Annotated in this window: 48 protein-coding genes (2 of these 48 running past the window's edge); 20 read left to right on the top strand and 28 right to left on the bottom strand. The window is 73.4% G+C overall.

Annotation, left to right across the window (positions count from 1 at the left end; all coding sequences use genetic code 11):
* The 3 genes in view from FJR00_RS06810 to FJR00_RS06800 are tightly spaced (at most 22 nt apart) and all read right to left on the bottom strand, a layout consistent with a single transcriptional unit that may run on beyond the window.
* Window positions 1-203 carry the 5' portion of a YciI family protein gene (locus tag FJR00_RS06810; protein WP_141338030.1) on the bottom strand. 115 nt of this gene lie to the left of the window's left edge, so the window shows 203 of its 318 coding nt (coding positions 1-203); the start codon lies at window positions 201-203; its stop codon lies off the left edge, out of view.
* A 22-nt stretch (window positions 204-225) separates the two neighbouring features.
* On the bottom strand, window positions 226-1,359 hold the full coding sequence (locus tag FJR00_RS06805; RefSeq protein WP_141338029.1) for a trans-sulfuration enzyme family protein: 1,134 nt from the start codon (window positions 1,357-1,359) through the stop codon (window positions 226-228).
* On the bottom strand, window positions 1,356-1,904 hold the full coding sequence (locus FJR00_RS06800; protein ID WP_141338028.1) for a CGNR zinc finger domain-containing protein: 549 nt from the start codon (window positions 1,902-1,904) through the stop codon (window positions 1,356-1,358). Before FJR00_RS06800 ends, FJR00_RS06805 begins: the two co-directional genes overlap by 4 nt.
* 83 nt (window positions 1,905-1,987) lie before the next feature.
* Between FJR00_RS06800 and FJR00_RS06795 the strand changes: the two genes are divergently transcribed.
* The gene (locus FJR00_RS06795) at window positions 1,988-3,019 is read left to right on the top strand and encodes an EamA family transporter (RefSeq protein ID WP_141338027.1); all 1,032 of its coding nucleotides are present in this window, start codon (window positions 1,988-1,990) and stop codon (window positions 3,017-3,019) included.
* Window positions 3,020-3,050: 31 nt separating this feature from the next.
* Window positions 3,051-3,185: a hypothetical protein gene (locus tag FJR00_RS16510; protein ID WP_272949574.1), complete on the top strand. Its 135-nt coding sequence runs from the start codon at window positions 3,051-3,053 to the stop codon at window positions 3,183-3,185.
* A gap of 37 nt (window positions 3,186-3,222) precedes the next feature.
* Here the strand turns inward: FJR00_RS16510 and FJR00_RS06790 are convergent, their stop codons facing one another.
* Window positions 3,223-4,743, bottom strand: coding sequence for a S10 family peptidase (locus tag FJR00_RS06790; RefSeq protein ID WP_141338026.1), 1,521 nt, complete (start codon window positions 4,741-4,743; stop codon window positions 3,223-3,225).
* Window positions 4,744-4,798: 55 nt separating this feature from the next.
* On the opposite strand from FJR00_RS06790, the gene FJR00_RS06785 reads away from it, so the two are divergent.
* Both FJR00_RS06785 and FJR00_RS06780 read left to right on the top strand, forming a co-directional pair.
* Window positions 4,799-6,244, top strand: a complete 1,446-nt coding sequence (locus FJR00_RS06785) for a lipase maturation factor family protein (protein WP_141338025.1) — start codon at window positions 4,799-4,801, stop codon at window positions 6,242-6,244.
* 66 nt (window positions 6,245-6,310) lie between these two features.
* The gene (locus tag FJR00_RS06780; protein ID WP_141338024.1) at window positions 6,311-8,395 is read left to right on the top strand and encodes a M3 family metallopeptidase; all 2,085 of its coding nucleotides are present in this window, start codon (window positions 6,311-6,313) and stop codon (window positions 8,393-8,395) included.
* 163 nt (window positions 8,396-8,558) lie between these two features.
* On the opposite strand, the gene FJR00_RS06775 is transcribed toward FJR00_RS06780, so the two are convergent.
* The 3 genes from FJR00_RS06775 to FJR00_RS06765 all read right to left on the bottom strand — a co-directional run bounded on the left by FJR00_RS06775 (window position 8,559) and on the right by FJR00_RS06765 (window position 11,577).
* Complete coding sequence (locus tag FJR00_RS06775) at window positions 8,559-8,804, bottom strand: hypothetical protein (RefSeq protein ID WP_075956984.1); 246 nt, start codon at window positions 8,802-8,804, stop codon at window positions 8,559-8,561.
* Window positions 8,805-8,910: 106 nt separating this feature from the next.
* Window positions 8,911-10,992: an elongation factor G gene (locus FJR00_RS06770; protein WP_141338023.1), complete on the bottom strand. Its 2,082-nt coding sequence runs from the start codon at window positions 10,990-10,992 to the stop codon at window positions 8,911-8,913.
* Window positions 10,993-11,091: 99 nt separating this feature from the next.
* Window positions 11,092-11,577: a MarR family winged helix-turn-helix transcriptional regulator gene (locus FJR00_RS06765; RefSeq protein WP_141338022.1), complete on the bottom strand. Its 486-nt coding sequence runs from the start codon at window positions 11,575-11,577 to the stop codon at window positions 11,092-11,094.
* 83 nt (window positions 11,578-11,660) lie between these two features.
* Here FJR00_RS06765 and FJR00_RS06760 point away from each other — a divergent pair, with 83 nt between their 5' ends.
* A complete protein-coding gene (locus FJR00_RS06760; protein ID WP_141338021.1) occupies window positions 11,661-14,972 on the top strand; it encodes an efflux RND transporter permease subunit in 3,312 nt (1,103 codons plus the stop codon).
* Between the two features lie 33 nt (window positions 14,973-15,005).
* Here the strand turns inward: FJR00_RS06760 and FJR00_RS06755 are convergent, their stop codons facing one another.
* On the bottom strand, window positions 15,006-16,649 hold the full coding sequence (locus tag FJR00_RS06755; protein ID WP_141338020.1) for a BCCT family transporter: 1,644 nt from the start codon (window positions 16,647-16,649) through the stop codon (window positions 15,006-15,008).
* An 87-nt stretch (window positions 16,650-16,736) separates the two neighbouring features.
* On the bottom strand, window positions 16,737-18,116 hold the full coding sequence (locus FJR00_RS06750; protein WP_141338019.1) for a glucose-6-phosphate dehydrogenase: 1,380 nt from the start codon (window positions 18,114-18,116) through the stop codon (window positions 16,737-16,739).
* 63 nt (window positions 18,117-18,179) lie between these two features.
* Here FJR00_RS06750 and FJR00_RS06745 point away from each other — a divergent pair, with 63 nt between their 5' ends.
* On the top strand, window positions 18,180-18,737 hold the full coding sequence (locus FJR00_RS06745; protein WP_141338018.1) for an SNARE-associated domain-containing protein: 558 nt from the start codon (window positions 18,180-18,182) through the stop codon (window positions 18,735-18,737).
* Between the two features lie 19 nt (window positions 18,738-18,756).
* On the opposite strand, the gene FJR00_RS06740 is transcribed toward FJR00_RS06745, so the two are convergent.
* The 7 genes from FJR00_RS06740 to FJR00_RS06710 form a co-directional block, all read right to left on the bottom strand.
* Entirely contained in the window at window positions 18,757-19,788 is a 1,032-nt protein-coding gene (locus tag FJR00_RS06740) for a lactonase family protein (protein ID WP_141338017.1), read from the bottom strand.
* Between the two features lie 25 nt (window positions 19,789-19,813).
* On the bottom strand, window positions 19,814-21,001 hold the full coding sequence (locus FJR00_RS06735) for an MFS transporter (protein WP_238330361.1): 1,188 nt from the start codon (window positions 20,999-21,001) through the stop codon (window positions 19,814-19,816).
* Between the two features lie 96 nt (window positions 21,002-21,097).
* Window positions 21,098-21,682, bottom strand: coding sequence for a class F sortase (locus FJR00_RS06730; protein ID WP_141338016.1), 585 nt, complete (start codon window positions 21,680-21,682; stop codon window positions 21,098-21,100).
* A 52-nt stretch (window positions 21,683-21,734) separates the two neighbouring features.
* Entirely contained in the window at window positions 21,735-22,394 is a 660-nt protein-coding gene (locus FJR00_RS15705) for a hypothetical protein (RefSeq protein WP_181409531.1), read from the bottom strand.
* Between the two features lie 131 nt (window positions 22,395-22,525).
* The gene (locus FJR00_RS06720) at window positions 22,526-24,667 is read right to left on the bottom strand and encodes a cation:proton antiporter (RefSeq protein ID WP_141338015.1); all 2,142 of its coding nucleotides are present in this window, start codon (window positions 24,665-24,667) and stop codon (window positions 22,526-22,528) included.
* 90 nt (window positions 24,668-24,757) lie between these two features.
* On the bottom strand, window positions 24,758-25,087 hold the full coding sequence (locus FJR00_RS06715) for a hypothetical protein (RefSeq protein ID WP_141338014.1): 330 nt from the start codon (window positions 25,085-25,087) through the stop codon (window positions 24,758-24,760).
* Window positions 25,084-25,992 carry a hypothetical protein gene (locus FJR00_RS06710; protein ID WP_141338013.1) on the bottom strand — a complete coding sequence of 303 codons (909 nt, stop codon included), beginning with the start codon at window positions 25,990-25,992 and terminating at the stop codon, window positions 25,084-25,086. The genes FJR00_RS06715 and FJR00_RS06710 overlap by 4 nt, the downstream gene beginning before the upstream one ends.
* A gap of 40 nt (window positions 25,993-26,032) precedes the next feature.
* Here FJR00_RS06710 and FJR00_RS06705 point away from each other — a divergent pair, with 40 nt between their 5' ends.
* A complete protein-coding gene (locus FJR00_RS06705) occupies window positions 26,033-27,127 on the top strand; it encodes a hypothetical protein (RefSeq protein WP_141338012.1) in 1,095 nt (364 codons plus the stop codon).
* Window positions 27,128-27,474: 347 nt separating this feature from the next.
* On the opposite strand, the gene FJR00_RS06700 is transcribed toward FJR00_RS06705, so the two are convergent.
* Window positions 27,475-28,089: a biotin transporter BioY gene (locus FJR00_RS06700; protein WP_141338011.1), complete on the bottom strand. Its 615-nt coding sequence runs from the start codon at window positions 28,087-28,089 to the stop codon at window positions 27,475-27,477.
* Window positions 28,090-28,347: 258 nt separating this feature from the next.
* Here FJR00_RS06700 and FJR00_RS06695 point away from each other — a divergent pair, with 258 nt between their 5' ends.
* From FJR00_RS06695 to FJR00_RS06680, 4 genes are all read left to right on the top strand, one after another.
* Window positions 28,348-29,367, top strand: coding sequence for a 6-phosphofructokinase (locus FJR00_RS06695; RefSeq protein ID WP_141338010.1), 1,020 nt, complete (start codon window positions 28,348-28,350; stop codon window positions 29,365-29,367).
* An 81-nt stretch (window positions 29,368-29,448) separates the two neighbouring features.
* Entirely contained in the window at window positions 29,449-30,642 is a 1,194-nt protein-coding gene (locus tag FJR00_RS06690; RefSeq protein WP_141338009.1) for a M20 metallopeptidase family protein, read from the top strand.
* Window positions 30,639-31,895, top strand: coding sequence for a threonine ammonia-lyase IlvA (gene ilvA / locus FJR00_RS06685; RefSeq protein WP_141338008.1), 1,257 nt, complete (start codon window positions 30,639-30,641; stop codon window positions 31,893-31,895). Before FJR00_RS06690 ends, ilvA begins: the two co-directional genes overlap by 4 nt.
* On the top strand, window positions 31,892-33,250 hold the full coding sequence (locus FJR00_RS06680; protein WP_181409530.1) for an MFS transporter: 1,359 nt from the start codon (window positions 31,892-31,894) through the stop codon (window positions 33,248-33,250). Before ilvA ends, FJR00_RS06680 begins: the two co-directional genes overlap by 4 nt.
* Before the next feature lie 322 nt (window positions 33,251-33,572).
* On the opposite strand, the gene FJR00_RS06675 is transcribed toward FJR00_RS06680, so the two are convergent.
* Window positions 33,573-35,837: an MMPL family transporter gene (locus tag FJR00_RS06675; RefSeq protein ID WP_141338007.1), complete on the bottom strand. Its 2,265-nt coding sequence runs from the start codon at window positions 35,835-35,837 to the stop codon at window positions 33,573-33,575.
* 67 nt (window positions 35,838-35,904) lie between these two features.
* On the opposite strand from FJR00_RS06675, the gene FJR00_RS06670 reads away from it, so the two are divergent.
* From FJR00_RS06670 to moaA, 3 genes are read left to right on the top strand one after another with little or no spacing between them, the layout of a single operon-like run.
* A complete protein-coding gene (locus tag FJR00_RS06670; protein WP_141338006.1) occupies window positions 35,905-36,417 on the top strand; it encodes a MarR family winged helix-turn-helix transcriptional regulator in 513 nt (170 codons plus the stop codon).
* 50 nt (window positions 36,418-36,467) lie between these two features.
* A complete protein-coding gene (locus FJR00_RS06665; RefSeq protein ID WP_141338005.1) occupies window positions 36,468-36,986 on the top strand; it encodes a MogA/MoaB family molybdenum cofactor biosynthesis protein in 519 nt (172 codons plus the stop codon).
* Window positions 36,986-37,984 (top strand): GTP 3',8-cyclase MoaA, encoded by a 999-nt coding sequence (gene moaA / locus FJR00_RS06660; RefSeq protein ID WP_141338004.1) that lies wholly within the window; start codon window positions 36,986-36,988, stop codon window positions 37,982-37,984. Before FJR00_RS06665 ends, moaA begins: the two co-directional genes overlap by 1 nt.
* A 57-nt stretch (window positions 37,985-38,041) precedes the next feature.
* Here moaA and FJR00_RS06655 read toward each other — a convergent pair whose 3' ends face one another.
* Genes FJR00_RS06655 through FJR00_RS06615 form a run of 9 tightly spaced genes read right to left on the bottom strand, consistent with a single transcriptional unit; the run spans window position 38,042 to window position 48,389 of the window.
* Window positions 38,042-38,281, bottom strand: a complete 240-nt coding sequence (locus FJR00_RS06655) for a MoaD/ThiS family protein (RefSeq protein WP_075957299.1) — start codon at window positions 38,279-38,281, stop codon at window positions 38,042-38,044.
* A gap of 2 nt (window positions 38,282-38,283) precedes the next feature.
* A complete protein-coding gene (gene mobA, locus FJR00_RS06650) occupies window positions 38,284-38,901 on the bottom strand; it encodes a molybdenum cofactor guanylyltransferase (protein ID WP_141338003.1) in 618 nt (205 codons plus the stop codon).
* 32 nt (window positions 38,902-38,933) lie between these two features.
* Window positions 38,934-40,067, bottom strand: a complete 1,134-nt coding sequence (locus tag FJR00_RS06645; RefSeq protein WP_202876608.1) for a ThiF family adenylyltransferase — start codon at window positions 40,065-40,067, stop codon at window positions 38,934-38,936.
* Between the two features lie 15 nt (window positions 40,068-40,082).
* Window positions 40,083-40,505, bottom strand: coding sequence for a cupin domain-containing protein (locus FJR00_RS06640; RefSeq protein ID WP_083663986.1), 423 nt, complete (start codon window positions 40,503-40,505; stop codon window positions 40,083-40,085).
* Window positions 40,502-41,248 (bottom strand): respiratory nitrate reductase subunit gamma, encoded by a 747-nt coding sequence (gene narI, locus FJR00_RS06635; protein ID WP_075957297.1) that lies wholly within the window; start codon window positions 41,246-41,248, stop codon window positions 40,502-40,504. Before narI ends, FJR00_RS06640 begins: the two co-directional genes overlap by 4 nt.
* Window positions 41,245-42,015, bottom strand: a complete 771-nt coding sequence (narJ, locus tag FJR00_RS06630; protein WP_141338002.1) for a nitrate reductase molybdenum cofactor assembly chaperone — start codon at window positions 42,013-42,015, stop codon at window positions 41,245-41,247. The genes narI and narJ overlap by 4 nt, the downstream gene beginning before the upstream one ends.
* Window positions 42,015-43,721, bottom strand: coding sequence for a nitrate reductase subunit beta (gene narH / locus FJR00_RS06625; protein ID WP_141338001.1), 1,707 nt, complete (start codon window positions 43,719-43,721; stop codon window positions 42,015-42,017). The genes narJ and narH overlap by 1 nt, the downstream gene beginning before the upstream one ends.
* Window position 43,722: 1 nt before the next feature.
* The gene (locus tag FJR00_RS06620) at window positions 43,723-47,433 is read right to left on the bottom strand and encodes a nitrate reductase subunit alpha (protein ID WP_141338000.1); all 3,711 of its coding nucleotides are present in this window, start codon (window positions 47,431-47,433) and stop codon (window positions 43,723-43,725) included.
* The gene (locus FJR00_RS06615) at window positions 47,430-48,389 is read right to left on the bottom strand and encodes a helix-turn-helix transcriptional regulator (RefSeq protein ID WP_141337999.1); all 960 of its coding nucleotides are present in this window, start codon (window positions 48,387-48,389) and stop codon (window positions 47,430-47,432) included. Before FJR00_RS06615 ends, FJR00_RS06620 begins: the two co-directional genes overlap by 4 nt.
* A gap of 260 nt (window positions 48,390-48,649) precedes the next feature.
* On the opposite strand from FJR00_RS06615, the gene FJR00_RS06610 reads away from it, so the two are divergent.
* The 6 genes from FJR00_RS06610 to FJR00_RS06585 all read left to right on the top strand — a co-directional run bounded on the left by FJR00_RS06610 (window position 48,650) and on the right by FJR00_RS06585 (window position 56,301).
* The gene (locus FJR00_RS06610) at window positions 48,650-50,014 is read left to right on the top strand and encodes an MFS transporter (protein ID WP_141337998.1); all 1,365 of its coding nucleotides are present in this window, start codon (window positions 48,650-48,652) and stop codon (window positions 50,012-50,014) included.
* Entirely contained in the window at window positions 50,011-51,405 is a 1,395-nt protein-coding gene (locus FJR00_RS06605; protein WP_141337997.1) for an MFS transporter, read from the top strand. The genes FJR00_RS06610 and FJR00_RS06605 overlap by 4 nt, the downstream gene beginning before the upstream one ends.
* 141 nt (window positions 51,406-51,546) lie before the next feature.
* Entirely contained in the window at window positions 51,547-51,852 is a 306-nt protein-coding gene (locus FJR00_RS06600; RefSeq protein WP_141337996.1) for a DUF2249 domain-containing protein, read from the top strand.
* A complete protein-coding gene (locus tag FJR00_RS06595; protein ID WP_141337995.1) occupies window positions 51,852-52,286 on the top strand; it encodes a hemerythrin domain-containing protein in 435 nt (144 codons plus the stop codon). Before FJR00_RS06600 ends, FJR00_RS06595 begins: the two co-directional genes overlap by 1 nt.
* Window positions 52,283-53,407 carry a hypothetical protein gene (locus tag FJR00_RS06590; protein ID WP_141337994.1) on the top strand — a complete coding sequence of 375 codons (1,125 nt, stop codon included), beginning with the start codon at window positions 52,283-52,285 and terminating at the stop codon, window positions 53,405-53,407. Before FJR00_RS06595 ends, FJR00_RS06590 begins: the two co-directional genes overlap by 4 nt.
* Entirely contained in the window at window positions 53,404-56,301 is a 2,898-nt protein-coding gene (locus FJR00_RS06585; RefSeq protein ID WP_141337993.1) for a multicopper oxidase domain-containing protein, read from the top strand. Before FJR00_RS06590 ends, FJR00_RS06585 begins: the two co-directional genes overlap by 4 nt.
* A gap of 63 nt (window positions 56,302-56,364) precedes the next feature.
* Here FJR00_RS06585 and FJR00_RS06580 read toward each other — a convergent pair whose 3' ends face one another.
* Window positions 56,365-56,944 carry the 3' portion of a glycosyltransferase family 2 protein gene (locus FJR00_RS06580; protein ID WP_141337992.1) on the bottom strand. 290 nt of this gene lie beyond the right edge of the window, so the window shows 580 of its 870 coding nt (coding positions 291-870); its start codon lies off the right edge, out of view — the gene reads right to left on this strand; the stop codon is at window positions 56,365-56,367.

Below are 56,944 nucleotides of genomic sequence, written 5' to 3'. Positions count from 1 at the left end.
AGCTCGACCAGCTCGGCGGCGCTGTCGCCGCGCACGACGATGAGCGCGGCGTCGGCCGCCCCGTCGACCGGGGCGTAGGGGCCGGAGAGCAGCACCACCCCCTCGTCGGCCAGGGCGCCGAGGAACTCGCGGTGGGCCGAGCGGTGCTCGTCGCGTGCCGCGGTGTCGTCGGAGTAGGTGTAGTGGACGGCGAAGATGGCCATGGCCCGATCGTAGGGCCACACCTCAGCCCGGGGCCGCCTCCAGCGCCTGCTCGAGGTCGGCCCACAGGTCCTCGGGGTCCTCGACGCCGACCGAGAGCCGCAGCAGCGACTCCGGCACGCTGTCGACCTCGAGCGGGTGCCGGCGTCGGCGCTCGATCTGCGACTCGACGCCGCCGAGGCTGGTGGAGTGGGTCCACAGCCGGGTCGCCGCCGCAACCCGCTCGGCCGCCTCGGGGCCGCCGGCGACCTCGATCGAGACCATCGCCCCGAACCCGGGGTAGCGCACCGCCTCCACCACCGGGTGGTCCAGGAGCCGGTTGACGAGCAGCTCGGCCGTGGCGCTGGCCCGCTCGAGGCGCACGTGCAGCGTCCGGACGCCGCGCAGCACCAGCCAGGCCTCCATCGGGCCGGGGACCGCACCGTGCAGCGAGCGGTGGGTATGCAGCCGCTCGGCCAGGTCCGCCCGTCCCGGTGCGGTCACGAGGGCGCCGAGCAGGGTGTCGGAGTGGCCGGCGAGGTACTTGGTCGCCGAGTGCATCACGACGTCGGCCCCCCAGCCCAGCGGCTGCTGGGCGACCGGGGTGGCGAAGGTGTTGTCGCACGCCACGACCGGGCGCGCGTCGCCGTACCTCTGGCCGAGGCCGCGCAGCACCCCGCGCACGTCGGTGAGCTCCATCATCGGGTTGGTCGGCGACTCGAGCAGGAGCAGGTCGGCCCCGTCGCAGGCCTCGACGATCCCGGTGGTGTCCTCCGCCTGGACGGTGCGGACGGTGAGCAGGCCGGCGGCGGCGCGCTCGGCCAGCTGGGCGGTCGTGCCGCTGTAGGCGTGCCGCGGGGCGACGACGACCCCGCCGACGGGGACGAGGGAGACCACCGCCGAGATCGCGGCCAGCCCGGAGGCGAAGGTCAGCGCCCGGCCGCCCTCGAGCGAGCCGAGGACCTCCTCGAGGGCCTCCCACGTCGGGTTGGACACCCGGGCGTAGTCGACCGGGCCGTCGGCGACGAACGTCGAGGTGAAGGTGACCGGGACGTTGACCGGGGCACCCGGGTCGCGCGGCGGGCGGCCGAGGGCGACGGCACGGGTCGAGGAGGCGAGCCGTCGGTGGTGGGCGTCGGGGGCGTGGCCCGGGCCGTCCGTGGGGTCGGGAGCGTTCATGCGGGGTCCTCCTGTCGGGCCTGCCGCTCACGATAGGCCGCCGCGGCCATCCGGTTGCCGCACGCCGTGCTGCAGAAGCGGCGGGACCGGTTGCGCGAGAGGTCCACGTGCACGGCCTCGCACCCCTCGGCCTCGCAGGTGCGCAGCCGGCCGAGCTCGCCGGCCCGGACGACGTCGACCATCGCCATCGCCGCCTCGACCGCCATCCGGGTGGCCAGCGGGGCGTCGTCGGGCACGGCGTGCAGGTGCCAGCCCCAGTCGTCGTGGTCGACCAGCTGCGGCAGCGCCCGCGCGTCGGTCAGCAGCCCGTTGACCAGCGGCACCAGCGCGTCCTCGTCGAGCTCCCACAGCCGGGCCAGCTGCGGCCGCAACGCCCGGACCTCGTCCAGCTCGACCCGTTCGCCGGTCAGCTCCCCCGACCACCCCTGGTCGCGCACGAACGTCTCGAGCTGCTCGTCGGTGGTCAGGGTGTCGGGCGGGCCCATCGTGTTCACCAGCGCCGCCGCGCTCTGCAGCGCGATCTCGGTGTCATGGGTGAACAGCATCTTGACTCCTGACGTTGCCCGTGCGTATCGTCATGACCATCACTCCTCGACACCCATGATGACAGACGAGAGGGGGTCACCCCGTGACCATCGACCACCGGCAGGCCGTGCCCGCCACCACCCGGACCACTCTGCGGGTGCTCGTCCTGGGCCTGCTCGTGGCCGTGCTGTCCGCGGTGACCTTCGGCAGCTCCGGCGCCGTCGCCAAGAGCCTGCTCGTGGAGGGCTGGTCCCCCGGCGCCGCGGTGACGGCCCGCATCGTCCTGGGCGCGGTCATCCTCGCGGTCCCGGCGACGCTGTCCATGCGGGGGCACTGGCACCTGCTGCGCCGACCGGTGACCTGGGCGCACGTGACGACCTTCGGCGTCCTGGCGGTCGCCGGCGCCCAGCTGTTCTACTTCCTCGCCGTCGAGCGGCTCTCCGTGGGCGTGGCGCTCATGCTGGAGTACCTCGGCCCGATCCTCGTCGTCGGCTGGCTCTGGCTGGTCCGCAGCCAGCGTCCCCGCCCGTTGACCGTCGGGGGGATCGGCGTGGCGATGCTGGGGCTCCTCCTCGTCCTCGACGTCCTCGGCGACGCGCAGCTCAGCGGGATCGGGGTCATGTGGGGCCTGTTCGCCGCGGTCGGCCTGGCCGCCTTCTTCGTCGTCGGCGCCGACGACGCCACCGGCCTGCCGCCGCTGGCGTTCGCCTGCCTGGGCCTGCTCGTCGGTGCCGCCACCCTCCTGCTCGCCGGCGCGGTCGGCCTGGTCCCGATGCGCTGGGACACCGTGGACGTCACCGTCTCGGGGTATGCCGTGGCCTGGTGGGTGCCGGTGCTGTGGCTGGGCCTGGTGGCCGCCGCGATCGCCTACCTCACCGGCGTCGTCGCGGCCCGCGCCCTGGGCGCCAAGGTCTCCTCCTTCGTCGGGCTCACCGAGGTGATGTTCGCCGTGCTCTGGGCCTGGGTCCTGCTGGCCGAGCTGCCGGCGGCCGTGCAGCTCCTCGGCGGCCTGCTCATCCTGGCCGGGGTGGTCCTGGTCAAGCTGGACGAGCGGCCGGACGACCGGGAGGGCGCCCACGAGCCGCTCGAGGTCGAGCCGATCCCGGACGTCGACGTGCCCGCTCCGCAGCCCTGACCTGCAGGCGGTCGCGGGCTGGTCTGGAGGCATGAGCACGGTCGATGCCGAGGAGTCGGCGACGGGGCAGGAGGATGCGGTGAGCGCCTTCGTTCGCGCCCGCGCCGGGCTCCGGCTGCAGGAGGACGTGAAGGAGCTCATCGAGGAGGGCCGCCGGCCCGCCTGACCCTTCCCGAGGTCGCGGCCCTGCCGACGCCGCGCCGTCAGCCGGTGGCGCGCCGGACGAAGTCGGTGATGCCCTCGGCCTCGGCCACCCGGGTCGCCGAGCCGACGTAGGGCATGTGCCCGGTCTCGAACCAGGCGTGCTCGATCCGGTCCAGCGCCTGCTGGGGCAGCCGCAGGTGGGCGACCGTGTCCTGGGCCGCGCCGAAGGGCGTGGCCAGGTCGTAGTAGCCGTACTCGATCCGCACGCGCAGGTGCGGGTTGGCGCGCATGACGCGCTCCAGCTTGTCGGTGACGCTGATCGGGCGGCCCTCGAACTCCTTGTAGGACCAGTGCTCGATGGCGTCGGAGAACACGGCGTAGGGCAGGTCGAGCTCGGAGCCCAGCTCGCCCCGCAGGTAGTGGTGGATCGCGGCGGCGTAGGGGCCCATGATCGCGTCGATCGAGGGGTCGGCGTCCATGTTCTCGGCGATGCCGGAGTGCAGCACCCCGGTGATCCGCCCGTCGATCCGGCCGACCGTGCGGCCCTCGTCCCGCAGCAGCTCGGTGCAGAAGCGCCAGTGCTCCGGCCGCAGGTCGCATCTCAGCAGGTAGTCCTGCGACAGGCCGGTCAGCCGGGAGAGGTCGGCGGCCAGCGAGGACCGCTCCTCCTCGGTGAGCCGGTTGCCCCGGGCCAGCGCCCAGCGGTAGTGCCCGGCGGAGAGCTCCTCGGCCTCGGCGACCACCTCGCCCAGCGACCGGTCGGGGTGCTTGCCGTGGACGTGCGCGACCGCCGCGTAGGTCGGCAGGTAGGACAGGCAGGCCTCGTCGTGGCGCAGGTAGCGGAAGTCCTGCGTGGTGAAGTCGAGCACGCTGGAGATGAGCACCAGGCCGTTGAGCTGCATCCCGAACCGGCTGAACAGGTGCTCGGCGACCGCGACGGCCCGGGTCGTGCCGTAGGACTCGCCGCAGAGGAACTTCGGGCTCATCCACCGGTCCTCGCGGGTGCACCACAGCCGGATGAGCTCGGCGACCTGCTCCACGTCCTTGCCGAAGCCGTGGTAGTCCTTGGCCTTGCCGCCCTTGACCGCCCGCGACTGGCCGGTCGACATCGGGTCGATGAAGACCAGGTCGGTGGCGTGCAGCGGGGTCTGCGGGTTGTCGGCCAGGGCGTAGGGCGGCGGGGTCGGGGCGTCCACCTCGCCGGCGTCGACGATCCTCGGCCCGAGCACGCCCAGGTGCAGCCAGACCGAGCTCGAGCCCGGGCCGCCGTTGAAGACGAAGGTCACCGGCCGGTCGTTGCGGTCGGCGCCCTCGGGCAGGTCGAGGGTGTAGGCCGTCACCGCCAGCTCGGCGCGCGGGGTCCACCCCTGGAAGACGTCGTCCTTGACCTCCTCCTCGCGCAGCACGATCCGCCCGGTGCGCGCCGTGTAGCTGAGATCGCCGTCGTCCGTCGTCAGCGTGTGGTGGGTCTCGACCAGCAGGTCGCGGGGCTCGGCGTCCTTGGTCGTGTCCTTCCCGGCGTCCTTGGTGGTGTCCTCGGCCTTCCCGTCGGCGGCCGGGGTCGTCGCGTCCTCGCTCATGGGCACCGACTGTATGCGGCGTGCCGACCGGGCGCGCACGGCATACCGTCGAGGGATGGAGTGGTTCGTCGCCGACGACGGATGGCTGGGGCGCGCGGTGCTCCAGCACGCGCTCGCCGCGCTCTACCTCGTCGCCTTCGTCGCCGCGGCCCGGCAGGGGCCGGCGCTGATCGGCTCGCGCGGGCTGACGCCGGCGCCGACCTTCCTGCGACGCGCGACCTTCGCGCAGGCGCCGAACCTGTTCCACCGGTGGTGGTCCGACCGCCTCTTCCTCGCCGTCGCCTGGACGGGCGCGGCGCTGGCCCTGCTCACCCTCGTCGGCGTTCCCGCCCGGCTGCCCCTGGCCGCCTCGATGGCGGTGTGGGCGGTGCTGTGGGCGCTCTACCTCTCGATCGTCAACGTCGGGCAGCTCTGGTGGTCCTTCGGCTGGGAGACGCTGCTGTGCGAGGTCGGCTTCCTGGCGATCTTCCTCGGCAACGCCGCCGTCGCGCCGCCCCTGCTCGTGCTGCTCCTGGTGCGCTGGCTGCTCTTCCGGCTCGAGTTCGGCGCCGGCCTGATCAAGCTGCGCGGCGACCGCTGCTGGCGCGACCTCACCTGCCTGCACCACCACCACGAGACCCAGCCGATGCCCGGGCCGCTGTCCTGGTTCTTCCACCACCTGCCGGGCCCCCTGCACAAGGTGGAGGTCGCCGCCAACCACGTCACCCAGCTGATCGTGCCGTTCGGGCTGTTCCTGCCGCAGCCGGTGGCGGGGGTCAGCGCCGGGATCATGCTCGTCACCCAGCTGTGGCTGGTGGCCAGCGGCAACTTCGCCTGGCTCAACTGGCTGGCGATCGTGCTGGCCGCCTCCGTCCTGCCGGACGCCGTCTGGGCCCGGCTCCTCCCCGGTCCCGTGCAGGACTGGCTCGTGCCCACGCAGGCCGGCGCGACGCCATACCCCTGGGTGGTCGCGGTGGTGCTGCTCACCGTGCTGGTGGCGGTGCTCAGCTGGCGGCCGGTGGTCAACCTGCTCTCGCCGCGGCAGGCGATGAACGCCTCCTTCGAGCCGCTGCGGCTGGTCAACACCTACGGCGCGTTCGGCAGCGTGACGAAGGTGCGCCACGAGATCGTGCTCGAGGGCCTGGACACCGACGGGGTATGGCGCGAGTACGGCTTCCGCGGCAAGCCCGGGTTCCCGGGGCGCTGGCCGCGGCAGTACGCGCCCTACCACCTGCGCCTGGACTGGCTCATGTGGTTCGCCGCGCTGTCGCACCGCTACGCCTACCCCTGGCTCCCGCGGCTGCAGCGGCGGCTGCTCGAGGCCGACCCGCCGACGCTGCGGCTGCTTGCCCACGACCCGTTCGACGGGCGGCGGCCCGAGGCGGTCCGGGCGGTGCTCCACCGCTACCGCTACACGACCTGGGCCGAGCTGCGCACGACGCGGGAGTGCTGGCACCGGCGGCCCGTGGGTCCGTTCGGGCCGGTCGTCACCCCGGACAGCGCCGAGCCGGACTGGTGGTGAGCGGCCGACCGGGCGCCGGCCACCGCCCGGAGGACCCCGGGCACGCGCCGTGATGGGATGGGACCCATGACCAACCCGCTCCTTGCCCCCTCGACCCTGCCGTTCCAGCTGCCCGACTACGCCACGATGACCGAGGCGCACGTCCGCGAGGCGCTCGAGGTCGGGATGACCGAGCAGCTGGCCGCCCTGCGCGCGATCGCCGAGGACACCGCGCCGCCGACCCTGGAGAACGTCATGCACGCCTGGGAGCGCAGCGGCGCCACCCTGGACCGGACGCTGTCGGCCTTCTGGGTCGCCCGGTCGGCCGACACCACCCCCGAGCGCGACGCGATCATGGCCGAGTTCTCCCCGCGCCTGGCCGCCCACCAGGACGCCATCCTCATGGACGCCGACCTCTACGCGCGGCTCACCGGCCTGCGGGACCGGATCGACGCCGGCGAGGTGGAGGCCGACGAGCAGGACCGGTTCTGGCTCACCGAGTCGCTGCGGGCCTACGAGCGCGGCGGCATCACCCTCGAGGCGGGCGACCAGGCCCGCCTGCGCGAGCTCAACGCCGAGCTCGCCGGGCTGACCACCCAGTTCGACCAGATCCTCGTCGAGGGCCGCAACGCCGCCGCGGTGCACGTCGTCGACGCGGAGCGGCTCAGGGGGCTCAGCGACGACGAGAAGGCCGGGCTGCGCGAGGCCGCGCAGGCCCGGAGCCTGGAGGGCTGGCTGGTCCCGATCGTCAACACCACGGGCCAGCCGCTGCTGTCCTCGATGGAGGACCGCGGGCTGCGTGAGGAGGTCTTCCGCGCCTCGGTCGACCGGGGGCTGGGCCGGGGCACGCAGGCCGACCACGACACCCGCGACGTGCTCGTGCGGATCGCCCGGCTGCGCGCCGAGCGGGCCACCCTGCTGGGCTACCCGCACCACGCGGCCTACGTCCACGAGACCAGCTGCGCCGGCGGCACCGACGCCGTCAACGAGATCCTCTCCCGGCTCGCCGCCGGGGCCGTGCCCCTCGCCGAGCAGGAGGCCGACGCCCTGCGGGCCCGGCTGCGGACCCTCGACCCCGGGGCCGACCTGGAGCCGTGGGACTGGCAGTTCCTCGCCGCCCGGGAGGCCGCCGAGTCGGCGCTGGACCCGGAGAAGCTGCGGCCCTACCTGGAGTTCGAGCGGGTGCTGCACGAGGGCGTCCTCGCCGCCGCGACCGCCCTTTACGGCATCACCTTCTCCGAGCGGCCCGAGCTCGTCGGCTACACCGACCAGGCGCGGGTCTTCGAGGTGCGGGAGGAGGACGGCAGCGTCCTCGGCGCCGTCGTGCTCGACCCCTACACCCGGCCCACGAAGAAGGGCGGGGCCTGGATGACCTCGATCGTCGACCAGAGCTCCCTGCTCGGCGACCAGCCGCTGGTCACCAACACCTGCAACGTGCCGCCGCCCGCCCCGGGCTCGCCGAGCCTGATGACCTGGGACAACGTCATCACGCTCTTCCACGAGTTCGGCCACGACCTGCACGGGCTGCTCTCCGACGTGCGCTACCCCTCGCGCTCGGGCACCTCGGTCCCGCGCGACTTCGTCGAGTTCCCCTCCCAGGTCAACGAGATCTGGGCCTTCCAGCCCTCGCTGATCCGCCGCTACGCCCGCCACCACGACACCGGCGAGCCCCTGCCCGAGGAATGGGTGGACGCGCTCGTCGCGCAGCGCCAGGAGACGGCATACCGGACCCTGGAGCTGCTCAAGGCGATGCTGCTCGACCAGGCCTGGCACCAGACCCCTCTGGCGGCGCTGCCCGCCGACGGCAAAGGCGTGGAGGAGTTCGAGGCCGCGGCGCTGGAGCGGGCCGGGGTGGCCTTCCCGCTCGTCCCGCCGCGCTACCGGTCAGCCTACTTCCACCACATCTTCGGCGGGGGCTACGCCGCCGGCTACTACTCCTACCTGTGGTCGGAGGTGATGGACGCCGACACGGTGGCCTGGTTCACCGCGCAGGGCACCGACGAGCAGCCCGGGGGTATGACGCGCGCCGCCGGCGAGCGCTTCCGTCGCGAGCTCCTCGGGCGGGGCGGGTCCATCGAGGCGATGGAGACCTACCGGCGCTTCCGGGGCGCCGAGCCGGACCTGCGCCACCTGCTCGCGCGCCTGGGCCTGGGCGACGAGCCCGCCGCGTGAGCCCGGGGACACGGGTTCACGGCCGGCCGGCCTCCTGACGGGGCGGGTCGCTCGTCGCTGAGGTCGGCTCGTCGCGACCTCCATCGGCCTGCACGGCGATGCAGGTCGTTGGCACCCGACCTCACCTGCCGCCTCCCCTCAGGGTCGGCGGAGGGCGGGCTCGTCACATGCCGCGCGGACGCTCCGGGGGGACGTTGCCGTGGCGGGCGATCGACTCGGACCGGTCGTGCTCGTCCTTGACCCGGACGGGCCCCTGCCCCTGGAGGCGGGTGGCCACGTGCACGACCCCGGCGATGAGCACGGCCGCGGCCAGGAGCAGGAGGAGACCGGTGTCGGTCACCAGGCCGGCCACGAACGCGGTGACCGCGACGAGTGCGTAGACCAGGCTGAGGACGACGACGGTGGACATGCCTCCATGGTCCCAGATCCGACCCCGGTCGTCAGGTGGAGGACGACCGGGGGGCAGGTCGGCCGGTGGTCTCCCGGGTCGGGTCGGCCGGTGGTCCCCGCGTCCGTCAACCGGTGATCTCCCGGGCCAGCGCGGCCGGCATGTAGTCGTAGCGGACGAACTCCCGGGTGAAGCTGCCCGAGCCGTGGGAGACCGAGCGCAGGTCGATCGGGTAGCGGGACAGCTCGTGCTGGGGCACCTCGGCCCGGACCACCGTGTGGCCCTCGACGGGGGCCGGCTCGGTGCCCTGGACCTGGGCGCGGCGTCCGCGCAGGTCGGCCATCACCGGACCGACGAACTCGTCGGCCACGGTGATCTCCACGAGGTCGACCGGCTCCAGCAGGGAGACGGTGGAGCTGTTGGCCGCCTCGCGCAGGGCCTGGCCGGCCGCGTTCTGGAAGGCCATGTCCGAGGAGTCGACCGAGTGGGCCTTGCCGTCGACGAGGGTGACCCGCACGTCGACGCAGGGGTAGCCGGCCAGCACGCCCTCGGCGAGCTGGCTGCGCAGGCCCTTCTCCACCGAGGGGATGAACTGCCGGGGCACCGCGCCACCGACGACCTTGTCGACGAACTCGAAGCCCGCACCCCGCTCGAGCGGCTCGATCTCCAGCTGGACGACGGCATACTGCCCGTGCCCGCCGGACTGCTTGACCAGGCGGCCCTGCACGGGGACGGGCCGCACGAAGGTCTCCCGCAGCGAGGTGCGCACCGGCTCGGTCTCGACCTCGACGTGGTGGCGCTCGGCGAGCAGCTGCAGGACCTCCTCCTGCTGGGCCGGGCCCAGGGTCCACAGCACGACCTGGTGGGTCTCGGGGTTGTGCTCCAGGCGCAGGGTGAGGTCCTCGCTGACCAGGCGCTGCAGCGCACCGGCCAGCTTGTCCTCGTCCTTGCTCTTCGCGGCCTTGATGGCCACGGGCAGCAGCGGCTCGGGCAGCAGCCAGGGCTCGACGAGCGCGGGCCGGTCGCCGGAGGAGAGCGTGTCGGACGTCTCGGCGGTGGACAGCTTGCTCACCAGCACCAGCTCGCCGGCGATCGCGGAGTCGCGGGCCTCGGCGCCCCCGGGGACCGGGGTCGTGATCTGGCCGACGCGCTCGTCGTCCTCGTCGTGGCCGGGGTGGCCGGGGACCTCGTGCCCGACGACCCACTCCAGGTGGCCGCTGACGTGCAGCCGGTCGCCGGAGCGCAGCGTCCCGGAGAAGATGCGGACCAGCGAGAGCCGCCCCACGTAGGCGTCGGTCATCGTCCGGACCACCTGCGCCACGAGCGGTGCCTCCGGGTCGGCGGCGACCTCGAGGACCGTCTGGGCGTCGGGCGTGGTCACGGTCGGCACCCAGGCCTGGTCGGGCGAGGGGAAGGCCGCCACGACGAGGTCGAGCAGCCAGGGCACGCCGGTGCCGGTCGGCGGGTGGACCGGGACGATCGGGAAGAAGCGGGCGGTGGAGATGGCGGCCCGCAGGTCGGTGCGCAGCCCCTCCAGGTCCAGCTCCTCCCCGGAGAGGTAGCGGTCCAGGAGGGTCTCGTCCTCGGAGGTCTCGATGACCGACTCGATGAGGGTGGCGCGCCGGTCGGCCACCGCGTCGGCCTCGTCCTCGGCGAGCTCGCGGGTGGACCCGTCGGCGTCGACGCGGACCTGGTCGAGCAGGTCGACGACCCCCGTCAGCTCCTGGCCCTCCAGCACGGGCAGCGCCAGCGGGACCGCGTCGCCCAGCAGGCGGCGGCACTCCTCGACGACCTGGTCGTAGTCGGCCCGGGCCAGCTCCAGCTGGGTGACGGCCACGAGGCGGGGGATCCGGGCGCCCTCGCACTCGCGCCACAGCATGCGGGTGGCCTCGTCGATGCCGCTGCCGGCGGCCACGACGAAGACGACCGCGTCGGCGGCCCGCAGCCCCGCCCTCACGTCGCCGACGAAGTCGGGCCGGCCGGGGGTGTCGACGACGGTGACGACGGTGCCGGTGGCCTGGTGGACGGTGCTCGCCACGCCGAGGTCGGTCGAGGCCTCCTCGGCCTCCTTGACGTGGCCCAGCTGGCCGGTGGTCAGCTGCTCCAGGAGGGCGCTCTTCCCGGTCCCCTGCGGTCCGACCAGGACCACGTTGCGCAGGTGGGCCGGAGAGGCGGGGGGCGTGAAGGAGGAGGCGCCGGTGCGGTTCATGGGGCCAAACCTACGCCGCGAGGGGGACGGTCGGCACGAGGGGTATGCAGCTCCGGGCGGCTCGCGAAGGGGTCCCGGTCGGGCCCCGACGGCGTCCTCTCAGGCGTCGGCGGCCTCGCGGGAGCGCTCGTCCTCGACCTCGCGGGCGGCGTCGCGCATCCGGTCGGTGAGCCGGGCGAGCTCGCGCAGGTCGTCCTCGTCCAGCCGGTCGAGGATGCGGGCCTTGACCCGGTGGACGGGCACCTCGAGCTCGGCGAGCATCTCCTCGGCCTGCGGGGTCAGGTGCAGGAGCACGCGACGCCGGTCCTGCGGGTCCTGCTCGCGGTCCAGCCAGCCCTTGGAGGCGATCCGGTCGACGATGCCGCTCATGGTGGGGGTGGACACGCCGAGGGCCTCGGCGAGCTGCTGCCCGGTGGACCCCGGGGCCGCCCGGAGCACGGCCAGGACCTGCAGCTGCCGCAGGGTGAGGTCGGCCGACGTGGGGACCGGCTCGACCCACCGCATCGCGACGGCGTGCAGCTCGACCTCGGCGGCGGCGATCCGCTCGCAGAGGAGACGGCGCGCGTCGGTCCGGACCGGGGTCACGTCGGGTGCACCTCCTGACGGGGACGAGGGGGGTGTCCAACGTTTAGGGAGAGGCTAACCGTTGGCCGTAGGCTTGGCATCCTATGGCACGCCTCACGCTGTTCAGCGTCCGCAACCGGGCCCTCATCGCCCTGACCACCCTCTTCGCCGTCCTGGCCGGGCTGTGGTCCACGGTGACGCTGCCGCGCGAGCTCTTCCCCTCGCTGCAGTTCCCGGTGCTGGCCATCACCACCGCCGTACCGGGGTCCGGCAGCTCGGTGGTCGAGGAGCAGGTCACCGAGCCGCTGGAGATCGTCGCCCAGGGCCTGCAGAACGTCGTGGAGGTGACCTCCACCAGCACCGACGGCTTCTCCTCGGTGGTCGTGGAGCTGGACTACGGCACCGACATGGGCGCCGCGCAGACCTCGCTCCAGCGGTCGGTGCTCTCCGCCTCCACCGGCCTGCCCGACGGGGCCGAGCCGCAGATCTTCGCCGGCAACCTGGATGACTTCCCGATCATCCAGCTGGCCGCGTCCGGCGGGCCGGACAGCGACGCCCAGGACCTCGTCGACCGGCTCGAGCGGCTCGTCGTGCCCGAGATCGAGGACATCGACGGCGTCCGGGCGGTCACCCTCTCCGGCGTCTCGGACCGGATCGTCACCGTCGACCTGGACGAGGACGAGGCCGCCGAGGTGGGTGCCGACGTGGGTGCCGTGGCCCAGCTGCTGCAGACCAACGGGGTGGTCGTCCCGGGCGGGACGGTGCTCGACGGCGACCGGGAGCTGCCCGTGCAGGTGGGGTCCCGGCTGACCTCCGTCGAGCAGATCGAGGCCCTGCCCCTGCTGACCCAGGCCACCGTCGGGGCCCGGCAGGCCGCCGCCCAGCAGCAGGCCGCCGCCACCGAGGCCGAGGAGGCCGCGCAGGAGGCCGGCACGGCGGCCGACGAGGCGGCCGCCGCCGCGCAGGCCGACCCGACCGACCCGGCCCTGGCCCAGGAGGCCGCGGCCGCCGCCGCCGCGGCCGAGCAGGCGACCGCCGCCGCCGAGCAGGCCCGGGCGGGGGCCGACGAGGCCGGGGACGTGGAGGTGCCCACCCTCGGGGACGTCGCCGAGGTGACGCTGGAGACGCGGGAGGCGACCGCATACACCCGGACCAACGGCGAGCCCAGCGTGGGGCTGGCCATCACCAAGACGCCGGACGGCAACGCCGTCGACGTCTCCCGCGCCCTGGAGGACCTCCAGGAGGAGATCACCACCGCCCTCGACGGCGGCGAGCTGGTCACCGTCTTCGACGGGGCGCCGTTCATCGAGAAGTCCATCGAGGACCTGGCCACCGAGGGCCTGCTGGGCCTGGGCTTCGCCATCCTCGTCGTGCTCGTCTTCCTGCTCTCGGTGCGGCTGACCCTGGTCACGGCCGTGTCGATCCCGCTGTCGCTGCTGCTGGCCCTCATCGGGCTCTCGGCCCTGGGCTACAGCCTCAACATCCTGACCCTGGGGGCGCTGACCATCTCCGTGGGCCGGGTCGTCGACGACTCGATCGTCGTCATCGAGAACATCAAGCGGCACATCGCCCGGGGGGACGAACGGCGCACCGCCGTCGTCGAGGCGACCCGCGAGGTGGCCGGCGCGATCACGTCGGCGACGATCGCCACGGTCGCGGTGTTCCTGCCCCTGGGCTTCGTCACCGGGCAGGTCGGCGAGCTCTTCCGACCGTTCGCTGTCACCGTGGCGCTGGCCATGCTCGCCTCGCTCCTCGTGGCGCTGACCATCGTCCCGGTCCTCGGCTTCTGGTTCCTCGGCGGCAAGGGCCGCCACGGTGGCCGGGCGCGTGCCGACCACGACGCCGACGACTACCCCGACCGGCTGCAGAAGGCCTACCTGCCCGTCCTGCGCACGGCCCTGGCCCGCCCCTGGCTGACGCTCGGGCTGGCCGGCCTGCTGCTCGTCGCGACCGGGTGGACGGCCACCCAGCTCAAGACCGACTTCATCGGCAGCTCCGGCGAGAACACCCTGCAGGCCACCCTCACCCTGCCGACCGGCACCCAGCTGGAGGAGACCGACGAGGAGGCCGCCCGGGTCGAGCAGTGGCTGGCCGAGCAGGACGAGGTCGAGTCCTACCAGGTCGTGGCCGGCAGCCCCGGGGGCATCGAGGCCGTCTTCATGGGCAGCGGGGCCAACACCGCCACCTTCGCGCTGACCCTCGTCGAGGGCGTGGAGGGGGAGGCCTTCGGCGAGACGATGGCCGCCCGGTTCGAGGAGCAGCTGCCCGAGGGCGCCTCGCTCGTCACCGCCGCCGGCCAGCAGATGGGCACCTCCAACCTCGAGGTGGTCGTCCAGGCCCAGGACGAGGACGACCTGCGCGCCGCCGCCGACCAGGTGACCGAGGTGATGGCGCAGGTCGGCGCGGCCGACGTGACGAACAACCTCACCGACACGGTCCCCGCCCTCCGCGTGGAGGTCGACCGGGCCGCCGCCGCCGAGGTCGGCGTCGTCGAGTCACAGCTGGGCCAGCTCGTCCAGGCCGCCACCGACGGGGCCCGCGTGGGCCGGGTCGAGTTCGACGCGCAGCAGCTCGACGTGCTGCTGCGCCAGGGCGAGGCGGCCGACGTGGACGCCCTGGCGGACCTGGAGGTGGCCACCGACGAGGACGGCGAGGCGGTGCGGCTCGGCGACGTCGCGGAGCTGACCACGGTCGAGGAGGCGGTCTCCATCACCCGCATCGACGGGCTCCGGGCCGCCACGGTCGAGGGCCGCCCCTCCGGCGACGACCTCGGCGCGACGACGGCCGAGCTGACCGCCGCCCTGGAGGACCTCGACGTGGCCGAGGGCGTCCAGGTCGAGGTCGGGGGCGTCAGCGCCGAGCAGGCGTCCGCGTTCCGCTCGCTGGGGCTGGCGCTGCTGGCCGCGATTGCGATCGTCTACCTCGTCATGGTGGCGACGTTCAACTCGCTGGTCCAGCCGCTGATCCTGCTGGTGTCCGTGCCGTTCGCGGCGACCGGGTCCGTCGCCCTGCTGCTCGTCACCGGCTTCCCGCTCGACGTGGCCTCGCTCATCGGCCTGCTCATGCTCATCGGCATCGTCGTGACCAACGCCATCGTGCTCATCGACCTGGTCAACCAGTACCGCGACCGGGGCATGGACCGGCACGAGGCGGTCGTCGAGGGCGCCCGGCACCGGCTGCGGCCGATCGTCATGACGGCGGCGGCCACGATCCTGGCGTTGACCCCGCTGGCCCTCGCGGTGACCGGCGGCGGGGCCTTCCTGTCCCAGCCGCTGGCCATGGTCGTCATCGGCGGTCTGATCAGCTCGACGCTGCTGACGCTGATCCTCGTGCCCGTGCTCTACGAGCTGGTCGAGCGCGGCGCGGCCCGCATCGGCGGCGAGCGCCACTCCCGGGGGCCGGAGGCGGCGGCCTGAGCCGGGCCGCCCCCGGCGGGCGGGGGTATGCGGTCAGGGCGCCGGTGAGCTGCCGGCCCTCCGGTCGTCGGCGTCGCCCGTCTCCTCCTTCGGGATGATCGGTCCCTCGCCGGCGGGGACGCGGCCCTTGCGCACGACGAACCCCTCCTCCCGGAAGGCCATCACCAGCATCGGCACCATGGCGAAGACGAGGATGAACACCGGCAGGCCCATGACCGTGATCACCTGCTGCAACGAGGTCAGCGCCTCGTCCCCGCCGAGGACGATGAGGCTGGCCGCGACGGCGCCCTCGGACACGCCCCAGAACACGCGCTGACGGGTGGGGCCGCCCTCGGCCTCGCCGGAGCAGAGCATGTCCACCACGAGGGAGGCCGAGTCGGAGGAGGTGGCGAAGAAGAGCGCGACCACGACGATGGCGATGCCCGAGGTGAGGGTCGCCAGGGGGAAGTTCTCGAAGAAGGCGAACATCGCCAGCGGCACGCTCTCGGCGACCGCCGCCGACAGCTCGCCGCCGCTGCCGCCGATGCCGTCCAGCTCCATCGCCGACCAGCCGAAGACGACGAACCACACGAGGGTGAAGACCGAGGGGGCCACGAGGACGCCGCCGACGAACTCGCGGATGGTGCGGCCGCGCGAGATGCGCGCCAGGAAGATGCCCATGAACGGCGACCAGGTCACCGTCCACGCCCAGTAGAAGACGGTCCAGCCGCCCTGCCAGCCCCAGCCGCCCTCCTTGGAGAACTCGGCCATGGCGTCGTTCCAGAAGGACAGGCGCACGACGTCCTGCAGGTAGTAGCCCAGGCTCTCGATCAGCTGCCGCAGCAGGAAGACGGTCTCCCCGGCGAAGAGCACGAAGATCATCAGGGCGACGGCGGTGAGGATGTTGAGGTTGGACAGCCGCTTCACGCCCTTGTCCAGGCCGGCGACGATGGAGGCGGTCGCCACGATCGTCAGGACCGTGATGATGACGACCCGCAGCCACACCGCGTCCTCCAGGCCGGTGAGGGAGCTCAGCCCGGCGCTGATCTGGGAGGTGCCCAGGCCCAGCGAGACCGCCAGGCCGAAGATGGTGCCGAGCACGGCGAAGACGTCGATGACCTTGCCCGGGGTGCCGTGGATCCGCTCCTTGAGCAGGGGGTAGAACGCCGAGGAGAAGCGCAGCGGCAGGCCCTTGCGGTAGACGAAGTAGCCGAACGCCAGCCCGGGGAGGGTGAAGATCGCCCACGTGTGGATGCTCAGGTGGTAGAGCGAGATGCTCATCGCGCTGCGCGCGGCCTCGACCGAGTAGGGCTCGACGTCGGGGAACGGCGGGGCGGCGAAGTGCGACATCGGCTCGGCGACGCCCCAGAACATCAGGACGGTGCCGATGCCGCCGGCGAAGAGCATCGCGAACCACGACAGGTTGCCGTAGGCCGGCCGGTCGTCGTCGGCGCCCAGGCGCAACGACCCGTAGCGGCTGAAGGCGACCCAGATGAGGAAGAGCACCCAGGTGGTCACCCCGAGGATGAAGAACCAGCCGAGGTGGGTCACCACCCAGTCACGCCCCTGGCCGAACACCTCCCCCAGCGGCCCGGGGAAGGCCAGCAGCAGGATGAGGATGGCGATCATCAGGCCGGCGGACCAGAAGAAGATCTGAGGGTTGGTCCGCAGGCCGAGCCTGCGTGCTAGTTCGTCCATGACCAGCAACCCTTGCGCAGGCCCGCCCGTCTGTCCACCCCTCCCCCGGTGCCGACGACGTGGGGAGGGCCGGCCGGGAAGACCTGCTCAGCCCGGGACCCGGTCCCACCCGTCGGGGCCGCCGGAGCCCGCGGCATACTCCTCCATCGGCACCTCGTCGGCGCGCCAGGCGTCGAGCACCGGCTCGACGATGCGCCACATCTGCTCGGCGTTGTCGCCGCGGATCGACAGCAGCGGGTTGCTGTCGAGGATCCCGGCCAGCACCTCGCCGTACGGCTTCATCCGGGGCTGCCCCAGGGGGGTGTGCAGCTGCTTCTGCGTCAGCTCGAAGGGGTCGCCCTCGGCGTTGACCGACATCTCGACGGTGACCGCGCCGGGGCGCAGCTCGAGGATGAGCTTGTCCGGCGCGCCGCAGTCGCGGAGCCCGTCCGGGACGTGGGCGGGGGCGCGGAAGGTCACGGTGATCTGCTTGTTGTCGTCGCCGAGGGCCTTGCCGCTGCGCAGCACGAACGGCACGCCCGCCCACCGCTGGTTGCGCACCTGGACGATCAGCTGGGCCAGGGTCTCGGTGCCCCGCCCGGGGTCGACCCCCTCCTCGGCGGTGTAGTCGGGCACCTCCCGCCCCTCGATGGTGCCGGCGGTGTAGCGGGCCCGGCGCGAGGCCGTCAGCGGGTCGTCGCCCCACAGCGTGGTGGCCCGCAGCACCTGGGCCTTGAGGGAGCGGATCTCCTCGGGGTCCATGCTCGCCGGGGACTCCATGGCGAACATGGCCAGCACCTGCAGCAGGTGGGACTGGGTCATGTCGATGAGCGCACCGGCCTTGTCGTAGTAGCCGGCCCGGCCCTCGAGCGCGAGCGACTCGTCGTAGCAGATGTCGACCCGTTCGATGTGCTCGGCGCTCCACAGCGGCTGGAAGATGCGGTTGGCGAAGCGCAGCCCGAGCAGGTTGAGCACGGTGTTGACGCCGAGGAAGTGGTCGATGCGGAAGATCTGGTCCTCGGGCACGACCTTGGTGGCCTGCTCGTTGAGCTGGACGGCGGTCTCCAGGTCGTGCCCGAACGGCTTCTCCATCGCCAGCCGGGTGCCCTCCGGCAGGTCGATCGCCGCGAGCAGCTCGCACACGCCCACGGTGACCTGCGGCGGGAGCGCGAAGTAGATGACGAGGCCGTCCTCCACACCGTCGACCAGCGCGCGCAGCTGCTCGGGGTCCAGGGCGTCGGTCTGCTCGTAGCGGGCGGCGGCCACGATCCGCTCGACGACCTCCCCGTCCACCTCGGCCTCGGCCAGCGAGTCGCTCACCCGCTGCCTCCACTCGTCCTGGGTCATCTCCGAGCGGTCGGCGCCGAGGACGACGACGTGCCGGTCGGGCTCGATCCGCAGCAGCGAGCCCAGGCCGGGCAGGAGCAGCCGGCGGGTCAGGTCGCCGGAGGCGCCGAGGATGACGAGGGTCGTGGGTGCGTCTGCCATGGCGCACAGTCTGGCATCGCGACGGGAAGGGCGCGCGCGGCGACCGATATCCTCGACGGTGGGATGCACATCGTCATGGCCGGCCAGGGCCAGTTCTTCTGGGAGCGGCACGGCTTCGTCGTGGCCTACCTGTTCCTGTTCATGGTGGGGATGCTGCGGGGGCAGGGGACCTACTGGCTCGCCCGGGTCGTGACCGAGCAGACCCTCCGCCGCACCCGGCCCACCGAGGGGTGGAAGGCCGGGGTGCACCGCTGGCTCAGCGGAGACGGCGTGGCCCGCGGGCGCAGCTCGATCCAGCGCTGGGGGCTGGTGACCATCCCCCTGGCCTACCTGACCGTCGGCTTCCAGACCCTCGTGCTGGCGGCCGCGGGGATGCTGCGCATCGCCTGGCCGGTGTTCACCCTCGTCCAGATACCCGGGGCGCTGGCCTGGGCGGCGATCTACAGCACGATCGGGTTCGCGCTGTGGGGCGCGACGATCGCCGCGCTGGCCGGGGAGCCGCTGGCCCTGGCGGCCCTGGTCGCGACAGTCGTCGTCGTCGGGACGACGCTGGCGGTGCGGCGGCGTCGGCGCAACGGGGCGGCGGCCGCGGCGGCCAAACGAGGTGCGCCGCTGCCGTGACGCAGCGGTCGTCCTGCCCTCACCCCACCCAGGTCGGCGCGGCCCAGGCCAGCGAGTGGCCGGTCCGCTCCAGCAGCCCCTCGTCGGTGGACCAGACGTCGACCGACCCCTCCCGCTCGGCGGCCACGAGCAGCAGGTCGCCCTCGTGGCCGGGGACCCAGCCGATGAACCGCGGCCAGTGGCCCGTGACGACCTGCTGGCGCAGCTCGAGCAGCCCCTCGTCGTCGACCGCGTAGACCGAGACGGTGTCGGTGCCCCGGGTCGAGACGTAGACGTGCCGCCCGTCCGGCGACACCACGACGCCGCCGGTGGTCGTCTCCCCCGGGCCGGGGCCCTCGGGCGCGGTCGTGACGGTCTGCACGACGCGCCAGCCGACGCCCCCGGCGGCACCGGTGCCGTCCGCAGCGCCGCCGTCCTCCCGCCGGACCACGTGCACCGTCTGGTCCAGCTCGCCGACGACCCACAGCAGGTCGTCCCGGCCGGGTGCCAGGGCCAGGTGGCGCGGCCCGCTCCCGGCCGGCAGCACGACCTGCCCCACCTGCCGCAGCGCCCCGTCCTCGACCCGCAGCTCCGCGACCCGGTCGGCCCCCAGGTCGCACACGAGCAGCCGGTCCTCCCCGAGGAAGACGGCCTGGTGGGCGTGCGAGGAGTCCTGCCGCTCGTGCGGCCCGTCACCCTCCAGCTGGAGCTGGTCGACCAGCTCCAGCTCCGCGCCCGCCGCGACCAGCCCCACGCTCCCGCTGACGTAGTTGCTCGCCACGAGCCACCGGCCGTCGGGCGAGAGCGCCAGGTGGGCCGGCCCCATCCCGCCGCTGTCCGCCGACGAGACCACGCCCTCCTCGGGGTGCACCCGGACCACGGCCCCCCCGTCGGCCTCGCTGACGGCATACCCCTCCTCGGTGCCGGGGAGACGCACGAGCCAGGAGGGCGCGGGCGGGCCCGGGAGGGCGACGGCGTCCCCGAACCCCGTGGTGGGGTCGTAGTCGACCCGTCCCCAGCCCGACCGGTCCTGCGGCTGGTCCTGCGTGTATCCACCCAGGTGGAGGGTCATCGCGGCTCCTTCTGCTCGGGTCGGGTCACCCCATCGTGGCAGGACGCCCGTGCCGGTGCACGAGCAGGGAGATCCCCAGCACGAGCAGCCCGGCGACCGACAGCCCGGCCCCGACGAGCGAGGGCGCGCGGTAGCCCCAGCCCCCCGCGATGACCAGGCCGCCCACCCACGCGCCGAGGGCGTTGGCGAGGTTGAGCGAGGAGTGGTTCATGGCGGCGCCGAGGGTCCGCGCCGAGCCCGCGACGGCCATGAGCCGCAGCTGGAGCGCGACCACCCACGCCGAGCCGGACATGCCGACGACCGCGAGCGTCAGCAGCGCGGGGACCAGCCAGCGGGAGGTCTGCCAGAACGCCAGCAGGGAGACCGCCGAGCCCAGCCCCATGATGACCAGGGTGCGCAGCACCGACCAGTCGGACAGCCGCCCGCCGAGCCAGGTCCCCAGCAGCGACACCGCGCCGTGGACGAGGAGGAAGACCGGCACCCACCGCTGGTCCAGGCCGGTGACCTCGGTGACGGTGGGCGCGATGTAGGAGTACATCGCGAACATGCCGCCGAATCCGATCGCCCCGACGAGCAGCGACAGCCAGAACTGCAGGTTGCCGAACGCCGCGAGCTCGGTGCGGAAGGACTGCTCCGGCCGGCCGGGGGTCCACGGCACCCACACCCGCACGAGGTATGCCGTGAGCGCGCCGAGCGCGGCGACCGCCCAGTAGGTGGCGCGCCAGCCGAGCTCCTGCCCGGCCAGGGTGCCCAGCGGCACCCCGAGCACCATGGCGATGGGGATGCCGAGCATGACCGTGCCCACGGCGCGGCCGCCCTGACCGGGCGGGGCCAGCGCGACGGCGACGAGGGCGGCCAGGCCGAAGAAGCCCCCGTGCGGCAGGCCGGCGAGGAACCGGGCGACGATGAGCAGCTCGTAGGTCGGGGCGAGCGCGGTGAGCGCGTTGCCGACGGTGAAGACGAGCATGAGGACGACGAGGACCGCCCGCCGGGGCAGCCTGGCGGCGCCGAGCGCGATGAGCGGGGAGCCGACGACCACGCCGAGGGCGTAGGCGGAGATGGTGTGCCCGGCCATGGGGATGCTGACCCCGGCGCCCTCGGCGATCTGCGGGAGCAGCCCCATCGTGACGAACTCGGTGATGCCGATGCCGACGCCGCCGGTGACGAGCGCCAGGAAGGCCAGCGCCCGGGCACGGGCGTCGGGTGCGGGCACGGTCAAGGGACCCCTTCCGGGGGGAGCACGACGACGGGGACGTCCCGAGCGGGACGCCTCCAGGGTACGCGGCCCTCGGCGTCGTGCCGTGCGGTCTCAGCCCTCGACGGCCTCGGCGATGGCCACGAAGTTGGCCTTGCGGTGCCCGTCGTAGCGTTCGCCCAGCGAGTCGTCGCAGGTGATGAGCGCGATGCGGGCCACGTCGTCCTGGTCCCCCCAGACGTCGACGTTGGTCTGCAGGCCCTCCTTGGAAACCTGCGTGGTGTCCGTGATGACGAACTCGCGGACGTCGCCGTCGGCATACCCCACCTGCACGACGTCGCCCTCCTCGACCTCCCCCAGGTCGTAGAAGACGTCCGGCTCGTCGTGGTAGATCATGTGCGCCGCGACGACGGCGGTGCCGACCTGGCCGGGGACGACGCGGCCGGTGCCGGTGTACCAGATCATGTCCCCCTGGTCGGGGTTGATCGTGCCCTGGGCGGTCAGGCCCTCGGGCTTGATCGGCTCCTGGTCGAGACCGGCCTCGCCCAGGCTCACCCACGCCGGTGCGTCCGGCCCCTCGGCGGTGACCTGACCCGAGGCCCCCTCCAGCGCCCCCACCGCCTGCACCGTCAGCGTGCTCAGGCCGAGCGTGCTGACGAGCAGGGCGGTGGGGACGAGGAAGGAGGGGCCTCGGGTCATGGCGTCACCGTGGGGGTATGCGGTCGTGCCGGCGGGTGCGGACGGGTGCGGCTCAGTGCTCGCCGGTCCGGCGACGCATCGCCCAGCCCGCGGCGCCGGCGCCACCCAGGAGGAGGGCGGCTCCGCCCATCAGGCCCATGTTCGGGCCGGACGGGGTGGCGGGGCCGTCGGTCTCGACGGGAGGACCGGTCGGCTTGTCGTCCTTGTCGTCGTCCTTGTCCTTGTCGTCACCGTCGTCGGTGGGGTCCTCGGTCTCGGTCGGCTCGTCGGTCTCGTCGCCGTCGCCCGGGGTCACGCCGTCGTCGTCGTCATCGTCGTCGTCAGCGGCCGTGGCCTGGCAGATGTAGGCGTGGGTGATGTTGCCCTCGGAGTTCCCGGGCACCTCACCCTCGAAGACGTAGTCGCCATAGCCCGACCACGCCTTGACGTCGTAGTCGTTGGCGACCTTGATCACCACACCGATCCAGTCGTTGCCGTCCTCGAGGTACGTGCCCCACGTGTCCTCCGCGACGTTGAGGGTCAGGACCCCCGGATCGCCGCTGACGACCGACTCCTCGCACGACACGTTCTCGTAGCCCTGCCCCGCGAAGTAGTCCTCCCAGTGGGACTCCTGCGGCTGGCCATCGATGGCGGAGGCGCCGGCTGCTCCGGCGAAGAGGACGGCGGCGGCGCCTGCACCGGCCGCCAGCCCTCGGAGGGTCCTGGTGCTCATGACGGTTCCTTTCCACGGCGACGCGTGGGCGGGCCCCACTCGTCCTGCTGCTGAATCCCTTCCGTCACACGAGTCACAAACGACACTCATGTAACTTCAGGCGCACAGGCACCATAGCGAGCAGGGTCGCGCTACGCACGTCCCGTGTCCGGCGTGTCGTCGCCGGAGGATCCCGGATCCTTCTCCGTCGGCTCGGGGTCGTCGTCACCGGGACGCTCGGCCAGCTCCCGGACCCGGTGGGGCGCACCGCCACGGGCCTGCACCAGGGCGACCAGGGCCACCCCGGTCTGCGGCACCGTCGTCTCCGCGGTGACGACCCGGGCGACGCCGTCCTCCACGACGAACATCAGCACGGCGTCGGGCTCCCGCTCGAGGAACACGTCGAGCGGGTGCTGCTCGGTGAGCTTGGTCTGGCGCACCTCCATCCCGTTCGCGATGCGGTCCTCCAGCTCGGGCGAGGACAGCGGCGGGGAGAACGCCACGTTGGTGCTCAGCTTGCTGGCCGTCCTCCGCTTGGCCTGCGACGACCCCTGCTTCTCGGCCGGCCTGTCCTTCGACCGTCGACCGCCGGCACGCCGCCCCGGGGACCGCCCGTTGCCGTGGCCCCGCTCCCCGTGCCGGCGCGCCTCCTTGTCCTGCTGCTTCTGCGCCTGGGCCAGCTGCTTCTCCCGGGGCGTGCTCCCCTCCGGCAGGGGGTCCGCCTGCCGGCGCACGGTGAACGTGCGCTGCGAGCCGAGGGTGTGGGCGAACTCCCGGGCGGCGGTGGAGTTGGTCTCGTCGTCGAAGGTCGCGGCGACCAGGGAGCCGATGCCGGCCAGCTCCATGTCCTCCACCGCGTACTCCGAGAGGATGTGGGTGCGCTCGACCCGCAGGCCGGACAGCCGCGCCTGCATGACCTCGGCCATCGACAGCGAGACCAGCAGAGTGGGCACCTTGAGCTTCTCCAGGACGGCGGCCGACTGCCGGGCCCAGGTGGGTGCCCCGGCGAAGAGGACCCCGTGCGGCGTCGTCGTCGCCAGGCCCAGGCGCTCGGCCAGCCGGCCCACGCCCAGCCCGTAGACGGCCACGGTGATGACGATCGTCATGAAGACGAGCGGGACCAGGTCGGCCGCGGCGACGACCAGGGCGTCCAGCCGCTCGGCCTCCGCCTCCAGCCGGAGCACCTCGGTCGGGTCCAGGCCGCCCTCGCGGCTGGCGACCACGGCCTCCTCGGCGGCGTGCTCCAGCTCGAGGGCGAAGATGCTCGTCACCGCCGCGGCGACGATGCCCCGCGGCGCCATGAACGACAGCAGCGTGCGCTCCTCCCGGGTGGCCGAGGTGCCGGCCAGCCCGAGCCAGATCGAGGCAGGTCGCACGACGAGGATGAGGATCGTCACGAAGACCAGGGCGGTCGGCAGCACGCCCAGCACCTCGGCGGGCGTCAGCCGGCCGGCGAGCAGGACGAAGAGGGTGCCGACGATGAGCACCTGCAGGTGCTCCTTGAACTCCCGGACGTGGTCCAGCCGAAGATCCGGCCGGTTGGCCAGGAAGATGCCGAGCATCGTCACCGTGAGCAGCCCGCTCTCGGTCTGCACCTCGTTGGAGATGACGAGGGCGGCGACCGACGCGGCCAGGAACACGGTGCCCTCGAGGAAGTCGGGGATCCAGTGGCGGCGCAGCGCCACCTCCAGCGCCACCCCCAGCACGACGGTGATGACGGTCGCGACGAGGATCGTGCGCCCCAGCGTGAGCAGCGCGGTCCCGACTGCCGGCTCGGGACCGCTGAGGATGACCGCCTGGAAAACGAGCACGGCCAGGATCGCCCCGATGGGGTCGACGATGATCCCCTCCCAGCGCAGCATCGAGGAGACCCGCCGGGTGGGGCGCAGCTGCCGGACGATCGGGGCGATGACGGTCGGGCCGGTGACCACGAGCAGGGCACCGATGAGCAGCGCCAGCTGCCAGCCCACGCCCACGACGACCCCCGCCGCCGTGATGAGGAGCCAGGCCAGCAGGACCGTCACCGTGCACAGCCGCAGGACGGCCTGGCTCAGCCCGCGCAGCTCGCGGAAGCGCAGCGACAACGACCCCTCGAAGAGGATGACGCCGACGGCGATGTTCACCCCGGCGAACAGCAGGTCGCGGCCCAGCACCGACTCGGGCGGGACGACCTGGCCGAGCGCGAAGCCGCCCACCAGCAGCAGGAGGATGGAGGGGACCTTCAGCTTGTAGGCGATCAGCTGGAAGGCCGAGGCCAGGCCGAGCACCAGGGCCAGGTAGGGGGCGACAGACACGGGTGCCAGTGTGCTGCATGGCCGCGCTGCCGCGCACGCGTCCGACGCGCCGACCCGCTCCCGCCGGCCCGTGCCCTCCGCCGGCCGGGCTCAGCCGGCCGGGTCGTCGAGGTCGTCGAGGTCGTCGAGGACCTCGAGCAGCCCCACGGACAGCAGGGTCGCGACCACCTGCGCCGTGGTGCCGAGCGTGTCCCCCTCCGGCGGCGGGCCGAACTCCTCGGCCAGCACCTCCGCCAGCTCCGCGACGCCCAGGCCGTCCCGGGCCCTGGCGCGCACGAGCGTCCCGAGCACCGACACCCGCCGGACCTGGCCGTCGAGCAGGACGAGCGACTCGCCGTCGCGGTGCAGCTCGTCGTGGGCGGGCACGGTCCGCACCACGGTGCGCGCGGGCGGCATACCCTCCTGGGCCGGGCCGCTCACCACGGCGACCTCCGGGCGCAGATCTCGGCGGCGAGCGGCTCCAGCCCCTCGACCTCGGCGTAGGTCGCGCGCACCGCCCCGCCCGTACGCTCGAGGACGTCCGCGAGCCACCGGAGCGGCCCGTCGGTGCGCATGAACCCCGACGACTCGGGGGTCAGGGCGACGACGGCGTCGAGGGTGTCGAGCGGTTCGAGCCCGACCGGCCCCCGGTGCCCGGGGTCGCGCCGCAGGACCACGATCCCGGCGACCCAGGGGTCGGCGGCCGGCGCGCGCAGCCCGACCAGGCCGGGCGCCTGCTCGTCCTTGACCCCCGCCCAGTCCGGACGGCGCGTGGACAACGGCTTGAGGTATGCCGTCACGCCCCCGTCGCGGCGGATGCCGACCGTCTCGTCGCTGACGTAGGTGCGGACCGGCCCCAGGGTGCGGCACAGGGTCGTCTTGCCGGTGTTGCCCGGGGCGACGAAGACCGCCGTGGCCCCCGTGGCCGGGTCGGCCAGGCCGGCGGCGTGCAGCATGAGCAGGTCGCCGGTGCGTGCGGTGATGACGGCGTGGGTGACCGCCTGGGTCAGGTGCTGCAGCAGCCGGCGGGGGTCGCTGTCGGCGACGGTGCCCCCGCCCCGGGTCCACGGCGGGGCCTGGTCCCCGGGGGCGAGGCGGTGCGCCCGGACGACGACGGGGTCGGTGCCGACGGACGGTCCGCTCGCCCCGGCGGGCGGGGGGGCGTGGGGCGTGCGCTCCGGGCGGAGCGCCAGGTGCCAGCGTTCCCGCAGCTGTGCGGCCAGGTCGGCGGCGTCGTGCCCGGTGACGTGGAGGTCGACGTCCGTGCCCAGCGCGTGCAGGCCGACGACGTGCCCGGGCCGCTCGGGCACGACGTCCTGCTGCGTGACGTCCGGGCTGCCCTCCACGGGCCCAGCGTAGGCGAGCGCCCGGGGCTACCCTCGCCGTGTGGACGTGCCCGCCGACCCCGACGAGGCGCTGGCGCACGCCGTGCAGGCGCTGTATGCGGTGCCCGCCGCCGAGTTCGTCGCGACCCGCACGGCCCTGGCCAAGGAGCTGCGCGGCGCCCGGCACCGGGACGCCGCCAAGGAGCTCACCGGGATGCGCAAGCCGAGCGTCTCGGCCGCGGCGGTCAACGCGCTCGTGCGCGCCGAGGACCCGGTCGTGGACCGTCTCGTCGAGCTGGGCGGCGCGATGCGGCAGGCGACCTCCGCCCTGGACGGCCGGGCGCTCGCCGCGCTACGGACCGACCGGGACGAGCTGCTGCGCGACTGGGTGCGGGCGGCCGCGGAGCACGCCGGAGGGTCGTTGACGCCGTCGGTCGAGGCGGAGGTACGGGACACCGCGGTGGCCGCCCTCGCCGACGCCGACGCGACTCAGGTGGTCACGAGCGGCTCCCTCACGCGGGCGCTGTCCTACAGCGGGTTCGGCGAGGTGGACCTGGCCGACGCGGTCGCCCGGACGAGCACCGGCGTGGTGCTGACGCGGATCGAGGGCGGCCGGGGCGACGGGGAGGTCGGCGAGGACGGGGCAGCGGAGCTCGAGGAGGGCGACGACGAGCCTGAGGAGGAGGACGAGCTCGAGGGTGACGGCGACGAGGACGACGAACTGCAGGATGAGGACGAGCTCGAGGGTGAGGACGCCGAGGACGAGCCGGGGGGCGAGGAGGAGCTGGACGACGAGGAGGACGACGAGCTCGAGGACGAGGAGGACGACCACCTCGACGTCGACGACCTCGAGATGGAGCTGGACGAGGCCGAGAAGGTCGTGGCGGCCGCCCGCGCCGAGCGCCGCCGCCGGGTCCGGGCCGAGACCGACGCCGCCGACCGGGTCGAGGAGGCCGCCGCGGAGGTCTCCCGGGCCGAGGAGGTGCTCCGTTCGGCCCAGGAGCAGCTCAGCACGGCGCAGCGGGCCCTCGACGAGGCACAGACCCTGCTGACGACCGCCCAGGACGACCGGGCCGACGCCGAAGAGACCCTGCGTGCGGCCAGGGAGCGCCGCGACGAGGCGAGGGTCGCCCTCGAGGAGGCCGAGGACGCCTGAGACGGGCGAGACCCCCCGAAAGACGGCGAGACACCGGATATTTGGGGGGTCTCACCGTCGTTCGGGGGGTCCGCCGGTCGAGACCACACCGCGGCTCCGTCGCGTCGCCTCGGTGGACGCCTGGGTGATGTATGCCGGTCCGGCCCGGGCGTGCTTGCAGCCTCGGTTCTCGTCCGACGGGTTGGAGCCCCCCCGAGGGCCACAACCGGTCAGACGAACACGAACCCCGGGAGGCCTGCTCGGCCCGTCTCGGCACCTCGGCACCTCGCCGTCTCGCAGGACGACCTCGCCGGCCCCCTCACCCGGCGGCCGGCCGCCCCGGCGACCGCCCGCAGCAGCCCCCTGCGTCAGCGGCCGGAGCGGTCGTCCACCAGCTGCACGAGCCTCCAGGCCAGCGGCAGGGCCGCGGCGGCCATCCCGGCCTTGATGAGGCCGGGCAGGATGAACGGGGTGATGCCGTAGGCCGCGACCGTCGACAGGTCGCTCAGGCCGAGGACGCCCGCCAGGTAGGGCACGCCCACGAGGAACGGGGCCACCGTCGCGGCGCAGAAGCCGACCATCGCCAGCAGCGGACGACGGTCCCAGGCCCGCTCCGCGCACCAGCCCGCGACGGCCGCGGCCAGGACGAACCCGACGAGGTATCCGAACGTCGGCGAGAGCACCATCGCCGGACCGCCACGTCCCTCGGCGAACCAGGGCACCCCGGCCAGCCCCATGACCAGGTAGGTCGTCAGCGCGGCCGCGCCCCGACGCATCCCCAGCGCGGCGCCGACGAGCATGACGGCCAGCGTCTGGCCGGTGATCGGCACCGGCCACATCGGCACGGTCAGCTGGGCGAGCACGCCGACGACGGCGGCGCCGGCCCCGACGAGGGCGACGTCCGTCAGGGCGGAGCTGCGCGGCAGCAGGCGGTCGGCGAGGACTGCGGCACCCGGGCGGGTGCTCACGGCGGCGGTCGTCACGAGGGTTCCTCCGAAGGCGGTGGCGGCGGGTCGGCCCGTGCGGACGGGGCCGGTCCGGCCCGGTCGGGCGCGGTCTGGCGGACAGACTGCCACAGGCCGCCCGTGACCCGCCGGTAGCCCACGGCACGCCGGTCGCGGGGGAGGCCGCGCACGGCATACCCTGGGAGGTGCATCGACGCCGGTCGCCCGCCAGGGTGGTCGGCGTCTCCCGTCCCAGCCCCCGACCCCGCGCCCGACCGGCGCCGAGGATGGACCCCCATGAAGATCGCCCTGCTGACCGCCGGTGGAGACTGCCCGGGCCTGAACGCCGTGATCCGGGGGGTCGTGCTCAAGGGCGACCGCATCTACGACCACGAGTTCGTCGGGGTCAAGGACGGCTTCCGCGGCCTGGTCGAGGACGACATCGTCCCGCTGCCCCGCCAGCGCGTACGCGGCCTGTCCAAGGTCGGCGGCACGATCCTGGGGACCTCCCGCGTCAGCCCGCTCACCAACGGCGGCACCGCCCGGGTCAAGGAGGTCATGGACAAGCACGAGATCGACGCGCTCATCGCCATCGGCGGCGAGGGCACGCTCACCGTGGCGCGGATGTTCCACGACGACGGCATCAACGTCGTCGGCGTGCCCAAGACGATCGACAACGACCTGTCCGCCACCGACCGCACGTTCGGCTTCGACACCGCCGTGTCCGTGGCGACCGAGTCGATCGACCGCCTGCGCACCACCGGCGAGGCGCACAGCCGCTGCATGGTCGTGGAGGTCATGGGCCGGCACGTCGGCTGGATCGCCCTGCACGCCGGCATGGCCTCCGGCGCCCACGTCATCCTCATCCCCGAGGTCCCGGTCAGCCCCGAGCAGCTGTGCGAGTGGGTGCAGCACGCCCACGACCGCGGCCGGGCGCCGACCGTCGTCGTCGCCGAGGGCTTCACCTTCGCGGGGCAGGCGCAGGTCGAGAGCGACCAGAGGGACAGCTTCGGGCGGCCGCTGCTCGGCGGCGTCGGCGACCAGGTCACCCGCCTCATCGAGGAGCGCACCGGGATCGAGACCCGCAACACCACGCTCGGCCACCTGCAGCGGGGGGGCGTGCCCAGCTCCTACGACCGGGTGCTGGCGACCCGGTTCGGCACCGCCGCCGTCGACGCGGTGAGCAACAAGCTGTGGGGGACGATGGTGGCCCTCCAGGGCATCGACATCGCCAACGTCAACCTCAGCGACGCCACCAGCCACCTCAAGACGGTCCCCCGCGACCAGTGGGACGAGGCCGCGATCCTCTTCGGGTGAGGGGTATGCCGTGCGCGCCCGGGGTGCGCGCCGCCGCGGTGCGGGGCGTGCGGCGCCGCGTGCGGCCGTAGGCTGGTCGGCATGAACCTGGTCGACGAGGGACGCGCGCTGCTGGACGACCTGGTGGCGCTGCGCCGCGCCCTGCACCGCGACCCGGAGGTCGGCCTGGACCTGCCCCGCACCCAGCAGCGGGTGCTCGAGGCGCTGGAGGGGCTGCCGCTGGAGATCACGACCGGGCAGGCCACGACCTCCGTCGTCGCGGTGCTGCGCGGCGCCCGGCCGGGGCCGACCGTGCTGCTGCGCGGCGACATGGACGGCCTGCCGGTCACCGAGAACACCGGTCTGGACTTCGCCTCGACCACCGGCACGATGCACGCCTGCGGCCACGACCTGCACACGGCCGGGCTCGTGGGCGCCGCACGGCTGCTCAGCGCCCACCGCGACGAGCTCGCCGGGTCGGTGCTCTTCATGTTCCAGCCCGGCGAGGAGGGGTACGGCGGGGCCAAGGTCATGCTTGACGAGGGGCTGCTGGAGGCGAGCGGCGAGACGCCGGTGGCCGCCTACGCCATCCACGTCTCGCCCGGCCCGCGCGGCGTCTTCTGGCACCACTCCGGCCCCGTCATGGCCGGGTCGAACGTCCTGGAGATCACCGTCCACGGCCGGGGCGGCCACGGCTCCCAGCCGCACCGGGCGGCCGACCCGGTCGCCGCGCTCATGGCGGTCGGCACCGCCCTGCAGACGATGGTCACCCGGCGGTTCGACGTGCACGACCCGGTCGTGCTCTCGGTGACCCGGCTGCGCGCCGGCGAGGCGGTCAACGTCATCCCGGCCTCGGCCTCCCTGGGGGCGACCGTGCGCACCCTCTCAGACGGCAACGTCGACGCGGTCCGCGCCGAGGCGACCCGGGTGGCCGACGGCGTCGCGGCCGCCCACGGGTGCACCGCCGAGGTGTCCCTGCAGGTGCAGTACCCCGTCACCGTCAACGACCACGACGAGACCGCCTGGGTGGCCGGGCAGCTGGCCGACACCTTCGGGCCGGACCGCGTGGAGGAGCGGCCCTCCCCCCACATGGGCTCGGAGGACTTCAGCTTCGTCCTGGCGCAGGTCCCGGGCACCTTCTTCTTCCTCCAGTGCAGCCCGCCGGAGGTCGACCCGGCCACCGCGCCCTACAACCACTCCGCCGAGGTGCTCTTCGACGACTCCCTCCTGGGCGACCAGGCCGCGGCCCTGGCGACCCTGGCGCTGCACCGGCTGTCGCGCGAGGAGCAGGGATGACGCAGCCCGGCACGCTGCCGACCGCGGCCGACGTCGACGCGGCGGCCGGGCGGATCGCCGGCAAGGTCTCCCGCACCCCCCTGCAGCGCAGCGAGCGGCTCTCGGAGGCCACCGGCGCGGCCGTGTGGCTCAAGCGGGAGGACCTGCAGCCGGTCCGCTCCTACAAGGGGCGCGGCGCGGCCAACCTCATCGGGCAGCTGGACAGCGAGCAGATCTGGGCGGGGGTGGTGTGCGCCAGCGCCGGCAACCACGCCCAGGGCGTGGCGCACGCCTGCGCGACGCTGGGGGTCAGCGCCCGCATCTACCTGCCGGCCAACACCCCCCGGCAGAAGCGTGAGCGGGTCGCGGCCCTCGGCGGCGACTGGGTCGAGGTCGTCGTCGGCGGTCAGACCTACGACGAGGCCGCGGCGGCCGCGCTCGCCGACGTGGAGCGCACCGGGGCCACCCTCATCCCGGCCTTCGACCACCCGCACACGATCGCCGGCCAGGGCACGATCGCCCGGGAGGTCGTGGAGGACCTGCCCGCCGCCCCCGACGTGCTCGTCGTGCCGGTCGGCGGCGGCGGTCTGCTCGCCGGGTGCCTGACCTGGCTCTCCGAGCGCCACCCCGACGTCCGGGTCGTCGGCGTCGAGCCGGCCGGGGCGGCCAGCATGATCGCCGCCACCTGGGCGGGCGGCCCCACCACGCTGCCGGAGATCGACCGGTTCGTCGACGGCGCCGCCGTCGCCCGCGCCGGCGACTGGACCTACCAGGTCGTGGCACGGCATACCCCCGAGCTGGTGTCGGTCCCCGAAGGCGCGATCTGCACCGAGATGATCGCGCTCTACCAGACCGAGGGGATCATCGCCGAGCCCGCCGGGGCGCTGGCGGCCGCCGCGCTCGACCAGCTCGACCTGGCGCCCGGGCAGCAGGTGGTCGTCGTGGTCTCGGGGGGCAACAACGACCTGCTGCGCTACGGCGAGGTGATGGAGCGCTCGCTCATCCACGAGGGGCTCAAGCACTACTTCCTCGTCGACTTCCCGCAGGAGCCGGGGATGCTGCGGCAGTTCCTCGACGAGGTCCTCGGGCCGGACGACGACATCGCGCTGTTCGAGTACGTCAAGCGCAACAACCGGGAGACCGGCCCCGCGCTGGTGGGCATCGAGCTGGGGTCGCGGGCGGACCTCGCCCCCCTGCTGGAGCGGATGGCGGCCAGCTCGATGGACGTCGAGCCGATCCCGGCCGACAGTCCGCTGTTCCGCTTCATCCTGTGAGGGCCGGCCGGGCCCTCGTCGACCTCAGCCCGCTGCGGGTCGGCGACTACCGGCGGGTGTGGGCCAACGGCCTGCTCGCCGGGCTGGGCATCCAGGTGGCCACCGTCGCCGTGCTCTTCCAGGTCTGGGACCTGACCCGCAACCCGTTCTGGGTGGGGGCCATCGGCCTCGTGCAGGCGGTGCCGCTGATCCTCTTCGGGCTGGTCGGGGGGCCGCTGGCCGACGTGCTCGACCGGCGCCGGGTGGCGCTGTGGTCGACGGGAGGGCAGTCGCTGGCGGGACTGGCGCTGGCCGGCCAGCTGGTCCTGGGGACCTATCCGCTGCCCGTGCTGCTCGGGCTGGTCGGGGTGCAGTCTGCGTTCAGCGCGATCGGGGCGCCGTCGCGGCGGACGTTCGTCGTCCGGCTGCTGCCGCGGACCCTGGTGCCGGCCGGCATCGCGCTGCTCATGCTGACCTTCCAGGCCTCGATGCTCGTCGGGCCGGCGTTGGGCGGGCTGATCCTCGGGGCCACGTCGGCCGGCGTGTGCTTCCTCTTCAACGGGGTCGCGCTGGGCGTGGCCTGGTGGGCGATCCGGGGGCTGCCGCCGCTGCCGCCCCGCCCGGCACGAGAGCGGTCGGGGCCCGTGGCGGAGCAGCCGGCCGAGGCCCCTGCGGGCGAGGCGTCCGGGACCGGGGCCCCAGGGGACGCCGGGACACCTGAGCGGACGGCGGCGAGGGTGTGGCGGCGCACCCGCCGAGGGCTGGAGCTGCTGGCCGACGGGATCGGCACGGTGCGGCACGACCCGGTGCTGCGGGGGTCGTTCCTGCTCGACCTGGCCGCGACGCTGCTCGCATTCCCGGTCGCGCTCTTCCCGATGGTCAACCAGGAGCTCTTCGACGGCGACCCGCGCACGCTGGGGCTGTTCATGTCGGCGGTGGCCGTCGGCGGCATGTCGGCCGGCGCTACGTCGGGGCTGATCACCCGGGCCGACCGGCTGGGACGCATCCAGGTCGGCGCGGTCGCCGCCTGGGGCGTGGCCCTGCTGGGCTTCGGGGCGGCCGCCTGGAGCGGTCAGGCCTGGCTCGTCCTGGGGTTCCTGGCCGTGGCCGGTGCCGCGGACACCGTCTCGGTCACCTCGCGGGCCGCGATGGTCCAGCTCGCCACGCCGGACCAGCAGCTCGGTCGGGTGTCCGCGGTCGAGCACGTCATCGGGCTCGCCGGGCCGGACGTCGGCAACGCCCGCGCCGGGGCGGTCGCCGGGCTGACCACCCCGGCGGTCACGGCCGTCCTCGGCGCGGTGACCTGCCTGGCCGTCGCCGGCTGGGTGGCCGCGACCCACCGGGAGGTGGCCGCCTTCCGGGTCAGCGGGCGGTGACCTGGAGGTCCCGGCTCCGCTGAGGGCGGGCGGGGTCGGCGTGTCGTGCACGTTCTGGCTGTCCGGCCGCCTGTCATGCGCGTCCCGGCTGCCCGGCCCGGCGTGTCGTGCACATCCTGGCTCTCCGGCCCGGCGTGTCGTGCACTGTGCCGTGGCGCTGCGGCGTGTCGCGTGCTGGGACACAGATCCTGCAGCACGCATCCCGCAACAACCGACGAGCCGGCCAGCAGGCACGGTCAGCCATCGACCCGGCCACGCTGGCCAGCCGGTCGGCCCGACGAGCCGGCCGGGCCAGCCCGCCGAGCCAGACCGGTGAACCCCGTCAGCCGCTGACGGCCACCGGCTCCTGGTCGTCCGCCCGGTCGGCCCGCCCGGCATGCTCGGCCTGACCGACGGGGTCGACCTTGCGCGGCCACCAGAACGTCGGGCCCAGGACGCGGACGATCGCCGGCACGAGGACGGTCCGCACGACGAGCGTGTCCATCAGCACCCCGATGCAGATGACCACGCCGATCTGGGCGAGCACCACCAGCGGCAGGACGCCTAGGACCGCGAAGACCGCCGCGAGCAGGATGCCGGCGCTGGTGATCACGCCACCGGTCGCGCCCAGCGCCCGCAGCACCCCCTCGCGGGTCCCGTGGACCTTGGCCTCCTCGAGCGTCCTCGTGATGAGGAAGATGTTGTAGTCCACGCCCAGCGCCACGAGGAACAGGAACGCCAGCAACGGCATGCTCGCGTCGATCGCGCTGAACCCGAAGATCCCGGTGAACAGCCACCACGAGACCCCCAGCGCGGCCGCGAAGGTGGCGACCACGCTGGTCACGAGGATGATCGGCGCCAGCACCGAGCGCAGCAGCCCCATGAGGGCGCCGAGCACGAGGACGAGGATCAGCGGCATGACGACCCAGCGGTCCCGGACGTTGCCGGCGCTCTCGTCGGCGGAGGTCGCGGCACCGCCCGTCACGTAGGTCCCGCCCTCCCCCTCGAGCTCGGCCCGCACATCGGCGACCGTGTCCGCCGAGGCGTCGCTGCCCGGGTCGGCCTCGAGGACCACCTGGACCTGGCCGATCCCCTCGACCGGTTCGACGGCCGTCGCCGAGGTCACGCCGTCGACGTCCCCGACCCGCCCGGCGAGCTCCTCCACCACGGCGGGGTCGTCGGTCCGGGTGACCACGAGCACCGGGTCGGACGTCCCGGCCGGGAAGGACTCGGCCAGCCGCTCCGAGGCGGTGATCGCCTCCGGCGTCTCGAGGAACTGGTCCTCCGGCGGCAGCCCGCTGACGGTCTGGGTCAGGCCGAAGGCCATCGCCGCCAGCACGCCCAGGGTCGCCAGGATGGACACGCCGGGGGCCCTCGCGACGGTGTCGCCGATGCGCCGCCACAAGGACCGGGACTCGCTGAGCACCTGCTGGCCCTCGCGCGGCACCTGCGGCCAGAAGATCCACCGGCCGAAGACGACCAGCGCACCCGGCAGCAGCACCAGCACGCCCAGCGCCGCGACGACGACACCGACGGCCGAGGCGAGCCCCAGCCCGCGCGTGCTGGGGAAGACCGACAGCAGCAGGCTCAGCACGCCCACGACGACGGTGCTGGCGCTGGCGATGACCGCCTCCGAGGCCCGTCGCAGGGCGACGGCCATGGCCTCGTGCCGGTCGTGGTGGCGGCGCAGCTCGTCGCGGTAGCGGGAGATGAGCAGCAGCGCGTAGTTGGTGCCGGCACCGAAGACGAGCACCGACAGGATGCCGATCGTCGACTCGTCCCACGGCACCCCGGTCACGTCGAGCACCCGGGTCGCGACGGTGGCGGCGACCTGGTCGGCCACGCCGACGACGACGAGCGGGACGATCCACAGGATGGGGCTGCGGTAGGTGACGATGAGCAGCAGCGCGACCACCGACGCGGTGACGGCCAGCAGGGTGACGTTGGCGCCGTCGAACACCGAGGCCAGGTCGGCCTGGATCGCCGCGGGACCGGTCACCTGGGCGGTCACCCCCTCCGGCACGGCCTCGTCGAGGTCGGCCCGCAGGTCGGTCACGACCTCCTGCGCCACGCTCGCCGAGGGTGCCTCCAGGGTGAGCACGCTGAGTGCGGCGGTGCCGTCCTCGGACGGGATGACGGGTATGCCGCCCTCCGTCACCCCGGGCGGGGGTCCGCCGGCACCCTCGTCCCCGGCGTCGGCCCCGGGCGGCGGCCCTGCCTGCTCACCATCGGTGGCCTCCGCCGGTGGGCCGGACTCACCGACCTCCCCTTCCGCAGGACCGCCGGGCGCGGCGGCCGGCTCGCCCTCACCGGTGTCGTAGGTCTGCCCCACCGACGCCATGACCTCGCCCAGCGCGGGCAGGTCGTCGCTGATCGGCCCCTCGTCCCGGGTGAAGAGCACGATCGCGGTGCTGCTGCCCTCGTCCGGCAGCTCACCGAGCAGGGCCTGGCCCTCGGTGCTCCCGAAGCCGGCCGGCAGGGTCGCGAGCGGGTCGGGGGTGCGCTCGGCCTGCCCGAGGCCGGCGATCATCCACCCGCCCAGCAGCAGGCCGACGAGGGCGATGATCCAGCTCCGTCGGCCGGTGAGCACTCGCACGAGCGCGTTCATGGGCGGGTCCTTCCGAGATGCCGTACGCTTGGTGACCAAGCAACTGTCTAACTAAGTGAGCAAGTTCATGAGTGAGCGTAGCACCCAGGAGCCAGCTCGTCATACCCTTGTCCAACCTGAGGCAGAGGGCCTCCCGCACAGCCGGTGGGTCGGGTCCTGGGAGCGCAGCCAGACCCTCGACGCGCTGCGCAGCCTGCTGGACACGAGCCGGCGGGCCACCCCGGCGCTGGCCCGGCGGGCGGACCTGTCGCACAGCGAGGCGGCCGTCCTCGAGCACGTCATGGACGAGCCGGCCGGCCCCACCGAGCTGGCCCAGCGCCTGGGCGTGACCTCGGCGGCCGCCAGCGGGATCGTCGACCGGCTGGTCGCCCGTGGCCACGTGGCCCGGGAGCCCCACCCCAGCGACCGCCGCCGCACCGTGGTCGTGGCCACCGACTCCGGCCGGGAGGAGATGCTGGGGCACCTGATGCCGATGTTCGCGGACCTGGCCAGGCTCGACCAGGAGCTGTCGCCGCAGGAGCGGGACGTCGTCCTGCGCTTCCTCACCGCGGCCGAGCGGGCGGTCTCGCGTCTCCTGTGAGGCTGGCGCCGGATGAGGCCGGGCACGGGCCGACGACGTAGGGTGGAGCGATGAGCTCCACCCCGTCCCACCCCCGCACCGCCGCCGCGATCACGGTCTCCAACCGCAGCTCGGACGGCACCCGCGAGGACACCTCCGGGCGTCTGCTCGTCGAGGCGCTGCAGGCGGCCGGCTTCGAGGTGGACGGACCCACCGTGGTTCCCGACGGCGTCGAGACGGTCGCGGCGGTGCTGCGCGAGAAGGTCGCCGCAGGCCACCGGCTCGTCGTCACGACCGGCGGCACCGGCATGGGACCGCAGGACCTCACCCCCGAGGGCACCCGCCTGGTCATCACCCGGGAGAACCCGGGGCTGGCCGAGCTGATCCGCCGCGAGGGCGCGCGGCACACCCCGTTCGCGGCGGTGTCCCGCGGGGTGGTGGGGGTTGTCGACTGGCCGCAGGAGCAGGGCCCCGGCGGCAGCCTGGTGATCAACCTGCCCGGGCGCCCGTCCGCCGTGACCGAGGGGATGGAGGTCGTCGCCCCGCTGCTGGGGCACGTCCTGGACCAGATCGGCGGAGGTGACCACTGATGACGGCCGGACCGCTGGTCGACCGCTACGGCCGGGTGCACCGCGACCTGCGTATCTCGGTGACCGACCGCTGCTCGCTGCGGTGCACCTACTGCATGCCCGAGCAGGGGGTCCCGTGGCTGCCGCGCGACACCATGCTCTCCACCGAGGAGGTCGTCCGGCTCGCGGACGTCGCCGTGGGGATGGGGATCGAGGAGATCCGGCTCACCGGGGGCGAGCCGCTCCTGCGGCGTGACCTCGTCGACGTGGTGGCCGGCCTGGCCGCGCTCGACCCCGCCCCGGAGATCTCGATGACGACGAACGGCGTCGGCCTGGCCCGGATCGCCGAGGACCTGAAGGCCGCCGGCCTGACCCGGGTCAACGTCAGCATCGACACCCTCGACCGGGAGACCTTCATCGAGCTGGCCAAGCGGGACCGGCTGGCCGACACCCTCGCCGGGATCGAGGCCTCGGCCGCCGCCGGTCTCGTGCCGGTCAAGCTCAACACCGTCCTCATGCGGGGGGTCAACGACACCGAGGCGCCGGACCTGCTGGCGTTCGCGCTGGAGCACGGCTACCAGCTGCGGTTCATCGAGCAGATGCCGCTGGATGCCCAGCACCAGTGGGACCGCACCCAGATGATCACCGGCGAGGAGATCCTGGAGAAGCTGCGGACCCGCTTCGAGCTGACGGCGATGCCCGACGACACCCGTGGGAGCGCCCCGGCCGAGCTCTTCCTCGTCGACGGCGGCCCCGCCACCGTCGGCGTCATCGCCTCGGTGACGATGCCGTTCTGCGGCACCTGCGACCGGGTGCGGCTGACCGCCGACGGCATGATCCGCAACTGCCTGTTCGCCACCGGTGAGACCGACCTGCGCACCCCCCTGCGCGAGGGCGCCTCGGACGAGCAGCTGGCCGACCTGTTCCGGGAGTCGATCGGCGCCAAGCTGCCCGGGCACGGCATCAACGAGCCGGGATTCCTGCAGCCGCCGCGTCCGATGAGCCGGATCGGCGGCTGACCGCCGGCGGGGTCGCTTCGCCGGCCCGCCCTGGGCGCGAGGGCTCAGCCGGTGCGCTCAGCCCCCGGCGAACGGCGGCAGCACGTCGAGCACGGCGTCGTGGGCGACCGGCAGCTGGCGGTCCCGGACGTACTGCCCCTCGTGGAGCACCGAGCTGCGGCGCAGCACCCGCTCCAGCTCGGCCCCGTGCAGCTCGACGAGCCGGTCGAGCAGGGTGCCCAGGTCGTCGGCGGCCACCTGCTCGGACTCGGTGCCGGCCGCCTCCGCCGCCGCGGCGAAGTACCTCACGGTCGCCATCGTCATCCCTCCAGCTCTGGTCGGTGTCGCCCCATCGTCGCACTTCCGGTGCGCCGTTCCCAGTCCGCCAGGTCCGCCCAGGTGTCGACGTCGCCCACATGCTCGGCCCCCGTCCCCACCGGGTGCCAGGCCAGGTCGGCGACCAGCCTGCGCACCGACACGTCGCGCACGCGGGGCAGCTGCGCGAGCGCGGCCGCCAGGGCCTCGCGCCGGTAGATCGCCAGCAGCCACTGCAGGTGCCCGGTCGCGTCGGTGTGGGCGAGGGCATCCACCCCGTCGACCAGCTCGTCGAGGGCCGCGTGCAGCGCCGACAGCGCCTGCTCGGCCCCGGGCTGGTCGACGGCGACGACGGCCACCCAGTCCGCCTCCTCCCCGAGCGCGTCGAGGCCCGCGGCGATGCCGGCCACCGGTCCGCCGTCGGGCGGGTCCTCCAGCGTCCGCAGCACCCCGTCGGGGACGGTCCCCCGGCCGACGACCACGGCCCGGCCGCCGAGCCCGGGCGCCGCGGCGAGCACCCGGTCGAGCAGCGGCCTGCCCTCGACGACGAGGGCCCCCTTGTCGCGGCCACCCAGGCGGCTGCCCCGGCCACCGGCCAGGACGAGCAGGTCGACGACGGGCACGGACGGAGGCACGGGCACGGGCACGGGCACCGCTAGTAGGCCGGCAGGCTGGGCTCGACGCGCTCGATCCAGGCGAGCATGCCGCCGGTCATCACCGAGACGTCGGGGTGGCCGAGACGGACCAGGTGGGCCGCCGCCCGGCGGGCCCTGGGGCCGGTCTTGCAGTAGACGACGACGGGGCGCTCGGGCAGGAGGTCCAGCTGCTCCCACGTGAGCACCTCGCCGACGGGCACCGTCAGGGCGCCGGGCACGATCCCGAGGGCGTGCTCGCCCGGCTCGCGCACGTCGAGCAGGAGGGGCGCGCCCGCACCGCCGAGGGCGTCACGGACGTCCTCGACCGACCGCTCGGGCAGGGGCACCAGCTCGCGGACCGGCTCGTGGGCCGGCGGCGGACCCAGGTCGCCCACCGGCCGCAGCGGCACCTCGCGGGTGCGCTGGGTGAGCGCGTCGACGAGCAGCACCCGGTCGACGAGCGGCTCGCCGAACCCGCAGACGAGCTTGACCACCTCGGCGGCCATGATCGAGCCGACCTGGCCGACGAGAGCCCCCAGCACGCCCGCCTCGGCGCAGGAGGGGACGTCCTCGGGCCGCGGAGGTAGCGGGAACAGGTCGCGCAGGCCGACCGCCCCGGGGCGTCCCGGCACGAAGGTGGACAGCTGGGCGTCGAAGCGCAGGACCGCGGCCCACACGACGGGGATGCCGAGCGCGGTGGCCGCGTCGGAGACGGCATACCTCGTCGGGAAGTTGTCGGCCCCGTCGAGGATGACGTCGTGCCCGGCCAGCAGGTCCTCCGCGGTGTCGGGCGTGATCCGTTCCTGCCGCACCGTCACGGACACGTCGGGGTTGAGCGCGGCGACGAAGCTGGCGGCCGACTCGACCTTGGGCCGGCCCACGTCCTCGGCCCGGTGGATCACCTGCCGCTGCAGGTTCGTGGTGTCGACGACGTCGTCGTCGATGATCGTCAGGTGGCCCACGCCGGCGGCGGCGAGGTAGGACAGGGTCGGGCTCCCCAGCCCGCCCGCGCCGACGACGGCGACCCGGGCCGCGAGCAGGCGCCGCTGCGCCTCCAGCCCCATCCCCGGCACGAGGAGGTGCCGGGAGTAGCGGGACACCTGGGCGGGCGTCAGCTCCGGGCCGGGCTCGACGAGCGGGGGCAGGGGGATCATGCGTCCGAGGCTACGTCAGCCGACCGACACGGTCAGCACGCAGACGCTGTCCTCCTCGGCGACGACGTCGTGCCGGGCGGGGGGTATGGCGTGCGCGCTCCCCGCGGGAAGGGTCCAGGACCGCCCCTCCGAGCCGAGGACGACCCGGCCGGACAGGCACAGCAGCGAGGCCGGTCCGGGGGCGTCGTGGTCGGGCAGCCCGCCGCCGGCCGGCAGGCCGAGCAGGATCATGTTCTGCCCGGGCTGGCGCACGACCGAGCGGACCGTACGGCCGCGTCCTGACTCCTTGGCCCTGGCCAGCAGCCGCTCGCCCTCCGCGAGCAGGTCGACGACGCGGTAGGGGTCGACCTCCTCCTCGGGGGTCAGCGCGAGGTCCCCGACGACGGGGTGAGCCGGGTCCTCGAGCGACCCGGGAACCGGGGCGTCGGGCCCGCTCACTGGACCCGCTCCCAGCCGCGCTTCTGGGCGCGCGAGCCGGTGGCAACGCCGGGACGCTCGTCCCGGCTGCGGTAGACGATGTAGGGCCGGGTGAAGTAGCCCAGCGGCGCCGAGAACACGTGCACGAGCCGGGTGAACGGCCAGATCGCGAACAGCAGGAAGGCGGTCAGCGCGTGCAGCTTGAAGCCGATCGGCGCGTTCTCCATGAGGGAGGCGTCCGGCTGGAACCAGAAGATCTGGCGGAACCACGGGGAGACGCCCTCGCGGTAGTTGTAGTGGTCGCCGGCGATGCCCAGGTTGAGCAGGCTGCCGGCCACGGTGTTCCACATGCCGAGGACGATGACGACGGCCAGGAGTGCGTACATGACCTTGTCGTTGACCGTGGTGGCGCGGAAGACCGGGCCCACGGTGCGCCGCCGGTAGACGAGGATGGCCAGCCCGACGAGGCAGGCGATGCCCGCGGGCAGGCCGCCGGCGAGCGCGACGATGTGGTAGAGCTCCTGGCTGACCCCGGCCTGGTCGGTCCAGCTCTGGGGCACGATCAGGCCCATGAAGTGGCCGACCGCGACGAAGAGCAGCCCGAAGTGGAACAGCGGGCTGCCGAACCGCAGCAGCCGGTCCTCGTAGAGCTGGCTGGAGCGGGTGGTCCAGCCGAACTTGTCGTACTTGTAGCGCCAGACGTGCCCGACGACGAAGACCGCCAGGCAGATGTACGGGAAGATCACCCAGAGGAAGGTGCTCATCGGGGGGCTCCTACGGGGATGGTCGGGCCGAGGGTATGGGGTGTGCCGGCGGGGGCGCCGCCGTCGCCGCATACGCCGCCCGAGGAGGGCGGGGTGCGCAGGCGGTCCAGGGCGGGGTCGATGGAGTAGGGCGCGTCGTCGATCCCCACCGACTCCTGCGGCGGGCCCTGGGCGATGAGCCGGGCCAGGGCCTGCTCGTCGTCGCCCTGGAGCTCGGGCAGGGTGGCGCGCAGGGCGTCGACCACGTCCAGCCACGGCGAGCCTCGCCGCTGCAGCGCCCGGTGGAGCAGCTCGATGCCGACCCGGTGGTCGTTGAGCAGCCGCCACGCGGCGTCCGGGTCGACGGTCGCGCCGAACTCCAGCACCACCGACAGGTGGTCGGGCAGCTCGGCGTCGGCGTCGGCCAGCTCGGCCCCGTGCTTGCGGTAGGCCTGCTTGAACTGCACGAGCGCGACCCCGCGGTTGCGGGTGTCGCCGTGCAGGAAGTAGGTCAGGTGCAGGCAGCACTTGCGGGTGACGTCGAAGGTGTCGACGTAGTCCACCTGCAGGGCGGCCAGGTCGGCGCCGGCGACGTGGTCGAGGAAGCGGCCCAACGGCATACCCACCCGGTCCGGGAGACCGGCGGCCACCTCGCGCAGCGCGGGGAGCCGCTCGACGAGGGCGTCGTCGGGGTAGTCCAGCAGCAGGGAGACCAGCTGCCAGGCGTCGGCCTGGGCGCGTGGCTCGAGGCGGGGGTCGGTGCGCCGGTGGCGCCGCCAGGGCAGCATCAGCGGTTCCCCTCGGAACCCTCGCCGTCGGCGGCCTGACCGACGCCCTCGGCGGGACGCTCCGGGAACAGCCCGGCCGGCACGCCCTTGCCGTCCCAGTTGAGCAGGTTGACCCGTCCCTGCTTGGAGCCGCCGGAGACGAGGGACTCCTGGGTCTGCCGCTGCTGGAGCATCCTGAAGTTCTCCACCGCCACCGGGGTGGTGGAGCCCCGGCCGGAGCCCTCGCCGAACGGGCCCGACCCGTCCATGAGCTCGTCGTCGTAGCCGGTCACGGGGCAGTCGGTGGCCAGCTCCTCGAGGGCGTGCGCGTCCTCACCGTGGGCGGCCGGGATGACGTAGCGCTCGTTGTACTTGGCGATGGCCAGGAGGCGGAACATCTCGTACATCTCCTCCTCGGACATCCCGACCGCCTCGGGGATCTCCGCCCGGGGGTCACGGCCGAGGTTGATGTCCCGCATGTAGGAGCGCATGGCCGCCAGCTTGCGCAGCACCTCGTTGACCGGGCGGACGTCGCCGGCCGTGAAGAGGTTGGCCAGGTACTCCACGGGGATGCGCAGGGCGTCGATCGCGGCGAAGAGGTTGTCCTTGTCCTCGGCGTCGTAGCCGGTGTCCTTGATGACGTCGACGACCGGCGACAGCGGCGGGATGTACCAGACCATGGGCATGGTGCGGTACTCCGGGTGCAGCGGCAGGGCGACCTTGTACTCGCTGATGAGCTTCCACACCGGCGACTTCTTGGCCGCCTCCACCCAGTCGCCGGGGATCCCGGCCCGCTCGGCCTCCCGCTGGACGGCGGGGTCGTGCGGGTCGAGGAAGACCGAGCGCTGCGCCTCGTAGAGGTCGTGCTCGTCCTCCACGGCGGCCGCCTCGAGCACCTTGTCCGCGTCGTAGAGCATGAGGCCGATGTAGCGCAGCCGACCCACGCAGGTCTCGGCGCACACGGTGGGGATGCCCACCTCGACGCGGGGGTAGCAGAAGGTGCACTTCTCGGCCTTGCCGGTCTTGTGGTTGAAGTAGACCTTCTTGTAGGGGCAGCCGGTGACGCACATGCGCCAGCCGCGGCACTTGTCCTGGTCGACCAGGACGATGCCGTCCTCCTCGCGCTTGTAGATCGCGCCGGAGGGGCAGGAGGCCGCGCAGCTGGGGTTGAGGCAGTGCTCGCAGATCCGCGGCAGGTAGAACATGAAGGTCTGGTCGAACTCGAACTTCACCTTGTCCTCGATGCCCTTGAGCATCGGGTCCTTGGTGGCGTGCTCGGCCGAGCCGCCCAGGTCGTCGTCCCAGTTGGCGCTCCACTGGATGTTGATCTGCTTGCCGGAGATCAGCGAGTAGGGCTTGGCGACGGGGAAGGTGTCCTGGGCCGGCGCGTTGAGCAGCGTCTCGTAGTCGTAGGTCCACGGCTCGTAGTAGTCGCCGATCTTGGGCATCTTGGGGTTGGAGAAGATGTTGAGCAGCTTGTTCAGCCGTCCGCCGGCCTTGAGCTTGAGCCGGCCGTTGTCGGTGCGGACCCAGCCGCCCTTCCACTCCTCCTGGTCCTCGTAGCCGCGGGGGTAGCCCAGGCCGGGCCGGGTCTCCACGTTGTTGAACCAGACGTACTCGGTGCCCTGGCGGTTGGTCCAGGCCTGCTTGCAGGTGACCGAGCAGGTGTGGCACCCGATGCACTTGTCCAGGTTCATGACCATGGCCATCTGTGCCATGACGCGCATATCAGTACTCCACCTTCGTCGTCCGCTTGCGGATGGTCGTCACTTCGTCACGGTTGTTGCCGGTCGGGCCGATGTAGTTGAAGAAGTAGGCGTGCTGGGCGTAGCCGCCGATGAGGTGGCTCGGCTTGAGCAGGATCCGGGTGAGGCTGTTGTGGATCCCGCCGCGCTTCTTGTCGGTCTCGGTCAGCGGCACGTCGATGAGCCGGTCCTGGGCGTGGTGCATGTAGACCGTGCCCTCGGGCATGCGGTGGCTGACGATCGCCCGGCAGGCGACCACGCCGTTGCGGTTGACCGCCTCGATCCAGTCGTTGTCCCTGACCCCGATCTTGGCGGCGTCCCGGTCGGACATCCAGATCGTCTGCCCGCCCCGGGAGAGGGAGAGCATGAATAGGTTGTCCTGGTACTCGGAGTGGATCGACCACTTGTTGTGCGGGGTCAGGTAGCGCACGCTCACCGCGACCGCACCGCCGGCGTCCTCGGTCTCCTGACCGATCGGCGCCTCCCCGAAGAGGGTGGTCATGTTCAGCGGCGGCCGGTAGGTCGGCAGTCCCTCGCCCATCCCGAGCATCCAGTCGTGGTCCAGGTAGAAGTGCTGGCGGCCGGTGAGGGTGTGGAAGGGCTTGGACCGCTCGATGTTGATGGTGAACGGGCTGTAGCGCCGCCCGCCGCTCTCCGAGCCGGACCACTCCGGGGAGGTGATGACCGGGACCGGCGCGGCCTGGGTGTCGGCGAAGGTGATCTGCTTGCCCTCGTGCTCGGCGGCCAGGTCGGCCAGCCGGGTGCCGGTGCGCTGCTCCAGGAAGCGGAAGCCCTGGGTGGCCAGGTGGCCGTTGCTCACCCCGGACAGGTGCAGGATCGCGTCGGCGACCTGCACGTCGGTCTCCAGCTTCGGCCGCCCGTCGGTCGGCCCGCCGTGGACCTCGCCGTTGCGCTGGCGCAGGATGCCGACCTCGCGGGCGACGTCGTACTTGACGCCCTTGGTGAGCATGCCGAGCTTCTCCAGGAGCGGGCCCACGGAGGTCATCCGGGCGTAGGTCGCCGGGTAGTCACGCTCCACCTCGGCGATGACCGGGAGGGTCTTGCCGGGCACGGGCTCGACCTCGCCGAGGCGCCAGTCCAGCACCCGGCCGTGGACGGTGGCCATCGCCTCCGGGGTGTCGTGCCACAGCGGCTTGGTGACCACGTCCTTGCGCACGCCGAGGTGGTCGACGGCCAGCTCGGAGAACCGCTTGGCGACCGCCTTCCAGGCCTCCCAGTCGCTCTTGGCCTGCCACGGCGGGGAGATGGCCGGGTTGAACGAGTGCACGAACGGGTGCATGTCGGTGGTGTTGATGTCGTGCTTCTCGTACCAGGTCGCCGCCGGCAGGACGACGTCGGAGAACAGCGTGGAGCTGGTCATCCGGAAGTCCAGCGTCAGCAGCAGGTCGAGCTTGCCCTCGCCGGCCTCCTCCCGCCAGACCACGCTGTCGGGGCGCTGCCCCTCGGCGGCCTGGTGCGCCTTGACGGCGTTGTCTGTGCCGAGCAGGTGCTTGAGGAAGTACTCGTTGCCCTTGGCCGAGGAGCCGAGCAGGTTGGCCCGCCACAGGGAGAGCACGCGGGGGTAGTTGTCGGGGTCCTCGGGGTCCTCGACCGCGAACTTCAGCGCCCCCTCCTTGAGCTGCTGCGCGACATACTCCCCCGCCGGCAGCCCCGCCGCGGCCGCGTCGTCGGCGACCTGCAGGGAGCTGCGGTCGAACTGCGGGTAGGAGGGCGTCCAGCCCAGCCGGACCGACTGCGAGAGCAGATCCATCGTCGACCGGCCCTCGAACGCCCCGGTAGCCCCGTTGATGCCGTCGGCGCCGAAGGTGTCGTAGCGGTACTGCGAGGTGTGCACGTACCAGTAGGCGGTCTGGTTCATGTGGCGCGGCGGACGGATCCAGTCCAGCGCGAACGCCAGGTGCTGGAAGCCCATGATCGGGCGCACCTTCTCCTGGCCGACGTAGTGCGCCCAGCCGCCGCCGTTGCGCCCCTGGCACCCGGTGATCGTGGTGAGCACGAGCATGGCGCGGTAGATCTGGTCGGAGTGGTACCAGTGGTTGGTGCCGGCGCCCATGAGGATCATGCCGCGGCCCTGCGTGTCGATCGCGTTCTGCGCCCACTCGCGGGCGATCCGCACGATCTGCTCGCTGGGGGCACCGGTGATCTCGGCGGCCCAGGCCGGGGTGGCCGGGACCGAGGGGTCCTCGTAGCCCTGCGGCCAGGCGCCGGGCAGGCCGGCGCGGCCGACGCCGTAGTGGGCCAGCATGAGGTCGAGCACGGTGGTGACGAGGCGGTCGCCGATCCGGCGGACGGGGACGCCGCGCCGCTCGGTGACCTGGTGCCCCTCGACGTTGTCGAAGCGGGGCAGCCCGACCTCCACCGACTCCCCGGTGTCGCCGTAGAGCGACAGGACCGGGCGGATGTCGCCCAGGTCGAGGTTCCAGCGGCCCGCGCCCTCGTCGCCGTACCGGTGGCCGAGGGAGCCGCCCGGGATGGCGACCTCGCCGGTGGCGCCGTCGAGCAGCGCCGGCTTCCACATCGCGTTCTCGCTGGACTGCTCCGGGTGGCCCTCGAGGTCGCCGGCCACGAGGAACTTGCCCGGACGGTAGCTGCCGTCGCCGGTCTCGTCGAGCGTCACGAGGTAGGGCAGGTCGGTGAAGCGCTGGTTGTACTCGGTGAAGAAGTCGACCTGCCGGTCGACGAAGTACTCCTTGAGCACCACGTGGCCCATCGCCATCGCGAGCGCACCGTCGGTGCCGGGGTCGGCGGCGACCCACTCGTCGGCGAACTTGACGTTCTCGGCGTAGTCGGGGGCCACCGCGATGACCTTCTGGCCGCGGTAGCGGGCCTCGGTCATCCAGTGCGCGTCCGGCGTGCGGGTCAGCGGCACGTTGGAGCCCCACATGATGAGGTAGCCGGCGTCCCACCAGTCGCCGGACTCCGGCACGTCGGTCTGGTCGCCGAACATCTGCGGCGAGGCGTTGGGCAGGTCGGCGTACCAGTCGTAGAAGGAGAGCATCGGGGCGCCGATGAGCTCGAGGAAGCGGGCCCCGGAGGCGTAGCTGACCGGGGACATCGCCGGGATCGGCGAGAAGCCGGCGATCCGGTCCGGGCCCCAGCGCTTGATCGTGTAGACGTGCGCGGCGGCGATCATCTCGACCGCCTCCTCCCAGGTGGAGCGCACCAGCCCGCCCTTGCCGCGGGCCTTCTTGTAGACGGCCGTCTTCTCCTCGTCCTGGACGATCGAGGCCCAGGCGACGACCGGGTCGCCGTAGGTCTGCCGCGCCTCCCGGTACATCTGCAGGAGGGTTCCGCGCACGTAGGGGTAGCGCACCCGGGTGGGGCTGTAGGTGTACCAGGAGAAGGCCGCGCCGCGGGGGCAGCCGCGGGGCTCGTACTCGGGCTTGTCGGCCCCGGCCGAGGGGTAGTCGGTCTGCTGGGCCTCCCAGGTGATGATCCCGTCCTTGACGTAGACCTTCCACGAGCAGGAGCCGGTGCAGTTGACCCCGTGGGTGGACCGGACGACCTTGTCGTGCGCCCAGCGGTCGCGGTAGAAGGAGTCGCCGCTGCGCCCGCCCTCGAGGGTGAGGGTGCGCTTGTCGTCCGACACCTCCCCGCGGGTGAAGAAGCGGCGGGTGCCGACCAGCGCGTCGCTCAGCGGACCGTCGAGCCGGGACTGGGTGCGCTCACTCATGCGGGGTTCTCCTGGTGCGGTGGGATCGAGGGGCGGTCGGTCGTGGGCGGAGGTATGTCGTGCTCGTCCGCCGCGGGCAGCGGGTCGGGGACGGGCCCCGGCGGGTCGGGGGCGGCCGCGGCCGGACGGGGCGGGGCGGCCCAGCGGCCGGGCCCGGGGACGATCGGCTCCTCGGGCGGGGTGGCGTGCCGCAGCACCACGGCGTGGCAGGTCCCGGGTCCGACGAACGGGCGCAGGCTGACCCCGGCGTCCGGCTCGCCGGCCGCGTCCAGGGCCCCCTTGAGCAGGCCGCGGTGGACACCGCAGACGACCTCGGGGTGCACGCGGGCCAGGTCGAGGAAGGGGCACTCGCGCAGGGTGAGCGTCACGTCCCCCTCGCGCCCGCTCAGGGACAGGTCGGGGGTGTAGCCCCACTCCTGGAGCAGGTCGACGATGCCACCGACCTTGGCCATCCACTCCCCGGAGGTCCCGGCCGGCGGCGGCGGTCCGCCATCCTCGAGCAGCCCGTGGTCGTCGCCGTGCTCGAGCCGGTCGCGGACCCACTCCGCACCGGCCTCCTCCGGGGTGAGCCGGCCCTCGTCCGAGGGGTCCAGGGCGCCGGCCAGGAGGGTCGCGAGCACCTTGTAGTGGCCGCTGTCCCCGCCGCCCTGGGCCACGGGGCCCAGCTCGCCCTCCACGACGAAGTAGCGCTTGGCCGGCCGGCCGGCGCCCCCGCTGCGCACGAAGTGGCTGCCCACGAGTCCGGCGGAGACGAGCTGGTCGAGGTGGAAACGGACGGTGGTGCTGTGCAGGCCCAGCACGGTGCCGAGCTCGGCCGCCGTCATCCCGCCGTCGCGGGTGGGACGGCCCTCGACGGCCAGGCGCGGAAGACCGACGAGGTGGTCGACGATCGAACGTCGCACGGCGGAGGTGAGCAGGAACGCCCCGTCGCGTCCCACGTGCTCGACTGCTCCCATTGACAGGTCCTTTTATCGGAGTTGGCCCGCCTAATCTAAGCCCCCGACGCGCACCCCCGCAACCATCCCGGACAGCGCGTCGCCCGCCGTCCGGATGAACCGTCTTTGTGCAGGCCAGAGGCCATTTACATCAGTAAACAATGCGCTATTTCCAGAATGTCGTGCACGCCACATCCTGGCACTGTCGCAGGGGGTGCTCCCGGGTGTAAAGTCTGCGGCGACACCTTTGTGATGAATTATTCCTTTAATCAGGAGACCGTATGACGACCGTCGCGTCGCCGGCCGGGACGGACCCGGCCCAGCGGTCCGGGGCCAACCGGGTCATGTGGACGTCCACCGTGGCGTTCACCCTCATGTTCGCCGTCTGGCTGATGTTCGGCATCCTCGGCAAGCCGATCAAGGACGAGTTCGGGCTCACCGACACCCAGCTGTCCTGGGTCTCGGCGGTCGCGGTCCTCAACGGCTCGATGTGGCGCCTGCCGGCGGGCATGCTGGCCGACCGGATCGGCGGCCGCAAGGTCTTCACCGCCATGCTGGCCCTCACCGCGATCCCGGCCTTCCTCGTCAGCCGCGCCGACAGCTACGGCATGCTGCTCGCCCTGGCCTTCCTCGTCGGCTTCGCGGGCAACTCCTTCAGCGTGGGCATCGCCTGGAACGCCGCCTGGGCCCCCCGCGAACGGCAGGGCTTCGCCCTCGGGCTGTTCGGGGCGGGCAACGTCGGCGCCTCGGTGACCAAGTTCATCGGCCCGCCGATCATCCTGGCCACCGCCGGCACCACCTACGCCCTCGGCGTGCAGGGCGGCTGGCGCCTCATCCCGGTCGTCTACGGCGTCCTGCTGCTGCTCATGGCCGTCGCGGTGTGGTTCCTCACCCCCTCGGTCGACCGGATGCCCGGCGCCAGCAAGAGCCTGGCCGAGATGCTCACGCCCCTGCGCCAGCTGCGGGTGTGGCGGTTCAGCCTCTACTACGTCGCCGTGTTCGGCGCCTACGTGGCCCTCTCGGCCTGGCTGCCCCTGTACTACATGGACAACTTCGACGTCTCGCTGACGACCGCGGGCCTGCTGACGGCCCTGTTCATCTTCCCCGCCTCCCTGCTGCGCCCCGTCGGCGGCTGGTTCTCCGACCGCTGGGGCGCCCGCAAGGCGATGTACGGGACGTTCTTCGTCATGCTCCTGGCCACGGGGATCCTCATGATGCCCAACGGTCACATCGTCATCAACCACGCCGACGGCACCAGCACCGAGCACCTGGCCTACGCGATGCACATCGTCCCCTTCACCGCGCTGCTGTTCCTGCTCGGCTGCGCCATGGGCGTGGGCAAGGCCGCGGTCTACAAGCACATCCCGGAGTACTTCCCGGGCAACGTCGGTCCCGTCGGCGGCCTGGTCGGCATGCTCGGCGGCCTGGGTGGCTTCTTCCTGCCACCGCTGTTCGCGTACACCAAGGTGTGGACCGGGTTCCCCACGTCCACCTTCTTCGTGCTCTTCCTCCTCGTGGCCGTCTGCCTCCTGTGGATGCACCTGACGGTCGTCCGGATGCTGCACGAGCGCTCGCCCGAGGTCGCCGACAAGCTCGACGAGCCCGCCCCCCACCCCGCCCCGTCCGTCCAGGAGGCCCGCGCATGACCACCGACTCCCGCCGCACCGGCAGCCGCTGGCTGCAGAACTGGGACCCCGAGAACGAGGACACCTGGGACAAGGGCCTGGCCTGGCAGACGCTGTGGATCACGACGTTCACGCTGACCCTGGCCTTCGTCACCTGGTTCCTGCCCAGCGCGATCGTCCCCAAGCTCAACGACATCGGCTACTCCTTCACCCAGACCCAGCTCTACTGGATGGCTGCGATGCCCGGCCTGGCCGCCGGTCTGCTGCGGATCGTCTGGATGGTGCTGCCGCCGCTCATGGGCACCCGGTCGATGGTCGCCCTGACCACGGCCCTGCTGTTCTTCCCGCTGCTGGGCTGGGGCGTGCGGGTTCAGGCCCCGACGGCGCCCTACTGGGAGCTCATGGTGCTGGCCTTCCTCGCCGGCATCGGCGGCGGGGCCTTCTCCGGCTTCATGCCCAGCACCTCCTACTTCTTCCCCAAGCGGCTCCAGGGCACGGCCCTGGGCCTGCAGGCCGGTCTGGGCAACTTCGGCGTCTCCCTGGTCCAGCTGCTGACCCCCTGGCTCATCGGCTTCTCCATGCTGGGCTTCCTCGGCAACAGCCAGATGATGGAGCTGGCCGGTCAGGCCAACCAGGAGGTCTGGTACCAGAACGCCGCGTTCTTCTGGATCCCGTTCGTCCTCGTCGGGGCCGGCTGGGCCTGGCTGGCGCTGAAGTCGGTGCCGGTCACCGCCAACATCAAGCAGCAGTTCGACATCTTCTCCAACCCCGACACCTGGTACATGACGCTGCTCTACATCATGACCTTCGGCACCTTCTCGGGGCTGTCGGCCCAGTTCGGCCTCCTCATGAAGAACCTCTACGGCGCCGGCAACCCGGAGATCGTCCAGGGCGCCGGGGAGAGCGCCCAGCTGCTCATCGAGAACTACGAGGTGCCCGAGGCGGTCAAGTTCGTCTTCCTCGGCCCCCTCGTCGGCGCCGGTGCCCGGGTGCTGTTCTCCCCGCTGACCGACAAGATGGGCGGCGCGATCTGGACGCTCATCTCCGGGATCGGGCTGATCGCCTCGATCGGCTTCACGATCACCGCCCTCGTGCCGGACACCACCTCGGCCGCGACGCTGGACGCCGGTTTCGACAGGTTCCTGTGGGGGATGCTGGCGATCTTCCTCTTCGCCGGCATCGGCAACGCCTCGACGTTCAAGCAGATGCCGATGATCTTCGAGCGGCGCCAGGCCGGCGGCGTCATCGGCTGGACGGCGGCGATCGCGGCCTTCGGCCCGTTCTTCTTCGGCATCGGCCTGACCCTGATGACCCCGACGATCTTCTACGTCATCGGCCTGCTCTTCGCCGTGATGTGCGTCGGTATCACCTGGTGGCGCTACGCGCGGCCGGGGGCGCCGAAGCCCAGCTGAGCGGTCCCCCTGCGGGCGTTCCCTCGGAGCCCGGCCGTGCGCGTGCACGGCCGGGCTCCGACGGCCTATAGTGGGTATTGCAACCCCTGTATTCATCTAAATGGGGTGGCGACCGACACCCCACCGGCAGAGGAGTTCCCCATGAGCGACACCGCCCGCACCCAGCTCGACGTCACCCAGGTCCGCGAGGGCGGCTGCGCCTGCGGCGAGCACGACGAGGCCGTCCCGCTGCTGGACGTGCGGGTCATCCCGCACGCCATCCGGCACGCGACCATCTTCGGCGCTCTCGGCGGCCTGCGCCCCGGCCAGCAGATGGACCTCGTCGCCAACCACGACCCGCTGCCCCTGCTGGCCCAGCTCGCCGAGCGCGAGGGCGAGGCCGTCGCGCACGAGTACCTCGAGCGCGGCCCCGAGGCCTGGACGCTGCGGTTCACCCGCCACGCCTGATGTGCACCTACTGCGGCTGCGAGTCGATCGCGGTGATCGGCCGCTTCATGGCCGAGCACACCGAGATCGTCAACGCCGCAGGCCGGCTGCGCCGGGCCGTGGAGGGCGGCGACCCCGCGGGGGTGGAGCGCGCGTGCGACGAGGTCGCCGCGCTGCTCTCCCCGCACACGCAGGCCGAGGAGGTCGGCCTGTTCTCGGTGATGCGCCGCCAGGAGGAGTTCACCGAGCACATCGACAGCCTCTGCGCCGAGCACACCACCCTCGACGAGCAGCTCGCGGCCGTGCGTGCCGGGGACCACGACCGGTTCGAGGAGTTCTGGCACGACCTGCGCCACCACATCGACCGGGAGGACAACGGGCTCTTCCCCGCCTCGGCGATCGCCCTGGACGGTCCCGACTGGGACGAGGTCGACGGGGCCACGCCCGACCCGTGAGGTTCGCCCCCCTGCTCCTGCTCCCCGGCGGGCTGGCCCTGCTGGCCGGTCTGGACGCCGCCCTCACCCTGGCCGGGGTGCCTGCCCCGGCGGGCAGCGCCCGGCTCGCCTCGCTCCACGGGTCCCTCATGGTGCTCGGCTTCCTCGGCACGGTCATCGCCCTCGAGCGGGCGGTGGCCCTGCGCCGCCCCTGGGGGCTGCTCGCCCCCGGGCTGCTGGGCGCCGGCGCGCTGGCCCTCGTGCTGCTGCCGGACCCGCTCCTGGGTCGCCTGCTGCTCGCCCAGGGGATGCTCGTCCTCGTGCTCGTGTATGCGGTGCTCTGGCGCCGCAACGAGGACCCCACCGTGGCCGTGCAGGCGCTGGGGGCGGTGCTCGCCGTCGGCGCGGCGCTGCTGCTGACCCGGGTGCCGGTGGCCGAGGTGCTCCTGCTCCTCGTGGGCTTCGTCGTGCTGACGATCGCGGCCGAGCGGGTCGAGCTGGCCCGGCTGGCGATGCCGCCGGGGGCGGGCGGGCGGCTGGTCGCGCTCGCCGTCCCCCTCGCCGTGGCGGGCCTGGCCACCCTCCTGTGGCCGGTGTGGGGCGGCCGGACCGCCGCCGTGCTGCTGCTGGCGCTCACGGCCTGGCTGCTGCGCCACGACGTGGCCCGCCGGACGATCCACGCCACCGGCCTGCCACGCTTCGCCGCGGCCGCGCTCCTCGCCGGCTACGCCTGGCTGCTCCTGGCCGGCCTGCTCCTGCTGGTCGCCGGCCGGCCGGAGGGCACCGTCTACGACGTGGTCGTCCACGCGGTCTTCCTCGGCTACGCCATGTCGATGGTGCTCGCCCACGCGCCGGTCATCCTGCCCGCCGTGCTGCGCGTGCGCCTGCCCTACAGCCGCTGGATGTGGGCCCCCCTCGTCCTGCTCCACGCCACCCTGCTCGTGCGGGTGGCCGCCGCCCTGCTCTCCGGCATCGTCTCCGCCCCGACGGGTACCGTCGCGACCTGGACCGGTGCCGCCGCGGGCAACGTGGCCGCGCTGCTCCTCTTCGTCCTCACCGCGGTGGGCACGGCGCTGGTGGCCGCCCGCCGTCCCTCCCGTCCGACCACCCGTACCCCGGCCCGAACCCTCCAAGGACCATGACCCCCTCGCAGAACCCCGAGCCCCCCCGGCCCGTCCCGGCGCCGGGCGCACCCGCCGGCGCGGCGGCATACCCCTCCCCCGCCCCGGGCCGTCCCGCACCCGCCGGGGCCCGCGGGCGGTGGCCGCTGCGGGACTACCCCGGGCTGCTGTGGCTGACGCTGGCCGCGCTGCTGACGCTGGTGCACCCGTTCCTGCCCGGGTCGCGCTGGCTCATGGTGCACCTCGTGCTGCTCGGCGCGCTGACCCACTCGATCATGGTGTGGAGCACCCACTTCACCCAGGCGCTGCTGAAGACCCGGCCCGGCCTGGACGACCGGCGCGACCAGAGCCGGCGGCTGACCCTGCTGCTCGTCGGCACCACCGTCACCCTCGTCGGCGTGCCCACCTCGACCTGGTGGCTCACCGTCGTCGGCGCGACCCTGGTGGCCGTCGCGGTCGGCTGGCACGGCGTGCAGCTGTGGCGCCGGCTGCGGGCCGCCCTGCCCGGCCGGTTCCGGGTGACGGTGCGCTACTACCTCGCCGCGGCCGTCTGCCTGCCCGTCGGCGCCGCCCTGGGCGCGACCCTGGCGCTCGGCCTGGACGACGGGCTGCACGGCCGGTTCCTCCTCGCGCACATCACCGTCAACGTGCTCGGCTGGGTCGGGCTCACCGTCACCGGCACCCTGCTGACGTTGTGGCCGACGATGCTGCGCACCCCCATCGGACCGCGCGCCGAGCAGCGGGCCCGGCAGGCGCTGCCCGGGCTGGCGGGGTCGTTGGCGGTCCTGCTCGCCGGCTCGCTGGCCGACGTCCGCTGGCTCACCCTCGCGGCGCTGGCGGGCTACGCGCTGGCCCTGCTGTGGTGGGCCTCGGCGACCCTGGCCCCCGTGCGCACCGCCCCTCCCCGGGAGTTCGCCCCCGCCTCGGTCGGCCTGTCGCTGGTGTGGTGGCTGCTGGGCATCGGGCTGGTGCTGTGGCGGCTGGCGACGACGTCGACGTGGGCCGAGCTCGCCGCCGGCATCGGCCCGGTGAGCGCCGTGATCGTCGTCGGCTTCGCCGCGCAGCTGCTGACGGGGGCGCTGTCCTACCTCATCCCCTCGGTCATGGGCGGCGGCAAGACCGTGGTCCGCGCCGGCCAGGCGTGGTTCGACCGGTGGGGCACCGCCCGCCTGGTCGTCGTCAACGGCGGGCTGGCGCTGACCCTGCTGCCGGTGCCCAGCTGGGTGCGGGTGGTCGTCTCCGTCCTCGTCCTGCTCGCCCTCGCCGTGTTCGTCCCGCTCATGGTCGGGGCGATCCGGGCGACGGTCGCGGCGAAGCGGGAGGTCGAGGACGCGCGGGCCCGCGGGGAACGGCCCGCCGGCGCCACCCCGACCCCCGGCCTGGCGACCGGTGCGGCGGACCGGCTGCCGTCGGTCTGGTCCGGCGGCCAGCTCGTCGCCGCCGTGTCGGCATTGCTGCTCGCCGTCTCCGTCGGGGTGGCGATCGACCCGGCGGCCGCCGGGCTGCGCACGACCGCGGCCGGCCAGGTGGCCGGCGCGGGGCCGGGCGAGGCGGCCGGGGCGGCCGCCGGGGAGGTCACCCCGACCGGGCGCACGACGACCGTGCAGGTCGAGGCCGTCGGGATGCGGTTCGAGCCCTCGACCGTCGAGGTGCCCCTCGGCGACCGGCTGGTCGTGGAGCTGACCAACACCGACGAGACTAACGTCCACGACCTCCAGCTGCTCGGCGAGCGCACCCCCCGCCTGGCCGCGGGCGAGTCGGCGAGCGTCGACGTCGGCGTGGTCACCGGTCCCACCCAGGGCTGGTGCACGATCGTGGGCCACCGCCAGATGGGGATGGTGCTCGACGTCGCGGTCGCCGGCGGGGACGGCGTGGACGCGGCCGGGACGGCCGACGGGACCGACGGCGCTGCGCCGGACGGCGGCCATGCCGCGCACGGCAGCGACGCGGCGGGCGGCACCCCCGGCGCCGGCACGGCATACCCCGCCCCGGCCACGCCGGCGATCGACCCGGACGCCCGCGTCGAGGAGGTGGTCGACCCGGTGCTGCCGCCGATGCCGCAGGAGCGGGTGCACCGGCTGACCCTGACCGCCGAGGAGGTCGAGCTGGAGGTCGCGCCGGGGATCACCCAGACCCGGTGGACGTTCGACGGGCAGGTGCCCGGGCCCACCCTGCGGGGGCGGGTCGGCGACGTCTTCGAGATCACCCTCGTCAACGACGGCACGATGGGCCACTCGATCGACTTCCACGCCGGTGCGCTCGCCCCGGACCGGCCGATGCGCACGATCGCGCCGGGTGAGTCGCTGGAGTACCGGTTCACCGCAGAGCGGGCCGGGATCTGGATGTACCACTGCTCGACCATGCCGATGAGCGCCCACATCGCCGCGGGCATGCACGGGGCCGTCGTCATCGAGCCCGAGGAGGGGCTGCCGGAGGTCGACCGGGAGTACGTCCTGGTGCAGTCCGAGGTCTACCTGGAGCCGGGCTCCGGCGTCGGCGGCGATGCCGCGGAGGGCGGCCCGGCGGAGGTCGACATGGACGCGATCGCGGCCGAGCGGCCGGCGTTCGTCACCTTCAACGGGATCGCCAACCAGTACGGCACGGCCGGCAAGATGCTCGAGGCCCGCGTGGGCGAACGGGTCCGGATCTGGGTGCTGGACGCCGGTCCCAACCGGCCGACCAGCTTCCACGTCGTCGGCGGGCAGTTCGACCGCACCTACCTGGAGGGCGCCTGGCGGCTGGGCGACGACGACGGCCCGGCTGAGGGCGCCGGGGCCCAGGCGCTCGGGCTGCAGGCCGCCCAGGGCGGGTTCGTCGAGCTGGCCTTCCCCGAGGCGGGGCACTACCCGCTCGTGTCGCACATCATGGTCGATGCCGAGCGCGGTGCGCACGGCTACGTGCGGGTGACCGACTGACGGACGTCGGCTCCGGGTGCCGTCCCCGCCGTGGCACGGCACCCGGAGCCGGCTCCGTCACCGTCAGGCGGCGACGAACCTGCCGGACCCGTCGCGCCGGACGTGGCCCTGACCCTGCAGCCGCTGCAGCCACGGCACGTCGGGCTCGACGCCCCACCGCTGGCGCCACACGTCCGCGTGCCGCAGCGCGGCCCGCACCTCGTCGGCGACGTCGGTCGGCGGCACCGGCTGCTGGTATGCCGTCGCGCCCCCGACCCACACGCGGGTGCCCCCGGCATCGTGCACGGCCCGGGCGAAGTCCACGTCCTCCAGGCCGTGGCCGACGTAGTCGGTGCAGTACCCGCCGACGGCCTGCCAGTCCTGGGCGCTCATCGCGAACGCGCACCCGGTGCACAGCTCCCAGCGGGGGTCGACCTCGTACTGCCCCGGCGCCAGGGCCGGCACCCCGGGGATGGGCACGGCGATGTCGCGCAGCTGACCGAGGGGGTAGCCGACGACGGGGTTCTCCGCCGGCGGCAGCTCCAGGACGGGCCCGCACCACATGGTCGGGCCGGCCGGCTCCGGACGGTCGGCCGCACCTGGCCCCGTCCCGGTGACGGCCTCGGCGTACCGCTCGAGGGTCCGTCCGCCGGGGATGGCCGAG

It is taken from the genome of Ornithinimicrobium kibberense, assembly GCF_006519705.1.
Taxonomy (GTDB): domain Bacteria; phylum Actinomycetota; class Actinomycetes; order Actinomycetales; family Dermatophilaceae; genus Ornithinicoccus; species Ornithinicoccus kibberensis.
Note: the sequence above shows the minus strand (reverse complement) of the source record. Positions and strands in the feature narration are given on the sequence as shown.

Excerpts from the sequence above, each read along its gene's own strand:
- FJR00_RS06785 (WP_141338025.1), top strand. The coding sequence starts at position 4,799 with ATGGAGTGGTTCGTCGCCGACGACGGATGGCTGGGGCGCGCGGTGCTC.
- FJR00_RS06800 (WP_141338028.1), bottom strand. The coding sequence starts at position 1,904 with ATGCTGTTCACCCATGACACCGAGATCGCGCTGCAGAGCGCGGCGGCG.
- FJR00_RS06750 (WP_141338019.1), bottom strand. The coding sequence starts at position 18,116 with ATGGCAGACGCACCCACGACCCTCGTCATCCTCGGCGCCTCCGGCGAC.
- FJR00_RS06780 (WP_141338024.1), top strand. The coding sequence starts at position 6,311 with ATGACCAACCCGCTCCTTGCCCCCTCGACCCTGCCGTTCCAGCTGCCC.
- FJR00_RS06805 (WP_141338029.1), bottom strand. The coding sequence starts at position 1,359 with ATGAACGCTCCCGACCCCACGGACGGCCCGGGCCACGCCCCCGACGCC.
- FJR00_RS06740 (WP_141338017.1), bottom strand. The coding sequence starts at position 19,788 with ATGACCCTCCACCTGGGTGGATACACGCAGGACCAGCCGCAGGACCGG.
- FJR00_RS06775 (WP_075956984.1), bottom strand. The coding sequence starts at position 8,804 with ATGTCCACCGTCGTCGTCCTCAGCCTGGTCTACGCACTCGTCGCGGTC.
- FJR00_RS06745 (WP_141338018.1), top strand. The coding sequence starts at position 18,180 with ATGCACATCGTCATGGCCGGCCAGGGCCAGTTCTTCTGGGAGCGGCAC.
- FJR00_RS06645 (WP_202876608.1), bottom strand. The coding sequence starts at position 40,067 with ATGATCCCCCTGCCCCCGCTCGTCGAGCCCGGCCCGGAGCTGACGCCC.
- FJR00_RS06755 (WP_141338020.1), bottom strand. The coding sequence starts at position 16,649 with ATGGACGAACTAGCACGCAGGCTCGGCCTGCGGACCAACCCTCAGATC.
- FJR00_RS06665 (WP_141338005.1), top strand. The coding sequence starts at position 36,468 with ATGAGCTCCACCCCGTCCCACCCCCGCACCGCCGCCGCGATCACGGTC.
- FJR00_RS06690 (WP_141338009.1), top strand. The coding sequence starts at position 29,449 with ATGAACCTGGTCGACGAGGGACGCGCGCTGCTGGACGACCTGGTGGCG.
- FJR00_RS06600 (WP_141337996.1), top strand. The coding sequence starts at position 51,547 with ATGAGCGACACCGCCCGCACCCAGCTCGACGTCACCCAGGTCCGCGAG.
- FJR00_RS06675 (WP_141338007.1), bottom strand. The coding sequence starts at position 35,837 with ATGAACGCGCTCGTGCGAGTGCTCACCGGCCGACGGAGCTGGATCATC.
- FJR00_RS06595 (WP_141337995.1), top strand. The coding sequence starts at position 51,852 with ATGTGCACCTACTGCGGCTGCGAGTCGATCGCGGTGATCGGCCGCTTC.
- FJR00_RS06620 (WP_141338000.1), bottom strand. The coding sequence starts at position 47,433 with ATGAGTGAGCGCACCCAGTCCCGGCTCGACGGTCCGCTGAGCGACGCG.
- moaA (WP_141338004.1), top strand. The coding sequence starts at position 36,986 with ATGACGGCCGGACCGCTGGTCGACCGCTACGGCCGGGTGCACCGCGAC.
- narJ (WP_141338002.1), bottom strand. The coding sequence starts at position 42,015 with ATGCTGCCCTGGCGGCGCCACCGGCGCACCGACCCCCGCCTCGAGCCA.
- FJR00_RS15705 (WP_181409531.1), bottom strand. The coding sequence starts at position 22,394 with ATGAGCACCAGGACCCTCCGAGGGCTGGCGGCCGGTGCAGGCGCCGCC.
- narI (WP_075957297.1), bottom strand. The coding sequence starts at position 41,248 with ATGAGCACCTTCCTCTGGGTGATCTTCCCGTACATCTGCCTGGCGGTC.
- FJR00_RS16510 (WP_272949574.1), top strand. The coding sequence starts at position 3,051 with ATGAGCACGGTCGATGCCGAGGAGTCGGCGACGGGGCAGGAGGATGCG.
- FJR00_RS06615 (WP_141337999.1), bottom strand. The coding sequence starts at position 48,389 with ATGGGAGCAGTCGAGCACGTGGGACGCGACGGGGCGTTCCTGCTCACC.
- ilvA (WP_141338008.1), top strand. The coding sequence starts at position 30,639 with ATGACGCAGCCCGGCACGCTGCCGACCGCGGCCGACGTCGACGCGGCG.
- FJR00_RS06605 (WP_141337997.1), top strand. The coding sequence starts at position 50,011 with ATGACCACCGACTCCCGCCGCACCGGCAGCCGCTGGCTGCAGAACTGG.
- FJR00_RS06585 (WP_141337993.1), top strand. The coding sequence starts at position 53,404 with ATGACCCCCTCGCAGAACCCCGAGCCCCCCCGGCCCGTCCCGGCGCCG.
- FJR00_RS06730 (WP_141338016.1), bottom strand. The coding sequence starts at position 21,682 with ATGACCCGAGGCCCCTCCTTCCTCGTCCCCACCGCCCTGCTCGTCAGC.
- FJR00_RS06770 (WP_141338023.1), bottom strand. The coding sequence starts at position 10,992 with ATGAACCGCACCGGCGCCTCCTCCTTCACGCCCCCCGCCTCTCCGGCC.
- FJR00_RS06790 (WP_141338026.1), bottom strand. The coding sequence starts at position 4,743 with ATGAGCGAGGACGCGACGACCCCGGCCGCCGACGGGAAGGCCGAGGAC.
- FJR00_RS06655 (WP_075957299.1), bottom strand. The coding sequence starts at position 38,281 with ATGGCGACCGTGAGGTACTTCGCCGCGGCGGCGGAGGCGGCCGGCACC.
- FJR00_RS06695 (WP_141338010.1), top strand. The coding sequence starts at position 28,348 with ATGAAGATCGCCCTGCTGACCGCCGGTGGAGACTGCCCGGGCCTGAAC.
- FJR00_RS06610 (WP_141337998.1), top strand. The coding sequence starts at position 48,650 with ATGACGACCGTCGCGTCGCCGGCCGGGACGGACCCGGCCCAGCGGTCC.
- FJR00_RS06670 (WP_141338006.1), top strand. The coding sequence starts at position 35,905 with ATGAGTGAGCGTAGCACCCAGGAGCCAGCTCGTCATACCCTTGTCCAA.
- FJR00_RS06760 (WP_141338021.1), top strand. The coding sequence starts at position 11,661 with ATGGCACGCCTCACGCTGTTCAGCGTCCGCAACCGGGCCCTCATCGCC.
- narH (WP_141338001.1), bottom strand. The coding sequence starts at position 43,721 with ATGCGCGTCATGGCACAGATGGCCATGGTCATGAACCTGGACAAGTGC.